The sequence below is a fragment of the Pseudomonas sp. D(2018) genome (assembly GCF_005502555.1).
Classification (GTDB): domain Bacteria; phylum Pseudomonadota; class Gammaproteobacteria; order Pseudomonadales; family Pseudomonadaceae; genus Metapseudomonas; species Metapseudomonas resinovorans.
This window is the reverse complement of the sequence record NZ_SCOK01000047.1, coordinates 1-42828: the sequence shown is the minus strand read 5'-3', so window position 1 is coordinate 42828 and position 42828 is coordinate 1. Positions and strand designations below refer to the sequence as shown.

Genomic DNA, 42828 nt, shown 5'->3' with positions numbered 1-42828 from the left:
GTTTCGGAAATTTCCGCTGGCTGCCGGGTTGATGGTTTTCGCTTCGCTCTACGCCATCCTACGGGTCTACTTGCCGCCTTTGCGGTTGCGCACGTAGAGCGATTCGCCGCCGCTGGCGCTGCTGCCGCGTACCTGGATTTCGAAACGCTTGTTCTGGCCCTTGATCAGGTCGCTGAGCTTGCGAAAGCCGTAGAGGCGGGCGTCGAACTCGGGGCGCAGTTTGGTGATGTTCTGGCCCAGGGCGCCGAGCTGGATCCAGCCGTCCTCGTCGGAGAGGTCGTCGATGAGCTTGGCGATGAAGTCCACCGGCACCTTCTGTGCCTTGGGCCGGGCGGCTCGGGTGGGTGTATCGGCAGGCTCGGGCTGGGCCTTGTCGCTGCCGCCATTGACGGGTTCGGCGGCGTCTTCCCGAAGGATCTCGGTGTAGATGAACTTGTCGCACGCCGCGACGAAGGGCTTGGGCGTTTTCTCTTCACCGAAGCCGTAGACGCTGAGTCCTTCTTCCCGCAACCGCGCGGCCAGGCGGGTGAAGTCGCTGTCGCTGGAAACCAGGCAGAAGCCGTCGAAGCGCCGGGTGTAGAGCAGGTCCATGGCGTCGATGATCAGCGCGCTGTCGGTGGCGTTCTTGCCCTTGGTGTAGGCGAACTGCTGGATTGGCTGGATGGAATGGTCGAGCAGCACCTTCTTCCAGCTGCCTAATTGCGGGCCTGTCCAGTCGCCGTAGATGCGTTTCACGCTGGCCACGCCGTACTTGGCGATTTCCTCGAACAGCCCGCCGATGATGGCGGCGGGTGCGTTGTCGGCGTCGATCAGGACCGCGAGGTGCTTCTGCTGGCGAGGGGCTTGGGGTTTGATGGCCATGGTTCGTCCCTGGTGCTGTGGATGACTGACCATACTGCGAAGCGGGCGGTCAGTGGCAATCTATCGACCGAAGAATTGCAGTTCTGTGTTTGGACCACCAAATCCGCGCCAAGGACTGGACGTGAATAGCCGACAACTCATGGAGCTGATCGAGGCCGATGGATGGTTTCTGGTCAGGATCAGGGGCAGTCACCACCACTTCAAGCACTTGACTAAGCCGGGGCTGGTGACGATTCCCCACCCGAAGTAGGACCTGCTGCCCCGAACGGCGGCGAGCATTCTCAAGCAGGCGGGCCTCAAGTGAGTCCGTTTCATCTTTTCCTGAGGAGCTACCTCATGCTTTACCCAATCGCGATTCTTCCCGGTGACGATGGGCACGCCTGGGGCGTGGAGGTGCCGGACCTGCCCGGCTGCTTCTCTGCGGGCGACGATCTGGATGACGCGATGGCCATGGCGCGCGAGGCCATCGAGGGGCATCTGGAAATTCTGGCGGAGGAGGGGGCACCGATTCCGGTGGCGCGGAAGGTGACCTTCCATGCAGCCAATCCCGAATACGCCGGCTGCACCTGGGCGTTGGTGGATATCGACGTGACGCGCTACATGGGCAAGGCGGAAAAACTGAACATTACGCTGCCGGGCTATCTGCTCAATCGCATCGATGACTACGTGAGGAATCACCCGGAGCAGAAAAGTCGTTCGGGCTTTCTGGCGGCTGCGGCGCTGCGGGTGTTGCAGGAGGGGTGAGGGGCGGCTGTAGCCCTCTCCCCCGGCCCCTCTCCCTGAAGGGAGAGGGGAGCAAGGCGCATCACACCTTGCGCACGAACTCCGATTTCAGCTTCATCGCGCCGATGCCATCGATCTTGCAGTCGATGTCGTGGTCGCCGTCCACCAGGCGGATGTTCTTCACCTTGGTGCCGACCTTGACCACCAGGGACGAGCCTTTGACCTTGAGGTCCTTGATCACGGTGATGGTGTCACCGTCCTGCAGGACGTTGCCAACGGAGTCCTTGATCACTTTGTCGTCGCTGGCCGTTTCGGTGCCGGCGTCGGCGGACCACTCGTGGGCGCACTCCGGGCAGATCAGCATTGCGCCGTCTTCGTAGGTGTATTCGGAGTTGCATTTGGGGCAGGGCGGCAGGGTGCTCACGGTTTACCTCGACGTCGGTGTCACGAAAAACCATGGATTGTATAAGGTTTTGCCATCGATTTGCCGCTTATGCGTTTGCGTTAGCACGATGCATCGAGCTCTTTACCTGTCTGAATCTTCTGTGGCGAATCGGCTGTTGGTGTTCCTGCAGCGATAGTTCGCCGGCCGCGGCTCATGGCGTATCCATGGGCTCGGGAATCCTCAGCACACCGGCATCGGTGAAGCGCCGGGTGCCCCAGAAGCCGCCGCCCAGTTTGCCGCGCAGGGCATAGGGGACGTTCTGGACCGGGCTGACGCCGGTGAGGCCCCAAGCCTGGCGCAGCACCGAGAAGGCCGAGATGGTTACTGGCACTTCGATGAGCGTTTCACCAAAGCCTGTCACCGTGCCGCCCTGGCTGCTGACGCCGCTGGCCAGGGGCAGGTCGTTCAGGTCCAGTTCCAGGGCCACGCCGCTGTAGTGGATGGCACTTTCATTGGGGTTCTGTACCCGCAGCTTGAGGTTGAAGCGCATTTCCAGGCCTTCGCCGGGGATGGGTTCCATGCCGGCGAGGTCGACCTGCAACGGGTCGCGTGTGCCGAAACCGGCGCAACCTGCCAGCAGCAGCGACAGTAACAAGGCGGCGAGGCGGGTGGGGCGCATGGAAGGCTTCCTGCTCGGGGTCCTGCCTTGAGTAAAGATCAGGCCGGTGCGGGCGTGCCCACATTTTCTGTGGAGCAGGCTGTGGATATCTTCTGGATGGATTGCGCCATGGCCTGCGCCAGAAGGCTTAGGGCGGGTTGTTCGTTTCATGCTCACGAAGGGTGCAACCGAGACTACCGGGCGCTCGTTGCGGATACCCACGGAATCTGTGGGGCAAGCTGTGGATAGCTTTGGGATGGGTGCCTGAAGCGCCCGAAAATAGTGGCATACAAGTGATTGGTCGGTTTTTGTACAGGCGTGTGGGCCGGGTTTTCATGGGGTTGCAACAGGCAGGCCTGTGATCTGTCCAGCAAACGAGTTCGTCGCCCCCCTGCGCGTGGCATGTCGGCACGGGATGCTCACAGAAACTGTGGGCGGTTCTGTGGATATCTTTGGGATAAATGCGTGGATTGCCCATGGGGCAGGGGCTGGAAGCACTTGCTTGGTTTTTCGTCGTCAGTCGTATTCGGCCGCTTCGTGGTCGCCCAGCAGGCGGCGCTGGCGTGGGGTGCAGGCGGCGAGCACGTCGGGGTTGAAGCGAAAGTCCAGGTAGGGCGAAAACTTCTGCGCCACCATGCGCCGTCCGTAGTGCACCTGCAGCAGGTAGCGACTGCGGTCCGTGGTGCGGTTGCGGCTGCCGGCGTGCCAGAGCTCACTGCGGAACACCAGCGCATCGCCTGCCCGGCACAGCACGGCATCAGCCGTTTTGCCGCGCCAGTTGGTTTCACCTGGCTGGGGCTTGCGCCCGGCGCGGTGGCTGCCGGGGATGACCAGGGTGGGGCAGAGGTCGGCGTCGATATCGTCCAGGTACAGGTGAGCGGTGAGCACCTGCATCGGCAACTGGAAAGCCGGGTCGGCCAGGAGGCTTTCCGGCAGCTCCATCACCAGGTGGTCCAGGTGCAGCTCGGCACCGACAAAGCCGGGGTGGCAGCGCCAGGCGGTCTGGCCGATCACGTGGCAATCCTCGCCCAGTGACGCTTCAGCCAGGTCGATCACGCGGGGCAGGTCGAGGTAGGGCAGCCATTCCGGCCCCCGGTTGAACACGCATTTGAAATGGTCGTCCACCAGGCCGATGTAGTCCCAGTGGATGGGCTGAAGCTGGTCCATTAGCTGGCGCAGGGTGGCGACGGCGGGGGCGTCGAGCACGCCTGGAAGCAGGGTGAAACCCTGTTCGTTCAGGTCACGGAGATGGGCGGCGGTGGACATCGGCATGTCCTCGTAACTGGAGCTACCTGTAGGGTGGACCACGCTTCACCGGTCCACCATTGGCGGTCCGCCATGGCTTCGAGGGTGGATGGAAGAGCGCCATCCACCCTACGTCAGGCTTTGAGCAAGCCTTCGAGGCGTTGACGCAGTGGCTCGATCTCGTCTTCTGCAAGGTTCAGCAGGAAGTCATTCCGGAGCACCTCGACCAGTTCGCTGGCGTCCTCGATCGTGCGACTTTCCACGCGCCCATCGCGGTGGCGCTTGTTGAAGGTGCCGTTGGCCAGAGTCAGGCGCCATTCGCCTTGGCTGCGTGCGGTCATCAGCATCTGGCGGAACACGCTGTTGGGGTGGGTGGAGGTGTACCAGTTGCGTGGGATGCAATCGACCCAGGCGTGCACTTCCGGGCCGAAGCGGTAGCAGGCCGCCCAGCCGGTTTCGGCGCGGAAGTTTTCCAGTTGCACCTCGCCGGTACCGTCATTCTGCGGACGCAGGCGATAGGGAAGGTCAGCGGGTATCGGGCCTTCGAGGGGAACGGCGCGCCAAGGGGTGGCGGAGCCGAAGCCGACGTCCGCCAGGTGCGGGCCTTCCGGGAGCTGCACGCGCAGCATCAGGTGGGAAAGCATGGTCTGCGGCGCGTCGAGCGGCAGGCCCCAACGCACCCGGCCACCCAGCATTTCGACGTGATAGCCGAGAGCGAGCAGCAGGCGGGCGAAGAGGTTGTTCAGCTCGTAGCAGTAGCCGCCGCGCTGGCGTTCCACCACTTTGGCGAACACGGCGTCGGCATCGATGTGGATGGGGCGGTCGAGCAGTACGTCGACGTTCTCGAAGGCCACCCGCTGCTGGTGGGCGGCGATCAGTCGGTCGAGGCTGGCGAGATCGGCGTGCTGCGGTGCGGGGGTGTCCAGATGGCGCAGGTAGGCCTCGGTCTGCTGCGGGTTCAGCGCATACATGCGGGTCGGCTCCATGACGATGACGCCTGGATGCTAGCAGATGCCGTTTAACTGGCGACGAACGGTAGCTTGGTGTCTTTCTTAATCAACGGGGCCTGTAAAAAATAAAAGACTGAGGGAATGCAAGGCGTCGTTAAAAAGACCTGAAAATCAGCGTATTGGGTCAGGTGTTGTCGCTATGGTCAGAAGCGCTCTGTCGATTTTTTTGCTCATGCGCGCTGTATTTGTTTGACATATTTTACGTCTTTGGCAGACTTCGCCTCCGTGGTAACCGCTCGGTTCGCTCCGTGCCGGGCCCCGCCGTCAATAACAAAAACTCCGTCAGCCGAGGCGCCTGCCCCTCAGATTCCCGGCCCCGACGGGCGTGCCTCTGGAACAAGAACAAATGCTGATCTGGTTTGTTGCGGTATACCTGCTGATCACAGTTGGTGTCGGTTTCTACGCCTCCACTCGTGTCAAAAACTCCAAGGACTTCGCGGCCGGCGGCCGGAGCATGTCCTTCCCTTTGGTCGCGGCGATGGTGTTCGCCACCTGGTTCGGCTCGGAAGCCGTGCTGGGCATTCCTGCGACCTTCATCGAGGAAGGCTTCGCCGGGATTGTCGAAGACCCCTTTGGTTCGTTTGGATGCCTGATGCTGGTGGGCCTGGTCTTCGCCCGTCCGCTCTACCGAATGAACCTGCTGACCATCGGCGACTTCTTCAGAAAGCGCTTCGGTCCGAACGTCGAGCTGATTACCAGCCTGGTCATCATCGGTTCCTACCTGGGCTGGGTGGCCGCTCAGTTGACCGCGCTCGGCGTGGTGTTCAACGTGCTGTCCGACGGTTCCATCACCACCACCCAGGGCATGCTGATCGGCACCGCCATCGTGTTGCTCTACACCCTGTTCGGCGGCATGTGGTCGGTGGCGCTGACCGACTTCATGCAGATGATCATCATCGTCGTCGGCCTGGTGTACCTGACCTGGCTGATCGGTGACATGGCCGGTGGTGCCGACGTGGTGATCAGCCATGCGGCGTCCGAAGGCAAGTTCACCTTCATGCACAGCTTCGAGCCGCGGGACATCGTCGCGTTCATCGCTGCCGCGGTAACCATGATGTTCGGCTCCATCCCGCAGCAGGACGTGTACGCCCGCGTGATGTCGGCCAAGACCGAGAACATCGCTGCCCGCGCGTCCATGACAGGTGCCGTGTTCTACCTCAGCTTCTGCATGCTGCCGATCTTCCTCACCTACGCCGCTTCGATGATCGACCCGGCCATGGTGCAGAAGTGGCTGGCCGAAGACTCGCAGATGATCCTGCCGCACCTGATCATGGAACGTACCCCGCTGTTCGCCCAGATCATGTTCTTCGGCGCACTGCTGTCGGCGATCATGTCCACCGCCTCGGGCACCCTGCTGGCGCCGTCGGTGACTTTCACCGAGAACGTCCTCAAGCGCTTCATCCCCGACATGACCGACCGCCAGTTCCTGCTGGCCATGCGTATCAGTGTGGTGGTGATGACCGCGGCTACCTCGGTCTTTGCCTTGTATTCCGACGCGAGCATCTACGAGATGGTCGGTAACGCCTACAAGGTGACCCTGGTCGCCGCCGTGGTTCCGCTGTTCACTGGCCTGTTCTGGAAGCGCGCCACCACCCAGGGTGCCCTGCTGGCCATCGCGTTCGGCCTGCTGTCCTGGATGTACCTGGAAGCCACCTATGCGGAGACCGACTTCTGGCCGCCGCAACTGGCCGGCCTGCTGTTCAGTGCCCTGGGCATGCTGCTGGGTTCGCTGCTGCCGCAGTTCGTGCGCAGCCGTCGTGAACCCCTGGAGCCTGTCGCGGCCTGAGGGTCCGAGGTCTGAAAGAGCCCCGCCACGTGCGGGGCTTTTTCATGGGCTCTGTCTGCATTGCCCGTAGGAGTTCTTGGCCCGATGGCAAATCTCTCGCAACAGCTGCGCCGCCCTTGGCGAATGAATTCGCCCCCACAGGATTCCGGAGACTCAGGCCGCCAGCTCGACGAAGCCGCGCAGTACGGTCAGGCCGACGAACAGGCTCATGGCGATCTGGCTGCCGCGGGGCACGCTGTCGCAGAGGGCGCGGAAGTTGAGCATGGGGGCGATGAATAGCTTCGGCCAGCAAGCGAAGGCCGCGCATAGGGCGATCAGGGACAGCGCGGCGAGGCTGGCGGAGAAGTTGAAGGTTGCGTTGGAGAGGATGCAACTGATGGGGATGGCAATGGCGATGGCGATCCAGCCGCCGGTGACCAGTTTTTCGCCCCGGCTGCGTGGCGAAACTGTAGCGCTGTCACTGGCCATAGGCGATTCCTTGTCTGACTGCAGGCTGAGACTGCCGCGCATTCTCCACCCGCCTTCGGGAAGGCGCAAGACAGAGGGGCCCGTCATTGCGACGGGCCCCGCGGTCATCAGAAATGCACCTTGGCCAGCAGGCTGAAGGTGTTCTGGTTGGTGCCGCCGAGGATCTCGTCGCCGAGGAAGCTGCTGTCGTCGATGGCGTACTTGTTCTTCCAGTAGTCGTACTCGATACCGACGTAGAAGTGCTTCACCGCGCTCCAGCCCATGGCCTTGCCCAGGTCGTACTTGATCTGCGGGTTGAAGTGCAGGTTGGCATGCAGGTCGTTCGGGCGGTCGGAGGTGGCGTCCTTGTTGTTCCACACCCAGTCCATGAAGCCGTCGATCACGACGTCCGAATTGCCCACTGGAATGGTGTAGGACCACACCGGGGTGACCTGCCACTGGCCGGACGGGTTGTTGGTGATGCCGTCGGGCTTGCGGTAGTAGAAGTTCAGTTGGAAGTAATCGAAGCCGGGGAGCTTGAGGTCGAAGCCCGGGCCGATCAGGTAGTTCTGGTTGCGGTTCTCGCCACGCTCGTAGGTGGTGGCCAGCAGCACGTCGCTGATGGGGCCGAATTCCAGTTTCTGGTCGAACACCTTGCCGAAGGACAGGCGCGGGGAGAATTCGCCGTAGTAGGTGTTCTTGCCGGCGTTGGCGTCTTCCTCGCCGTTGTAGTTGATCTGGTCGACGAAGACGAACAGGTCGCCCCAGGTCCAGCCGCTGGCGTGCTCGAAGGTGAAGGTCTGCTGGATTTCCGGGTTGATCTCGAAATTCTTGCCGTACAGGTAGGACAGGCTGTTGTCCTGCCACAGCAGGGGGTCGTCGGCCAGGGCGTTGCCGGCCGCCAGCAGGCCGCCGGCGAGCATCAGGGTGGAAAGGGTGCGGTTCATCGGGTGTTGGCTCCAGTGGTCTTAAGCTGTGTCTATCTGCGTAGAACTTGTCTGTTTGGTCAGGCCTGCCGGGGAGAGCAAGAAAGGCGCCAAGATGCCAAGGGCAAGCGGCGGGGCGCGCGATTATCGGGGGAAAGCGCCGTTTTTCAAGCGGTTACGCGAACTTAGCGGGCGTTTCCCGACTGCTGGAAGCTGACCAGATGCACAACTCTGGGGAGGAAAAGCTGACCGCGCGGGCAGTTTTGCCTTGATTTGGGGCGGCGTCGGAGCCAGCCCGTCGATGCCTGGTTGTATGCAGTCCGATGGACAGGGACGCACTGCGCCCCGATGCGGTATCCGTGGGGGCGTCTGGGAAGTTGCGGGGCCGCGGTACGGAAGGGGGGCTTCCAATGCTCGGGGGCGGGCAGCCGGTTGCGTGGGATTGAACCGGGCGTAGCGGTGCTCATCGTCCTGGGCCGGCGGGGGCGGCGGGTGCCAGATCCGCGGGACCTCGTCGAGGTATCACCCTTCCAGTCGATGAACTTCGCCGTCCGTCCGGCGCCTGTGTTCGGTGTTTTCGTGGAGGCTGGAGGGCGCAATTTTCATACCATCCTGCACCGCGCGCTCTGCGTCGCGGGTGCCATGGGAAGTGCCGCTTCAAAGACCGGGGAAGCGTCCGCCCGCGGTTGGGGACTGGGTCCCCAGAACTGGGGGGAAAGTGGGTGGGGAACTGGGGAAATTACCGTTCTACCTGTTGGTGACCGCTGAACGGCAGCGCTGCGGGCGATGGGGCCTGCGCTATAAATACCGGGGTCGGTGCTGGAGTTGCCGACCCGGCCGGAGGCTTTTTTTGACGCTCGCCTTGCGAGCGAACCGACGGTCACACAAGGGGAGGAGTCGATGAAGATGGCGCTGGCGAAAAAGCCCTTCAATCTGTTCCGCTGGTTTTCCCTGGTGAGCCTGGTGATCATCCTGGTGGTCGCCATCCTGCTCGGCCTGGCGGCGACCCGCTTCCTCATGCGCGAAAGCATCGACCGCGATGCCATGCTCAGCGCCCAGTTCATCAAGTCCATCGCCGACGTCGAAGTCATCCATGGCAACTTCTCCCCGGGCCTGACCCTGGGCGAGTTCCTCGACAAGCGTGTCGATGGTGCGCGCCTCGGTGTTTCCCACGAACAGTTGGCGAAGTCTCACGAGGAGTTCTTCGATCACATCGTGCGCCTGCCCGACGTGCTGCTGGCCAATGTCTACGCGCCCGATGGCGTGGTGATCTGGTCGACCAACCCGAAACTGGTGGGTGGGCGGTCGCTGGAGCAGTCCAAGCTGAACGAAGCGGTACGGAGTCGCGATACGGTGACCACCGAGCATCACGGCCCCGACGCCTGCCCGGCGGAAAGCTACTTCATGCGGGTGCCCCACAGCCTTTACCTGGAAAGCTTCATCCCGCTGCAGGACAGCCGCGGCGAAGTGCTCTCGGTCATCGAGATCTACAAGGAGCCGGTGGACTTGATCGCCCGCATGAATCGCGGCTTCGTCCTGCTCTGGATCGCCACGGCGCTGGGCGGTGCGATCATCTACCTGAGCCTGTTCTGGTTCGTGCGCCATGCCTCGCGCCTGGTGGACGACCAGCAGCGGCAACTGGTGGAAAACGAAACCCTGGCGCTGCTCGGCGAGATGTCCACCGCCGTCGCCCACAGTCTGCGCAACCCGTTGGCGTCTATCCGCTCCAGTGCCGAGCTGGCGCTGGAAGTGGACCCGGGGCCGCTGCACAAGAACCTGGGCGACATCATCACCCAGGTGGATCGTATGTCGAAGTGGGTCCGCGAGCTGTTGCTGTCCGCCCGCCCGCTCTCCGGTGACCAGGAGCCGGTGGACCTCACCATTGCCCTGGAAGAGACCCTGGCCGCCTACGAACCGCAGATTCGCCACGCCGGCATTGAGGTCGACTGGCAGACCCGGGAGGCACCCAAGGTGGTCAGTCATCCGGTGCTCCTGCAGCAACTGCTGGGCAGCGTGCTTTCCAATGCCATCGAAGCCATGCCGCGCGGCGGTCGCCTGGTGGTCAGCCTGGAGCCGGATGCGCGTCGCCATCTGCTTAACTTGACCATCAGCGACACCGGTGGCGGCATGTCGCCGGCCATGCTGGACATGGCCTTCAAACCCTTTCACACCACCAAGCGCGGTGGCCTGGGCGTCGGCCTGGTGCTGGTGCGCAAGATAGTCGAGCGCTTTGGTGGAGCAGTCAGCATCGAAAGCCGGGAGAACGCCGGTACCAATGTGCACCTGACCTTCAGGGCCACGGCAGGGGGATAAGAAAAATGGGCAACAGCATTCTGATTGTCGAAGACGACGAGATTCTGGCTGATAACTTCTGCACCTACCTGCAGCGTCGCCAGTTCGACGTCATCGTCTGCAGTTCGGCCGAGGAAGCCCTGGCGATCATCGAGGCGCAGCATCCTGACCTGGTGCTGACCGACTACTGCCTGCCGGGCATGAGCGGGTGCGACCTCATCAGCCGCGCCCGCGCACTGGACGAGCAACTGAAGGTCATCATGATCACCGGCCACGGCAATGTGCAGGGCGCGGTGGAAGCCATGAAGGCCGGCGCCAGCGACTACCTGACCAAACCGGTGGCCCTCGCCGAGCTCAAGCTGGTGGTGGACAAGGTGCTGGAAGCGAGGCGCCAGGAGCAGCGATTGTCCTTTTACCAGCAACGTGAAGCCCAGGACTCCGGGCTCACCGGCCTGATCGGCGACTCCGAACCCATGCGCGCCATGAAGGACATGGTCCGCCAGGTGCTGGGTGCCGAAGAGCGCATGGCCGGTGAAGACCTGCCGGTGGTGCTGATCGAGGGCGAGACCGGGACGGGCAAGGAACTGGTGGCCCGCGCCCTGCACTTCGACGGCGCGCGCAGCAAGGGGCCCTTTGTCGAATTCAACTGCGCGTCGATACCCTCGCACTTGCTGGAGGCCGAGCTGTTCGGCCACGAGAAGGGCGCCTTCACCGACGCCAAGGATCGCCGCGTGGGCCTGGTGGAGGCGGCCGATGGCGGCACCCTGTTCCTTGACGAGGTGGGCGAGATCGACCTGCTGCTCCAGGCCAAGCTGCTCAAACTACTGGAAGACCGCACCATCCGTCGCCTGGGCTCGGTGCGCGAACGCAAGGTCAACCTGCGCATCATCAGCGCCACCAACTGCAACCTCGAACAGATGGTCCAGGAGGGCAAGTTCCGCCGCGACCTGTTCTTCCGCCTGCGCATCATCACCATCAAGGTGCCGCCGCTGCGTGCCCGTGGCGACGATATCCTCACCCTGGCGGAACACTTCGTCGCCCAGCACGGCAAGCGCTACGGCAAGCCGGGGCTGCGCTTCAGCCCGGAAGCCAAGTCAGTGCTCAAGGGCTATAGCTGGCCCGGTAACGTGCGTGAGCTGCGCAACATGCTGGAACAGACCGTGCTGCTGGCGCCAAGCAATGTCATCAGCCCCGAGCAACTGACCATCTGCCGCGGCCTGCTGGCCGGTGCCGGTGTCACCGAGGCGGCCCTGCCGTCGATGATGGGAGATCCGCTGGGGCTGGAAGACGAAAACCTGAGCCTGTCCGACGCCGAGCGCGACCTTGTGGTCAAGGTGCTCGGCAAGACCGACTGGAACATTTCCAAATCCGCCCGGATGCTCGGCCTGACCCGCGACATGCTGCGCTACCGCATCGACAAGTTGGGCCTGGAGCGACCCGACCGCCAGCATCATTGAGCAGGCCCCGATTCCGGGGCATCCGCCGACCAAGGTCGGGGGAATGAGTTCTGGTGAAACTTCCTGGCCAATCTAGACTCTACGAATCATCGACCCGGTCGGGTCGATGCAGCCTTGGCTCGGAACGTGCAGGGATGCAATCAGCGGTCAGCCTGGCCGCCGTCCGATCTCCTGACAGGGGAGCAGCCGCAGTGTCGAAGAAAGTACTGATAGTCGACGACGAAGAAATCCTCGCCGGGAACTTCCAGACCTACCTGGAAATGCTTGGTTGTGAAGTGCGAACCGCCGCCAGTGGTGCCATCGCTCTGGAGGTCGTGGAGAACTTCAAGCCTGACCTGCTGGTGCTCGACTATCGTTTGCCGGACATGACCGGCTTCGACGTGTTCGATGCCATGCGCACGCTGCACAGCTGCGAAGCGGTGTTGATGACCGCGCACCCCAGCATCGAAGTGTGCAACCGCGCCATCGAGCGCAACATCGACATCATCCTCCTCAAACCCTTCCCCCTGCATGAGCTGGGCAACGTCGTGCTCCACGGCCTGCCTGGCGGCGCCCTGCGCGAGTCGTCGGCCGAGCAGCCAGCCCAGATGGATCGTCGCCGTGGCGGCGAGGTGAATTTCCCGCTGAAACTCTACGACGGCGCCTGGGTGCTCTCCGACCGCCGCCGTCCCGCGGCAAGCTCCGACGAACCACTGAAGCAGGTCAAGAAAGGCGCGTGACGTCGCCGGATCGAAACAAGCGCAGGCATCGACCTGCGCTTTTTCTTTACAGGGCGAAAAGTTGACAGATCGACCGACGAGGTCGGGCGGGATTAGTGTCCGGGCTGTGGATCACCAACCGGACACGAGGACTGCCCCATGCTCTCGCTCGAACTCTTGCTGGAACACCAGACCCTCAGCTTCGCCGTGGCCATGGCCATGAGTGGCCTTGCCTGGCTTGCCTATGGTCATGCCTGAACTGCGTCGCATAGCCGCGACGGGGGAGAGGGGATGCCCCTCACTGAATGCTCGACGCCAGCTCGAAGATCGGGATGTACATCAGGATCACGATCACCCCGATGATCAGGCCGATGAAGGTCATCAGCAGCGGCTCGAACAGGCGCACGAACCATTCGATCCAGCGGCTGGTTTCCTCGTCATGGAAGTCGGCCGTGCGCTCCATCATTTCGCCAAGGTTGCCGGACTGTTCACCGGCCCTGAGCATGCGCAGCGACACCGGCGTCGCCAGCCCATGTTCCTCCAGCGCGCGAGAGAGCGCCTGGCCTTCGCGGATTCGCGTGGCGGCCTGGTCCAGTCTCGGGCGTGAGGCGGCACCGAGCAGCCCACGGACCATGGCGATGGCGGTGAGGATGGGAATCCCGCCCTGCAGCAGGATGCCCAGGGACCGGTAGAAGCGCGCCAGCTCATAGATCCGGATGCGCTCGCGAATCGTCGGCAAGCGTTCGACCTGGCGTCCCAGCGCACGCCGCACGCTCTCCTGGCGTAGCAGCAGGACCAGCGCTACCAGCGTCAGCGCGGCACAGCCGAAGACTTCCGTCTGGTGCGAATGCAGGAACAGCCCGCTGTGCAGCAGCACCCGGGACAACCAGGGCAGGTTCGAACCCAACCCCTCGAACACCAGGCTGAAACGCGGCACCACGTAGCCCACCAGGAACAGCAACACCCCGCAGCCGACCATGAACAGCAGCACCGGGTAGACCGACGCGCTGATGATCTTCTGCCGCACCTCGTCCATCCGCGTGCGGTAGGCCACGTAGCGGCCCAGGGCATCGCCCACCGCGCCGGTCTTCTCGCTGGACTGCACCAGCGCCACGTAGAGCGCGGGGAATATCGCGGGGAATTGCGCCAGCGCCTGGGACAGCGACTTGCCCTCGTAGAGCAGGCGCACCAGGCCACCCAGCACCTTGCGCGCCTGCGGGTCGGCCTCTTTCTCGGCCAGGCTTTCCAGGGCATCGATCAGTGCCAGCCCGGCATTCAGCAGCGTGGTCAGCTCCTGACTGAACAGCAGCAGCGGGAAGCCTTCGCGCCGACGCCAGCCACGCAACGACCAGCCACGCTCGGGCTGCAGGGCGAGCACCCGCAGCCCTTGGGCTTCGGCCTGGCGGCGGGCGTCATCCTGGCTCGCCGCCTCCACCACCAGCGCAACCACCCCGGCCTGGGCGCGGACCGCCTTGATCTGAAAGCGCATGACGGTCACTGCCAACTGGTGACTTCGGCGTTCTCGCCGTCGCCGCCGGGTTGGCCATCCTTGCCCAGGGTGAGCAGCTCGAAATCGCCGTTCTCGCCGGGGGAGCGGTAGACATAGGCACGACCCCAGGGGTCCTCGGGGACTTCCTTCTGCAAATAGGGGCCGGCCCAGCGCGGTTCATCCGAGGGCGCGCTGACCAGCGCCGTCAGGCCCTGCTCGGTGCTGGGATAGCGCCCCACCTCAAGACGGTAGATATCCAGGGCCTTCACCAGCCCCTCGATCTGTGCACGGGCCACCTTGGTTTCGGAGCGGCCCAGCTGATTGAAATACTTGGGCGCCACAATGCCGGCCAACAAGCCGAGCACCACCAGCACCACCAGGAGTTCAAGGAGGGTGAAACCCTGTTCGGGTCGACGATGCATCTTCATGGGAGCCTCCGCTGCAGGTCACTGCAGACGGCTATGCAAGAGCTGTGCACGACGAGCGGGCGAGGGGGGCGACACATCGCCGGTCGGATTATCCGGCACGTGCTTTGCTGACGGTACAGCACCGTACAACCCGAAGGGGATTGGCCCTCACAGGGGAGAAAAACGATGAAAGTGCCCACCCTGGTGCTGTTCAGCATCTTTGCGACCACCGCTGTCGAGGCCCGTGCCGATATCTACCAGGTGGTCTCCGCCAATGGCGCCATAATGCTCACCAACATCCACCGAACCGACCGCAAACTGGTTCGCGTGGCCCGCGAGAGGCCTGTGCAGGCCAAGGCGCCGAGCGTGGTCAAACCGGTACGCAAGGGGCCGCTCAAGGCGCCGCGCTATTCACTGATCGTGGCCCAGGCGGCCTTCGAATACGACCTGCCGGCGGAGCTGCTGCACGCGGTGATCACGACCGAATCCAACTACGACCCCACGGCTGTTTCACCCAAGGGCGCCGCTGGCCTGATGCAGCTGATGCCCGGCACCGCGCGGGACCTGGGCGTGCACGACGTATTCGACCCGACGGCGAATGTCCGGGGTGGCGCGCGCTACCTCAAGCGCATGATGAAGCTGTTCGGCAACGACCTCTCCCTGGCCCTGGCGGCCTACAACGCGGGTCCCGGCGCGGTGCTCGCCTACAACCGCGCCATTCCTCCCTACCCGGAAACCCAGCGCTATGTCCCCAGCGTCCTGAGGCATTACAAGCGCCTCCAGGCCGACGCAAAACGCCCCCGCTAGTGGGGAATTTCCCCAGATGCGGGGGCGTTTTTTCCGAGTAAGAATGCCTCCGCGACCCAGCTCGTAGGGTGGGCTTCAGCCCACCAGCGGCAGCCCGTGCGTAACGGGATAACGGCCTTTCATCCACCATGGGTCCCAGGCTGGACGCTGCCCGGTGGACGGCCAATCGCCGACCACCCCATAGGTCCGTTACGCGGCCCTTCGCACATGAATGCTCCCCTACAGGGTTCGGCGTTTCCCGCTCGCTTACCGCCCCCAAAAAACCGGGGAATTGGGTGGGAATCGGGTGGGGGAAATGCTGGCCATTTCTTGGTTTAGCATCATAAGTAATTGAATTATATGCATTTACTGTGATGGCACAGGCATTGCTGGAACCGTCCTGCCCTCTATTTGGCATCCATGCACCTGATACCGAGGTCAGCCAAGATGAACCGGACTAACCCTTCGAGCAGTGCAACTCCCCTCCGCTTTGGTGCCCAGGGGGCATTTCTATATCTGGGCGGCGTTCTGCTGTTGCTGGGCGCCACCTTTGGCGGCGAAGACGCCGCGGCGGCGATCCGCTGCGAGCGCAATATCGTGGCCAACGTCGTGGCCCTCGATCAGCCGCTGATGTTCAATCGCCTCGGCGCGCAGAACGTCAACGGCATGATGTTCGCCCTGCGCCGCGATGTGGTGGACAAGAATGAAACGCCGCTCACCCAGGGGGGCTCGGCAGTGCCCGGTGAAGTGGCGCTGCGTCCGGACAAGCGCCCGCGTCCACTGGTATTGCGCGTCGCCGCCGGTGATTGCCTGACCATCAACCTGCAGAACCTGCTGGCCCACCAGGCCAACCCCAACAACCCGGACGACCCGTTGTTCAAGAAGGACGAACAGGTCGCCGACCGCCATGTCGGCTTCCAGGTCAACGGTATGCAGGCGGTCAACGACATCGGTGACATTGCCACCAACGCCGGCCGTAACCAGAACACCCTGATCCCGCCCGGCGGCAGCCGCAGCTACACCCTGTACGCCGAGCGTGAAGGCGCCTTCGCCGCCAGCAGCTACGGCGCTACCTTCGGCGGCGAAGGCACGGGCGGCAACACCGCCAACGGTCTGTTCGGCCAGGTGGTGGTACTGCCCAAGGGCGCGCGCACCTACCGCAACGTGGTCACGGAAGAAGAGATGCGCCTGGCCACTACCGGCCGTACTCCGGCCGGCCAGCCGATCATCGACTACGAAGCCCGCTACCCGCAGGACGATCCCTGGAGCGAGGAAGGCAAGGCCGGGCTACCGGTGATCGCCATGATGGACAATGGCGAGATCATCTCCAGCGACACCGATGCCGTGGTCATGGGGCCCAACCCCGACGGCACCTTCCCGCAGAACACCTACCCGCTGGAAAGCTACGGCAAACGCAACCCGGCGTTGCCCAACCGCCTGGAGCCCTTCCGCGACTTCTCCTCGGTATTCCATGACGAGAACGCCGTCGCCCAGGCCTTTCCCGGCTACTGGAACGACCCGGTATTCGGCCATGTGCTGGAGCCGACCCGCGACTCCTTCATGATCAACTACGGCGCCGGTGGTATCGGCGCCGAAGTGGTGGCCAACCGTCTCGGCGTTGGTCCCATGCACGACTGCCTGTCCTGCGCCTACGAAGAGTTTTTCCTCAGCGCCTCGACGGTGGGTGACATCGCCATGCAGGTGGACGTGCCGGCTAACGTCGGCCTGGAAAGCATCCTCCCCGGCCAGGTGCCGCCGGAAGGCACCACCGGGGTCAAGGCGACCATGGCCCTGTTCCCCTCCGAGCCGTCCAACGTGGCCCACAGCTACATCGGCGATGCCGTGCGCTTCCGCAATAGCCACAATGGCTACGAGCAGCACGTGTTCCACCTGCATGGCCACCAGTGGCTGTTCAACCCGAATGACGACAACTCCGACTACATCGACGCTCAGGGCATAGGCCCGGGCTCGGGCTACACCTACGAAATCGCCAACGGCGGGTCCGGCAACCGTAACCGCACCTCCGGCGACGCCATCTACCACTGCCACTTCTATCCGCACTTCGCCCAGGGCATGTGGGCCATGTGGCGCATTCACGATGTGTTCGAGGAAGGCACCCGTCTGGCGGTGTCCGAAGAGGGCGACGATGGCTTCCACAAGAAAGCCTTCGAACTCCGCAGTGGCCTGCCTGCCCAGGGCGCCCGCGCCCTGCCGGATGGCGAAATCGTTGCCGGCACGCCGATTCCCGCCGTCGTCCCGCTGCCGGGCAAGGCCCTGCCGCCCATGCCGGGCAAAGTGGCCGTGGTGCCCAAGTACGGCGACGAACTGATCGCCGATCACGACGATGACGACGAGCACGAAGAGGGTGATGACGACTCCGGTCACGAACCCGAACTCAAACCGGTGGGCTCCGTGGCCCTGGTGGACCGCAGCGAGGCCAACCGCAACGCCGACGGCACCCTGAAGAACCCCGGCTTCCCGTTCTGGATCGGCGGCATCGAGAATACCGTCGGCCAACGTCTGTCGACCCCGCCGCTGGATATGCTGGATGCCGCCAAGGCCCAGGCCCTGAAGGATTCCGGCAATCCGCTGTGGGCCAATATCGACCCGGCCCAGTCCGGCGGTTGGGACGGCGGTCTGCCGCGCCATACCCTCGATGGTGTCTCTGCTGGCGGCGAGGCCGAAGTGGTCACCAGCGCCCTGGATTTCTCCAAGGTGGTTCATCGCGCCAAGGCCGTATTCCTCCCGGAAGAGGGCACCGACGTCGAGCAATCGGTCATGGCCTTCCATGCCAAACCCAGCCACCCGAGCTTCGCCGTGTTGCCAGGTGGTGCCGTGCAACCGATGGACTTCCGCACCAACGGTGGCCTGCCGGTGGCCGGCGCCCCCTATAACGAGCCGTGCCTGGACGACACCGGGAAGCGCCTGACCCAGGCCTCCGCGGTTGGTCGCTACAACAGTGGCGACTCCCTCAACGGCCAGTCGTTCACCGGTAGCTCGGCGTTCACCGCCGACCGCCCACGCGTCTACAAGGGCGCCAACATCCAGTTCGATGCGGTGTTCAACAAGGTCGGCTACCACTTCCCGCAGACCCGCATCATCGCCCTCTGGGAGGACGCCTGGCCGGTGATCAACAAGCAGCAGCCGCCGGAGCCGCTGGTGATGCGCATGAACACCTTCGACTGCACCATGTACCAGCACACCAACCTGATACCGGCGGTGTACGAGCTGGACGACTACCAGGTGCGCACCCCCACCGACATCGTTGGCCAGCATATCCACCTGCCGAAGTGGGACCTGACCTCATCCGATGGCTCGGCCAACGGCTGGAACTACGAGGACGGCACCCTTTCGCCGGCCAGTGTGGTCGAGCGCATCCACGCCATCCGCGAGTACAACCACTGCACCGAAGGCGACGCCCGTGACGGCACCCTGGAATGCCCGGTGGCCAGGCAGCACCCGTACTTCGGGCAGTTCGGCCGTGCCGACTGGCTGGGTGCCCGCACGACCCTGCAGCGCTGGTTCGCCGATCCGCTGATCAACACCTACAACGTCGACCGTGGCCTGGGGAACATCTTCACCCACGACCACTTCGGCCCGTCCACCCACCAGCAACTCGGCCTCTACGCCACAGTGCTCACCGAACCGGCAGGCTCCAGCTGGTACCACGCCGAAACCGGCCAGCCGCTCTACAGTGGCGCCCGCCAGGACGGCGGCCCGACTTCCTGGCAAGCGGTGATCGCCACCGGTGACCTGGACGGCGACGGCAAGAACGACAGCTTCCGTGAGTTCTTCATGGAGTACAGCGACTTCCAGCATGCCTATGAGGCAGGGGTCTATGTCGGCGCCGGGCCTGACGGCATCCCGGATGCCGGGGCCTACCCGACCTCCATGGACAGCTTCCGCTACGCCATCAACCCACCCGTGCGCCAGTCCGGTCCGAACCTCTTCGAGTCGGTACGCGAGGCTGCCAGTGGCCAGATTCCCGGCTGCCCGAGCCGGCCCTGCCCCCAGGCCATCTCGGTGGATGACCCAGGCATGTTCGTCGTGAACTACCGCAACGAGCCGGTGGGCCTGCGGATATTCGACCCCAACAAGGTAGCGCCGGACGGCAAGCCGGGCATGCAGGCCGATGGCCTGGCGGGCGACCTCGCCTATGCCCTGCAGACCCGCACCGACCGGGCCATTCCGGCATTGAACCTGGCGCCCAGCGCCATCAGCTCGGCCACCGGACCCACTGGCGCCAGCACGGCCTTCCCGCCGCACATCAACGTGGCCGGCGACCTGCCGGGCGACCCCTTCACTCCGCTGCTGCGGGCGTACTCCGGCGATAACGTGCGGCTGCGCATGCATGCCGGCGGCCATGAGGAAGAGCACAACGTCACCTTGCACGGCGTGAAGTGGCTGCACTCGGGCACCGGCTTCGGCAGCAGCGGCAACTCCGGCTGGAAGGCTTCGCAGATGGTCGGGATCTCCGAGCAGTTCGGCTTCGTCGCCCCGGTGACCATGATGTCCGGCAACGTCACCTATGAAGCTGCCGACTACCTGTACAACATGGACGCCTCCATCGAGGGCTACTGGAACGGCATCTGGGGCGTGATGCGCAACTACACCCAGCCGCGCGCCGACCTGTTCGCCCTGCCCAACAACCCGCGCCCGGTGTCGTCGCGCAACACCACCCAGTTCGATGGCGTATGCCCGCGCACCAGCCCCAACCCGAGCGGCATCGGCACCCGCAGCACCGTGCAGCGCAACTACGAGATTGTCGCCGTGCTGGCCAACGACGTGCTCGACAACCCCCTGGGCCTGACCATCGGCGATCCGGCCGGGGCGGGCATGCACGCCGGTGGCCCGCTGAACCCGCAGGGCGGCACCCTGGTGTTCAACTCGCGGCCGGTGACCATTCCGCAGGCCACGGTGGTGGACGAGGAGGACGGCGAGGTGTTCACCATCGGCGGCCAGAGCGGCCCGCTGCATGACCCGACCGCCATCCTCTACGTGCGCAAGGCTGACCTGGACCCGCTCACCGGCAAGCTGAAACCCGGCGTTCCCGTCGAGCCCCTGGTGCTGCGTGCCGCCGCTGGCGACTGCGTGAATATCACTCTGGAAAACCGCCTGCCGCAGGTGATGCCCGACCTGCCGACCTATGCGGTGATGCAGGGCCTGGTGAAGCGCGACCGCAACAGCGCCCAGGGCTCCACCACCTTCAACAACAACATGATGCGGCCCTCCAGCCACGTCGGCCTGCACACCCAGTTGCTGGCCTACGACATCACCAAGGCTGACGGCTTCAACGTCGGCATCAACCCGGTGCAGACCGTCGCGCCGCGCAGCGCGGCAGGTGGGGCCTGGCCGTCGAAGAGCTACAAGTTCTACGTCGGTCACCTGGAGCGGGAAGGCAAGCCGGTGACCCAGCTCGGCCGCAGCGTCGACAACATCACCGCCACCCCGGTGGAATTCGGCGGCTTCAACCTGCTGCCGGCCGACCCGGTCAAACAGGGTCAGAAAGGCCTGGCCGGCGCCATGAGCATCGCACCCCAGGGCGCCACCTGGACCGAGGACGCCGGCATGCGTTCCGCCGCCACCGTGACCCCGCTGTCCGGCACGCCGTACCGCGACTTCTCGCTGGTGCTGCACAAGTCGCTGAACATGCGCTGGGCCGACGGCCGACCGGTGGAAAACATGGCCTCCGAGGGCTTCGGCATCCCGGCCGATCCCAAGGACAACTCCGGCATGGCCGTGAACTACAAGAGCGAGCCCTTGTGGTACCGCTTCGCCAAGGCCCCGGATGCACCCTTCGGCCACGCCCAGGGCCAGGGCTGGGGGGACGTGCCCAATGCCCACATGGCCTACAGCAATGAACTGGTGGGGGGCGACCCGCAGACGCCGATCATGAAGGTCAAGCCCGGCCAGCCGTTCCGCACCCACGTGACCATGCCGTCTGGGGGTAGTCGTGGCATGACCTTCCAGCTCGACGGCCATGTCTGGGCGTTCAATCCCTTCCTGTCCGAGAAGCTGGATGTCTGGGGCTATCCGCTGAAGAGCGCGGGAATCGGCTCGCTGCGCTTTGGCATCAACCCGGCGGCGCTCTACATCGGCGCCCAGGAAAGCGTGCTGCCCGCAGCGCACTTCAGCCTGTCGATCCCGAGTGCGGGAGGCGCCAACGCGGTGCCGGGTGACTACCTGTACCGGGACTACGCCGCCTTCGGCAACGTCGGCGGGGTCTGGGGACTGCTGCGGGTGACCGACGAGCCGTGAGGGCAAGGACGACCGCATAGGCGCAACCCATCCTGCGGTGAGCAGATCCGTAGGATGGTGTGGAGCGAAGCGATACCCATCGATCGGGGCCGACCGTAACACTGAACATCGCAGGCCAGATCTGGCCTGCGATTTTCTTTTTCCGGGCTCCACCGGATCACCCCCAAAAAAGGGGAAACGGGTGGGGAAAATTCGCCAGGCCGGCCCGTCGTCTGCCGCAACCTGTTGAATCCAATAACCTTTCACGACTGGCACAGGCATTGCTCCCACATCAGTGCGAGGTCCAGACGAAGGGGAAGGACGCCAGATGAAAGCCCTGCACAACGCTTCCAGCCTGTTGCTGTTCACCGGTCTGCTGGCCGTTCAGGCCCATGCTGCCGAGGTGCCCGTCGGCGTTTCCGAGCGCCTGGTGCGCGACGGCGTGGCCATCGAGTTCGAGGCCCGGCCGCTGGGCAGCGACGGTGTGTTGACCGAAGGGATGTTCGCCGATATTCGCCTGCGCCTCACCGACGCCACCACCGGCCAGCCGCTGGCCGGACAGGTGCCGGGGGCCTGGCTCGACCAGGCACTGCCGGAAGGTCAGGCCGACCAGTGCAAGGTGCGCATCGGCACCTACCTCAAGGGTGTGCTCAGCGCCCGTGCGATGGTCGACCTGAACAGCTACTACCTGGTGGTGATGAACAAGGATTCAGCCCTCACCGTGATCGACCCGGTGACCTCCGTAGGCGGCATCACCAGCACCCTCACCCGCGTTGCGCTGAAGCGACCGCCCATGGACTGGGCCGCCAGCACCGACGACCGCCTGCTCTACGTTTCCATGCCCAGTGCCGGTGAAGTGGCGGTGGTGGACACCGCCGAGTTCAAGGTACTGGCAAGCCTGCCCGCCGGTCCTGAGCCGGTGCGCGTGGCCCTGCAGCCCGATGGCCGCTACCTCTGGGTTGGCAACAATGCCCGGCGGGGAGAGAAGGGCGGCGTCACGGTGATCGACACCCAGACCCGCAAAAGCGTGGCGACGCTGGCGACCGGCGACGGCCATCATGAGATCGCCTTCAGCGCCGATTCGCGCCATGCCTTCGTCAGCAGCCGCGAATCCGGCCGGGTGACCGTGGTGGATGTCGCCAGCCTGAAGCGGGTAAAGGACATCGAGACCGGCCCAAGCCCCTTGTCCCTGGCGCTGTCGGCGCTTTCTGGCGCGCTCTACGTCAGCGATGGCCAGGCGGGCACCATCACTGTGATCGACGCCCGCAGCCTCAAGGTGCGCAAGGTGATCGACGCCGGCCATGGGCTGGGGCCGCTGCGCTTCACCCAGGACGGCCGCTTCGGCCTGGCCCTGAACAGCCTCGACGACCAGGTGCTGGTGCTGGATGCCGGCAGTGACGAAATCGTCCAGCGCGCCGAGGTTACCGCCGAGCCCTACCAACTGGTGTTCACCCGCAACTACGCCTACGTGCGCGGCCTGGCGTCGCCGAAGGTGACCATGATCAACCTGGAGTCCCTGGGCAAAGGCAAGCAGATGATCGTCCAGGGCTTCGATGCCGGCCCGGCCGCGCCCAAGCAGGCCGGCGACCTGCCGCTGGCCGACAGCCTCAGCCAGGCCCGCGACGAAGGCGCGGTGTTCGTGGTCAACCCGGTGGACAACACCACCTACTTCTACATGGAAGGCATGAACGCCCCCATGACCGGCTACCTCAACCGTGGCCACACCTCCCGTGCCGCGCGGGTGATCGATCGCAGCATGCGCGAGGTGGAGCCGGGTCTGTTCAGCACCCGTATCAAGCTGCCGGCGCCGGGCAAGTTCGACCTGGCAGTGGCCATCAACCAGCCGAATGTCGCCCACTGCTTCCGCACTGAAGTGCAGCCGAACAAGGCCTTGGCCGCCCAGCGCAGCAAGCCGCGCGTGGAGTTCCTCATCGACCAGCCGCGGGTGGCTGCAGGCGCTCCGGCCAAAGCGCGCTTCCGCATCCTCCAGGGCAGCGGCGACCAGCCGAGAACCGGTATCGCCGATGTGCGCGTGCGCTACTTCCTGGCCCCGGCCTCGCGCCCCCGCGAAGTGGCCGCCGTGGAAGTGGGCGAGGGTATCTACGAAGCGCCGATCGAGCTGAAGACCGCTGGCGCCTACTACCTGCATGTGGGGTCGTCGTCCCTGGGCATGCCCTTCGGCTCGCAACCCTACGCCAGCCTGCGCGCCGTTGCGGTCCAGGCGCGGACCAACCCGTAAAGGAGCACGTCATGAAAGCTCTGAAGTCAGGTATCGCGATTGCCCTGCTCGGGCTGGGTCTGGGCGCTCTTCCCGCGCACTCCCATAGCCCGGAAGAACACGCCGCGCACATGGCCAGCCAGGCCGCCGATCCCCATGCCGGGCATCAGGGGCACACCAGCGCGCAGCCGGGCGCCGAGGTGACCTTCGCCGATGTTCCGCTGCTGGACCAGGACGGGCGCGAGCTGCGCCTGAAGGACGACCTGGTGGGCGACCGCATCGTCGTCATGGGCTTCGTCTACACCAGCTGCACCACGGTCTGCCCGGTGATCTCGGCGATCATGCAGAAGCTGCAGAACCAGCTGGGTGAGCGCGCCGGCACCGAGGTGCAACTGATCTCCCTGAGCATCGACCCGTTGCGCGACACCCCGGAACGCCTGCACGAGTACGCCGGTCGTTTCGGCGCGGGTGAGGGCTGGCGCTGGCTCACCGGCAGCAACGAAGCCGTCAGCGAAACCCTCAAGGGGCTCGGCACCTGGACGGCCAACTACGAGGAGCACCCGCCGCTGATCATGGTCGGCGACGGCCGCAGCCAGCAGTGGACCCGCTTCTATGGCTTCACCGACCCCGCTGTGCTCATGGCCCGGGTCGAAGAACTCCGCGCCGCCCGCGCACACGGCGGCCATGACCACACCGCCCTACTCCAGGAGATCCGCCCATGAAGCGCCTGATCCCGCTCGTCCTGGCCCTGGGCCTTGCTACCGGCGCCGCCGCCCACGAAGGCCACGAGGGCCATGAAGGGCAGGGCGCCGCGCCCTCCAACGCCCCCGCCTCCCGGCCCCTGGCCGCGGGTGGCACCACGGACGCCCAGGCCTACTTCACCGACACCGTTCTGCGCGACCAGAACGGCCAGGCCGTGCGCTTCTACAGCGACGTGCTGAAGGGGCGGCTGGTGATGCTCAACGTGATCTTCACCCACTGCACGGACGCCTGCCCGCTGATCACCCGCAAGCTCAAGGAGGTGCGCGAATCCATGGGGGAGGAACTGGCCAAGCAGGTCTATTTCATCTCCCTCTCCAGTGATGCCGAGAACGACACCCCCGAGGTGCTCAAGGCCTTCGCCGCCAAGCACGGGGTCGACTCGCCCAACTGGATCTTCCTCACCGGCGACAAGGCCGACATGGACCTGGTGCTGTCGCGCCTCGGCCAGTTGGGGGAAAGCCCGGAAGCCCACTCCACCCTGCTGATCGCCGGCGACGTGCCGAACAAGCGCTGGAGCAAGATCCGCCCCGACGCGCCCGTGAATGCCATCGCCCAGCGCCTGCAACTGATGACCATGCCCATGGCCGGACGCTGAGGGCACGGTCATGTGGCGAGCCCTGCTGCTGGTCACGTTGTTCACACAGGCACCCGTGGCCGCCGGGCTGGAGCTGAGCCCCGGCGAAGCGGCCGGCCGACGCATCTACCTGGAAGGCGTGGGTTCGGCCAATGGCGAGATCAGTGCACGGGTCGGTGCCGCCGACACCCTGGTGCCGGCGACGGTGATGCCGTGCGCCAACTGCCACGGCGCCGACGGCCGCGGCCGTCCGGAGGGCGGCGTGCGCCCGCCGGATATCACCTGGCGGCGCCTCTCCCGGCCCTACGGCCAGGTGCAGGCCAACGGCCGCAGCCACGGACCCTACGATGAAGGCGCCCTGGCGCGCGCGGTGAGTGAAGGCCGCGACCCCGCCGGGAACCGCCTCGATCCGGCCATGCCGCGTTTCGTCATGTCCCTGCGTGACATGGCCAACCTCACTGCCTACCTCAAGCGCCTGGAGGACGATGACGACCCCGGCGTGCAGGACGCCGAACTGCGCCTTGGCACGCTGCTGCCCACCCAGGGGCCCCTGGCCGAACTGGGGCATACCGTGGAGGCGGTGTTGCGCGGCGCCCTGGCCCAGGTCAACGAGGCCGGTGGCATCCATGGCCGGCAGCTGTCGCTGGTGGTACGCGACCCCGGCGTGGACCGGCAGAGCACGAAACGGGCGCTTGAACAGTTGCTTGGCGACGACCAGGTTTTCGCCCTGATGGCGCCCCTGGTTCCGGCGCTGGACGGCGACCTCGCCGAACTGACCGGCAAGGCCGGCGTGCCGCTGGTGGGGCCGCTGGCGCTGTTCGACGAAACTACCTCCAACCCCCTGGTGTTCAACGCCCTGCCGGGGCTGCGCGAGCAGATGTTCGCCCTGGCGGGCTACGCCACCAGCGATCTTGGCCTGCATCAGCCGGAGGCGGTCGTGGCCTATCCCGATGACGCCCGCCAGCAGGCTTTGGCCGAGGCCCTGGCCCTGCGCCTGATGGACCAGGGCTGGGCGCGTGTGCGTCTGCTGGGCTATGACGCGGCGCATACGGATGCGCCGCTCGGCCATGCGGCCAAAGGCGCCCAGGGCGTGTTTTTCCTCGGCCAGTCGGAGGCATTCGCGCAACTGGCCGACCAGCTCCAGGCGGCGGACCTCTCGCCTTATCTGTTCGCGGCTTCGGCTCAGGTGGCCAGTAGCGCCCTGCGTATTCCACAGCGCTTTTCCGGGCGGCTGTTCCTTGCCTATCCCTTCATGCCCGCCGACTGGACCCCGGAGGGGGAGGCGGCGCTGCTGGCGATCCGTCGCAGCCAGGGTTTGGGGGGGCAGCACGCGGTACTGCAGGTTGGCGCCTACTGCGCGGTCGCCTTGCTCAGCGAGGGGCTCAAACGGGCAGGGCGAGAGGCGAGCCGCGAAAAGCTGGTCAGCGCCCTGGAAGGCCTGCATGGCTTCCACACCGGCCTGACCCCGGCGCTGGAGTTCGGCCCCGGACAGCGGGTGGGCCTGGCTGGCGCGCATATCGTCACAGTGGACCTGTACGGTCAGAGCTTTCGGCCGCTGGGTCGTTTCGTAAAAGTCGACACGAGGCTATAGGTCATGAAAGCAAACCCCTGGCTCGGCCTGGTCATTGGCCTGCTCACGCCCCTGGCGCTGGCCGGGGAAACCGGCATCGCCGCGAGGGTCAACGGCACCGATATCAGCAATTTCCGCCTGGAGCGGCATTTCGCCGACTACCTGAAGATCCAGGGCCGCCAGGTGGGCGCCATCCGCAGCCCGCAGGCTTACAAGCGCCTCAAGCGCGAGGCGTTGCAGCAACTGATCGACAAGGAACTGCTCTGGCAGGAGGCCGGCCGCCTGGGCGTGACGGTATCGGACGAGGAGATCGCGGGCAGCCTCGCGGAGATGAAGGCCGCTTTCCCCGACACCCAGGGCTTTTCCCGTGCCTTGGAAGAGGCAGGCTTCGACGAGGCCGGCTACCGCGACTACCTGCGCCACGAGCTGGTCGCCAGCCGCGTGCTCGATGCACTGGCCGAGACAACCCCACCCGCCGAGTCGGAGGTGCAGGCGGCCTTCGACAGCCTGAAGCCACAGCTCGACCCCGCAATGGATGAGGCCCGCGCCAAGGCCCTGGTGCGCCAGTACCTCACTGGCCAACGCATGGCCCAGGGGCGCGAGCTGGCGCTGGAGAAACTGCGCGAGAAGAGTCGGGTAGAAGTGCTGGTGGCGTTGTAGGCCGGCAATGCGGTTGGGCCAGCTTTTTCTGTGGGGGTGATATCAATGGCTATTTCTGCATGACGTGTTGCAAGCACCTGCATCGCCCGATGGTAAATCTCTCGCAACAGCTAATGCAGACATAGCCAATTCATTCGCCAAGGAGCCCGCAGGGCTCCCGTGAAAGTCCATCCCCCACTTCTGGGGATAGCCACTGGCCAACATCGGCCATTCCCCCGGTTTTGGGGGAACCCCCAGTGGCGGGTAAACCACCCCCATTGCAAATCAGCGACTTAGAAACACCTCCAGCACAGAAAATGGCTGGCACGATGCGTGCGTATGTCCAGGTGAAGGCGTATTCCGGCCATGCCGGATCGCCAGGCCCCCTGGAGGCACGACCATGGACAGCGAACCTCTCGCACCACCGGAACTGGAGCGCTTCGACACCGAACTGATGCGCGCTGCGCGCAAGCGTTCGGCCGAGTTGGGGCATCGCCTGGTGGATGCCCTGGACGAGCTGGCCGACCTGACCCCGGATGCCTTCGCCCGGCGCCTGGGCAACACGCTGCATTACCCGGTGCTGGCCTTCGAGGACCTCAGCCGGGGGACGCCCAGCTTCGAGCGGATTCCCCTGGCGCTCGCCCTCAAGCGCGAGTTCGTGCTGCTGGAACTGGAAGGCGAAACCCTTGCCGTGTTCGCCGACCCCTTCGACGAGTCTCGCCTGGCCTGGATCGAAGAGCAGCGCCAGGGCGCGCCGCTGTACCTGGTGCATCCCCGTGAACTGGCGGCCTTCTTCGAACGCCACGAGGAGAGCTTCCACGCCGTCGAATCCCTGCAGGCCGGTGCTGGCGCGGTGCAGGAAAGCGAAGCCCTGGAAACCCTGTCCCTGGCACGCATCAGCGAAGACTCCAGCGTGGTAGTCAAGCTGGTCAACTCCACCCTCTACGACGCCCTCAAGCTGCACGCCAGCGATATCCACCTGGGCATGACCGGCAATGGCCTGACCATCAAATACCGCATCGACGGCGTGCTCGGCGGTTCCAGCCGGGTGCCGGGCGTGGAGCTGGCGGAGCAGGTGATCTCGCGGGTGAAGGTGATGGCCGAGCTGGATATCGGCGAGAAGCGCGTGCCGCAGGACGGCCGTTTCAAGATCGGCATCAACGGCCGGCAGATCGATTTTCGCGTGTCCATCATGCCGAGCATCTTCGGTGAGGACGCCGTGCTGCGGGTGCTGGACAAGCAAGACCTGGCCGACCAGGTCAACGGCGTGCGCCTGGAAGCCCTGGGCTTCGAGGAAGGCACCCTGCGCAGCCTGCGCCGGCTGGCCGCCGAGCCCTACGGCATGGTGCTGGTCACCGGCCCCACCGGCAGCGGCAAGACCACCACGCTGTACGCGATGATCACCGAGATCAACCACGGCGTGGACAAGATCATCACCATCGAAGACCCGGTGGAGTACCAGCTCCCCGGCGTGCTGCAGATTCCGGTGAACGAGAAAAAGGGCCTGACCTTCGCCCGTGGCCTGCGCTCCATCCTGCGCCACGACCCGGACAAGATCATGGTCGGCGAAATCCGCGACCCCGACACTGCGCAGATCGCCGTGCAGTCGGCCCTCACCGGTCACCTGGTGTTCACCACCATCCACGCCAATAACGTGTTCGACGTGATCGGCCGCTTCGCCCAGATGGAAGTGGACCCCTACAGCTTCGTCTCGGCGCTCAACGCCGTGCTGGCCCAGCGCCTGATCCGCCTGGCCTGCCCGAGTTGCGCCGAGGCCGTGCAGCCGTCCGAGGAGGAGCTGCTGGCATCGGGCATCGACCCGGCCAGCGCCCACCAGTACCACTTCGTGACCAGTCCGGGTTGTGGCCGCTGCCGTGGCACCGGCTATCGCGGGCGGACCGCCATCGCCGAGTTGCTGCGCCTGGACGACGACCTGCGCCAACTGATCATCGAGCGCCAGCCCATCAGCCGCATCAAGGACCTGGCGGTCAAGCGCGGCCTGCGCCTGCTGCGCACCTCGGCCCTGGACCTGGTCCGCGAAGGCCGCACCACGCTGGAGGAGATCAACCGTGTCACCTTTGTCGCGTGAGACCTATGTCGCCGTGCTCGGCCCCCGCTGTGTGGGCCTGTACCGCAGCCGTGACCGCCAGTGGCTCGGCAGCGCCGACTTCGACAGCGTCGGCGGCCTGGCCTGGCCGGCTGCCCTGGTGGCGCTCGAGAGCCTGCTGGCCAAGCGCAAGCCGGGGCGGGCGTTACTGCGGGTGGTGCTGTCCAGCCACTACACACGTTTCTGCCTGGTGCCCTGGAGCGAGGCCATCAACAGCCTCGACGAACTGGCCGGCTACGCGCGCCTGTGCTTCGAAGACATCTACGGCGCCCTGGGAGAAGGCTGGAGCCTGCGCCTGTCGCCGGAAGCCGCCGGCCGGCCGCGCCTGGCAGCCGCCATGCAGGACGAGTTGCTGACCCAGCTGCGTACCCTGGCCAAGGCCAGCGGCCTGCAGCTCGCCTCGGTGCAGCCCTACCTGATGGCCGCGTTCAACCGTTTCCGCACCGCCCTGACGCGGGATGACTTCCTCTTCCTGGTCGCCGAGCCCGGCCGCGCCAGTCTGCTGCTGGCCCGTGGCGGCTGCTGGAATTCCGTGCGCTCGGTGGCGCTGGACGACAGCGATACCGCACTGAACGACCTGATTGCCCGCGAGGGCGAACTCCAGGGCCTTGAGCAGGACGCTCCGGCCACTGTCTTCCTGCACGCCCCGGGATGCGCCGGCCAGATCGCCGACGGCGTCGCCCGCCTGGATGCCGAACTGCCGCAAGGGCGGGTTGGCGATCCCCTGTACGCCATGGCGATGACGGTGAACTGACATGCGCCAGATCGATCTCGACTTCCAGCACAACCCCGTTTCCAGCGTACCCGGGTGGATTCTCCTGGGCGGCGGAATGCTGATGGCGGTGCTGATGCTCGGTGCTCACCTGCGCACCTGCGACGAAGCCGACGTTCGCAGCGCCGAGTTGCAGCGCGTCGAGCAGCAACTGCAGAAACGCGGGCTGCGCCAGGCGCCGTTGTCCGCTGCCGAGGAGAAGGCCCGCGTCGCCAGCGTGGCGGAGATGCGCCGCATCACCGCGCAGATGAACCTGCCCTGGGACGGCCTGTTCGCCATGCTCGAAGCCCAGCCGCGCCAGGATATCGCTTTGCTGTCGCTGGCCCCGGACGCCCGCAAGGGCCAGTTGCGGATCGCCGCCGAGGCGCGTGACCTGGCCGCGATGCTGGCCTTCCACCGGGAGCTGGAAGCCAGCGACGCCCTGAGCGATGTCTCGTTGCTCAACCACGAGATGGTCACCGAGCAGGCCGAGCGGCCGATTCGTTTCAACCTGCTGGCCAACTGGGGGGTGAAGGATGCACGTCCCTAGGCTGATCCTCATCGAGCAGACCCGCCGCCTCGGCTGGCCGGGCCTGGCCGGCGCCGCGCTGCTGGCACTGGCCCTGGGGTACGCCGTGCTGGGCCTGCTGCCGGCGCGCCAGGCCCTGGCGAACATGGACCGCCAGCTCGCTGCAGACCGCGCCCAGCTGGCCGCTGCCGCCACCGCCGTACGGCCCGGCACGCTGGCCAGTGGTGCGTCGGCGGCACAACTGGAAGAGCTGCGCCGCAACCTGCCGGCACAGCTGGACGCCACCGGCGCCATCGATCGCATCTACGCACTGGCCCAGGACGAGGGCATTGCCCTGGCCCGTGGCGAGTACGCCCTCGGACTCGACCCCAAGACCCGCCTGGCGCGCTACCAGGTGCTGCTGCCGGTGCGTGGCAGCTATCCGCAGTTGCGCCGTTTCCTCCATGGCCTGCAGGCACAACTGCCGGCCCTGGCGCTGGAAGAGGTGGACCTGCAACGCAAGCAGATTGCCGACTCGGAACTCGAGGGGCGTATCCGCATGACCCTGTATCTGGCGAGGTGACCATGGCACGCCGTCTGTTCTGGTTGGCATTCCTCGGCTCAGCTGCCGCGCTGGCGGTGGTCCCCGAATTCTTCAGTGAGCAGGCCGAACCACAGGCCATGCCGCGCAGCGCGAGTCCGGCACTGGCCCCGCGGGAGGCCGCGCCCGCCGCCGTGGCGCTGCCGGAGGTGGCGGCTCCGCTGGCGGTACCGGCGGCTGACCTGTTCGCCTCGCAGAGCTGGTATGTGGCACCGCCGCCGGCCCCCGTCATGGCCGCCGCGCCGCCGCCCCCGCCGGCAAAACCTACGGCACCGCCGCTGCCCTTCACGTTCATCGGCAAGATGGATGACCGCCAGCATCTGCAGGTCTTCCTGCTGCACGGCGAGCAGGTGCTGGTGGTGAGCGAGGGCGACCTGATCGACAAGACCTACAAGGTCCAGCGCATCGACGCCGAGCGCATGACCCTGGTCTATCTGCCCCTCGACGTCGCCCAGACCCTGGTGGTAGGGGGCGCGCTATGAACCGCCTGACGTGCTGTTTCGCCCTGGTGCTGCTGGCCGGCTGCGCCACCAACCTGGCCCAGCGCGAAGGCCTTGACCTGATCGACTCCGGCCAGTTCGAGGAAGGCCTGGCCAGGCTGGAGAAGGTCGCCCGCGAGTCGCCTCGCGATGTCGGCGCACAAATGGCGCTGACCACCCAGCGCGAGCGCGCCGTGAAGGCGCTGCTCAGCAATGGTGACCTGGCTCGCAGCCAACGTGATTACGCCACTGCGAGCCTGAACTACGAGCGGGTCCTGCGTATCGAGCAACACAACCAGCGGGCGCTGGACGGCCTGCACCTGATTCAGCAGCAGCGCAACATCCAGGACATGCTGCGCCAGGGCCAGACCGCCCTGCGCCGGGGCGACGTGGTCGGGGCCTCGCGCCAGGTGCGCGGCATCTTCGCCCTGGACCCGGAACATGAAGGCGCGCGCGAACTGCAACGCAGCATCGAAGTCGTCCAGGCCCGCTCCTCCGTGCCTTATCCGCAACTGCGTTCGCGCCTGGATCGGCCGGTGACCCTGGAGTTTCGCGACGCCAACCTGAAGGTGATCTTCGAAGTGTTGGCGCAGACCTCGGGGCTGAACTTCATCTTCGACAAGGATGTGCCCCCGCAGCTGAAGGCCACCATCTTCGTCCGTGAGGTGCCGATCGAGGATGCGGTGGAACTGCTGCTGCAACAGAACCAGCTGCACCAGCGGGTGGTGAACGACAACACCATCGTCATCTACCCCGACTCGCCGCAGAAACTGAAGGATTACCAGGACCTGGTGATGCGCACCTTCTACCTGACCAACACCGACGCGGCGACGGCGATGAACCTGGTCAAGACCCTGCTGAAAACCCGCGATGTGTTCATCGACGAACGCCTCAACACCCTGACCATGCGCGATACCCCCGACGCCGTGCGCATGGCCGAGAAGCTGTTCCTGGCCCAGGACCAGTCCAACCCCGAGGTGGTGCTGGAGGTGGAGGTGATGGAAGTGTCCCGCCAGCGCATCCTCGACCTCGGCCTGCAATGGCCCAACACCTTCGGTGTGATCAACGACGATGGCTCGCCGGTGACCATCCTCGACCAGCTCAAGGGCATCGACTCGGGGCGCATCAGCATCAATCCCTCGCCGCAGCTGAAGATCAACGCCCAGGACAACGACGTGAACACCCTGGCCAGCCCGGTGATCCGCGTCAGCAACCGCGAGCAGGCGCGCGTCCATATCGGCCAGCGGGTTCCCATCGTCAGCGCCACCTCGGTGCCGTCCACCCAGGGCCCGGTGATCACCGAAAGCATCACCTACCTCGACGTCGGCCTGAAGCTGGAGGTGCAGCCGACGGTGCACCTGAACAACGAGGTGGCCATCAAGATCGCCCTGGAGGTGAGCAACGCCACGCCGCTGGCGCCGACCCAGGCGGGCACCATTCCGGTCCAGGTGGACACCCGCAACGCGCAGACCACCCTGCGCCTGCGCGATGGTGAGACTCAAGTGCTGGCGGGCCTGGTGCGCAACGACCAGGCCAACAGCGGCAACAAGATTCCCGGCCTCGGCGACATCCCCGGCCTTGGCCGCCTGTTCGGCAGCAACAATGACAAGGTCGCCAAGTCGGAACTGGTGCTCTCCATCACCCCGCGCATCGTGCGCAACCTGCCGTACCAGAGCCCCTACGACATGGAGTTCCCGTCCGGCACCGAAAGCAGCATGCGCGTGCCGACGGTGCGCGGGCCGGTGGAGGCGCTGGGTGTGGACCTGCCCGATGCACCGGCGGTGGTGGTCAGCCCCGCCCCTGTGAGTGGGAGGCCCTGAGCTATGCAACGCCAAGCCGCCTTTTCACTGATCGAACTGGTGATCGCCATGGCCATTCTCGGCCTGCTCGCCAGCATGGCCGCCCCGCTGGCCGAGACCGTGATCCGTCGGGGCAAGGAACAGGACCTCAAGATCGCCCTCTACGAGATCCGCGACGCCATAGACGCCTACAAGCTGGCGGCCGATGCCGGGCATATCGAGAAGTCCGCCTCCAGCTCCGGCTATCCGCCGTCGCTGCAGGTGCTGGTGGACGGCGTGCGCGACCTGCGCAGCATCAAGGGCGAGCGCATCTACTTCCTGCGGCGGATTCCCCGCGATCCCTTCGCCGACGCCCGCCTGGAACCCGAGGAAAGCTGGGGCCTGCGCGCCTATTCGAGCCCGGCGGACGACCCGCGCCCCGGCACGGACGTGTTCGACGTCTACTCCCAGGCCGATGGCCGCGGCCTCAACGGCACGCCTTACCGGGAGTGGTGACGATGACACGGCAGAAGGGCTTCACCCTCATCGAACTGCTGGTGGTCATGGCCATCATCGCCACCCTGATGACCATCGCCGTGCCGCGCTACTTCTCCAGCCTGGAGAACTCCAAGGAAACCACCCTGCGCCAGAGCCTGGCGGTGATGCGCGAGTCCCTGGACCAGTTCTACGGCGACACCGGGCGCTATCCTGAATCGATAGAGGAACTGGTTGCCCAGCGCTACCTGCGCGCCCTGCCGCTGGACCCGATGACCGAGCGCAGCGATCTGTGGGTGGTACTGCCGCCCCCGGAGGGCGCGCCGGGCAGCGTCTACGACGTGAAGAGCGGCGCCCCTGGCCGGGCGCGGGACGGGAGCCTCTATGCGGACTGGTGAGCAGGGTTTCACCTACCTCGGCGTGCTCTTCCTCGTCATGCTGATGGGGATGGGCCTGGCCGGCGCGGGGCAGCTCTGGTCCACCGCCAGCCAGCGTGCCCGCGAGCGCGACCTGCTCTGGGTCGGCAGCCAGTACGCCCAGGCCCTGCGCAGCTATTACCGGGTTTCGCCGGGGGTGGCCCAGTACCCCGCCGCCCTGGACGACCTGCTGGAAGACAACCGCTTCCCGCAGACCGTGCGGCACCTGCGCCGGCTCTATGCCGACCCGCTCACCGGCAACACCGACTGGGGGCTGATCCGCTCCTTCGACGGGCGCATCGCCGGCGTCTACAGCCAGTCCCGGCAACGGCCGATGAAGCTGGCGCACTTCCCCGCGCAATGGGTGGAGTTCGAGGGCATGACCCGCTACGCCGACTGGCGCTTCGTCGCCGAGAAAGCCTTCATGGAAGGCTCCCCGGCGAGGGCGACGCCATGAAGCGCACGCCGCTGCTCGCCGTCCTCATCTTCTGCTGCGCGCTGGGCACGGCGCGTGCGGACGACGATGAGTTCATGGGCTTCATCGTCGACTACACGATTTCCCACATCGGGCACGACTTCTACCGCTCCTTCAGCGAGCGCCTGCGTGACACCAGCAAGCTGGACTTCAACCTGGTGGTGCGTGAACGCCCCGATGCCCGCTGGGGCAGCCTGATCTGGGTGGAGTACGAACAGCGCGTGCTCTACCGGCAGTTTCTCCCGCCGAACACCGCTGAACTGAAACCTGCTGCCTACGCAGCGGCGGACCTGGTGCTGGAGGCCATCGCCCAGCAGAAGCTGCAGCGCCTCCTGCAAGACACACACGACATGGAGAAGGACGAGCTATGAACAAGAACAGACTTTCCCTGTGGCTGCTCGGGTTCGGCCTGGTCGGTTCGGTCCAGGCCACCGAGTTGGTGTACACCCCGGTCAACCCCTCGTTCGGTGGTAACCCGCTGAACGGCACCTGGCTGCTGAACAACGCCCAGGCGCAGAACGATCACGACGACCCGGATGCCCGTTCCACGGCCAGCCGGCAGAGTGCCCTGGAGCGATTCACCAGCACCCTGGAATCGCGCCTGCTGTCGCAACTGCTGACCAACATCGAGGAAGGCAATACCGGCAGCCTCACCACCGAGTCCTTCATCATCAACATGATCGACGACGGTGGTCAGCTGACCATCGAAATCACTGATCGCGCCACCGGCGAGGTCTCGGAAGTCGTCGTCAACGGCCTGCTCCCGTAATCCAGGCATCGACAGGAAGCCACGACCATGAACAGAGTGATGCTGCTGGTACTGTTGCTCGCCACCCTGCAAGGCTGCGGGCTACGCCAGCCGATGTCGGCTGACACCGAAGGCCAGACCCCGACCCTGACCCCGCGCGCCTCGACCTATTACGACCTGCTCAACCTGCCCCGGCCGAAGGGGCGACTGGTGGCGGCGGTGTACGGTTTCCGCGATCAGACCGGCCAGTACAAACCGACCCCGGCCAGCTCCTTCTCCACCAGCGTCACCCAGGGCGCCGGCAGCATGCTGGTGGATGCGCTGCAGGCCAGCGGCTGGTTCATGGTGCTGGAGCGTGAAGGCCTGCAGAACGTGCTGACCGAACGCAAGATCATCCGTGCCTCGCAGAACAAGCCCAACACCCCGGCGAACATCCAGACCCAACTGCCGCCGCTACAGGCCGCAAACCTGCTGCTGGAAGGCGGCATCATCGCCTACGACACCAACGTGCGCAGCGGCGGCGAGGGGGCTCGCTACCTCGGCATCGGCGCCTCCCACGAGTACCGGGTCGACCAGGTCTCGGTGAACCTGCGCGCGGTCGACGTGCGCAGCGGCATGGTGCTGGCCAACGTGATGACCACCAAGACCATCTACTCGGTGGGGCAGAGCGCCAGCGTGTTCAAGTTCATCGAGTTCAAGGAACTGCTGGAAGCCGAGGCCGGCTACACCACCAACGAACCGGCGCAGCTCTGCGTGCTCTCGGCCATCGAATCGGCCGTGGCCCACCTCATCGCCCAGGGAGTGGAACGCCAACTCTGGCACGCCTCCGGCGACCAGCCGATGGAGCAGACCTCGCTGAAGAAATACTTGGGGGCGCAGGTTTCGATCCAGTAACGCGACAGCCCCGCCATACCGGGCCGCTAAAATACGCCTTCCGCGCCCGTAGGATGGCGTGGAGCGAAGCGATACCCATCATTCAGCCCACGCTATGACCTGAGTGGTGCGCAGCTCAACATGCAGGGGCGAGGCATGGGCATGTTGGGCTTCGCTCTGCACCAACCTACGGGGCCGCTGCGCGGCCCTTTATGTCTGGATTACGTGTTGCAAGCAGCTCCTACAAGGCTCTTGGCCCGTTGGTAAATCTCTCGCAATAGCTAACACAGACACAGCGAATGAATTCGCCCCCACAAGGAGAGCCTTCATGTGTGCGGGGGCCTACAACTGAATCCACTCCACCCGCTCTTCCTGTTCCACCCCGTCGACCCACCACTTGAGCCGAGCTTCTACCCGCGTCGTGACGGTCAGGTTGAGGCGGTTGTGCACGGGGCAGGCGCTGTCCGCCACGCCGCTCTGGCGTGACTGGCTGCGGCCGGCTGGGCCTTGGGCGATGACCAGGAGTTCGTAGCGCACATGGGGGCTGGGAGGTGCGAAGCACAGGCGCAGGTCGGCCTGGCCGGGGGCCTGGGGCTGGAGTTGGAGGCTGGCGCTGACCAGCAGGGCGGCGAGGAGCATGGGAAAAAGACCGCCGCCCACAACGGGGCGGCGGCTTCGGGGGATTACTGCTGGACGACGGTGGCGGAGTTGCCGGTGCCGGTCTGGTCGACGGTGGCAGTCATGTTGAAGTTGCTCTGGTTGACCGTGGCCTGGTTGCCCCAGCCTACCTGGCTAACGATGGAGAGGTTGTTCATGTCGGCCTGGGTGATGCTGGCGACGTTGTCGCCGCCGGCGCTCTGGTAGGTCTGGCTCAGGTTGTCGCTGCCGGACTGGTCGACTTCGACGCTGTTGCCGATACCTTCGCTGGAGCCCTCGGCGATGTTGCCGCCGTCACGCTGGCTGACCACCAGGGCGTTGCTGTCGCCGGTCTGGTCGAAATACAGCTCGTTGAAGTTGCCTTCCTGGGTGAAGTTGGCGGTGTTGCCGTTGCCGTTCTGGCTCAGGCCCACGGTCTGGTCGTTGCCGAACTGGCCGCCTTCCTGGGCGCCCTGCCAGTTGCTGGCGTAGACGTTGTTGTCGTTGCCCGTCTGGTCCACGGTCAGGCTGAGGTTCACGCCTTCCTGGTAGGTCAGGCTGAGGTTGCCGTTGCCGGTCTGGGTGATCGTGCTGGTGGCGCTTGTGGATTCGTACTGGTCAGCCCAGGCGGCGTTGGCGTCGCCGGTCTGGGTCATGGTGGCCAGGTTGCCGGTGCCGAAGCTCTGGTCGACGACCACTTCGTTGAGGGCGCCGCCGCCCTGGTCGATGGAGGCCTGGCTGCCTTCCTGTTCGGTCTGCCAGATTTCCGCGTAGCCGGTCTCGCCGCTCTGGAAGATCGCGGCCTGGTTGTCGAGGCCGGGGCCGGTCTGGTCAATGTAGGCCTGGTTATCGCTGCCGGACTGCTGGACGTCGACGCGGCTGCTGGTCTGGTCCACCTGCCAGGTGCCGGCCTGGTTGTGCGTGCCGCTCTGGGTGATGGTGGTGGTGTTGTCCGTGCCGAATATCTGTTCGGCATCGGCGATGTTTTCCTGGTCGACCTGGTTGATGTCGATGGTGCTGGCGACCTGGCTGTCCTGGAAGCTGAACGCGGCGTTGAAGCTGCCGTCCTGGGTCACCGTGGCCTGGCTGTTCTGGTTGGACCACTGTTCGCTGTGGGCACTGTTCCAGTCGCCGCTCTGGGTGTGGGTGATCTGGCTTTCGGTTTCCGAGCCTTGCACGCCGGTGGAGGCGTTGTAGGTGCCGTCCTGGGTCTGGGTCACCGTGCCGGTGCCGCCCGACTGGTCGGCGTAGGCGTTGTTGTCTTCACCGAGCTGGTCCTGGGTGGCGCTGCTGAAGGACGCGGCGGCCTGCTGCACTTCGGCTACGTTTTCCAGGCCGTTCTGGGTCTGGGTCGAGAGGCTGTCGTCGGCGAAGGCCTGGATGCTGACCAGGGTCAGGATCGCGGCGGCAAGCGGTTTGTACTGGAACATGGTATTGCCTCCTGGGGATGATTCCCTGCGAGTCGTTCGGATCGTGAGTTCGCCTTCAGTGCTGGATCACCTGCACGCTGAGGTCGTTTCCATACTGGGTAATGGTGCTGTTCAGTCCCTCCCCGGACTGCACGATGGACGCGCTGTTGTTGGCGCCTACCTGGTCGATCTCGGCCCGGTTGTAGGCGCCGCTTTGAGAGATGTAGGCCTGGTTGCCGGTGCCCTGCTGGGTGATCGAGGCCAGGTTCTGCACACCTTCCTGGAGGATGTAGGCCTCCTGGTCGCTGCCGTTCTGGATGATCTGTCCCAGCAACGAATGCCCGTCCTGCGTCAGCAACGCGACATTCGCTTCGCCCAGCTGGCGCACCAGGGCCTGTTGGTCCAGGGGAGCGCCTGGCGGGCTGCCAAGGTCGGCGTTGCCGCCGGCCAGGTCGAAGTTTTCCATCAGGTCCGCCGCCGGCAGCGCACCGCTGCCCAGCCCGAAGGCGAGCAGGGTGGCGATGCGCAGCGCGGTGGCGGTGTTCATGGGCGGCGCCTAGCGGGGCGCCAGGGTCACGGTGCGCACCGTGCCGTGGGACGAGGTGATGGTTGCCGTGGGGTTCGCGCTCGGCGTCACGTTGGTGGTGGTTACCGAAAGCCGCCAGCGCCCGCCCAGCGGTACCGCCACGGTGCCCAGGTCCAGCGGGCCGGTGGTGGTGGTCACCTGTACGCGGATGCTGTTGCCGGTGGTGATCGAGCTCTGGCCGGTCAGGCTCCAGGTGACGCGGTTGTTGGAGCGCAGGGTGAACTCGGCGGTGGCTACCGTCAGGGTCTCAGCCGTGGCCGGCGGTGGCGACACCTGGACCGTCACGGTGACCGGGGCGGAGAGGGCGCCGAAAGCGTCCTGCACCTGGTAGGTGAAGCTGGCGGTGAAGGCGCTGGTGACCGTGGCCGGCGGCGTGTAGGTGATGCTGGTGCCGTCGGTGCTGGCGGTGCCCTGTCCGGTGCCCGGCTGGGTCAGGTTGACCACCGAGAGCGGTGCGTTGCCTTCCGGATCACTGTCGTTGGTCAGCACGTTCAGCGTCAGCGGCACGCCCAGGGTGCTGCCGGTATCGGGCAGGGCCACCGGTGGCTGGTTGGGACTGACACTCACGGTGACCGTAGCCGGCGCCGACGCCTCGCCGCGTACGTCCATTGCACGGTAGGTGAAGGTCGCGATGAGTGGGCTGTTGACCACCGGTGGCGGTGTGTAGATCACGCCGGTGCTGCCGTTCAGGGTCACGCTGCCCTGGCCGTCGGCCGGCTGGGTTAGCTCGGTGATGGACAGCGGCAGGTCGCCGTCGGCGTCACTGTCGTTGGTCAGTACGGCGATGGTCACCGGTACGCCGAAGCTGGTGCTGGCGCTGTCCGCGTTGGCCACCGGTGCCTGGTTGGGCACTTCTTCCGGTGCGCTGCCGACTACCACTACAGGTTCGGTGTCGGCACCGCCTGCCGCGGATTTCACCGTGACGACCGCTGGCGGCTGGGCCAGGTCGGTGACCCGCAGGCTCTGCAGGGTGCCGGCCTTGGTCAGGCGACCGAAGCCCTGGGCGGCGAGGTCGGGGATCTGCACCTCATCGCTTGAGCTGGCTTCGATGGTCAGCGAGCGATCAGCCCAGTTGTAGCGGGCGGTGCTGACCTTCACGACGTCTGTGACTGCACGGGAGACCGACGTGGGTTTGGTGAGGCCGGACGGATCGGTACCGGTGACCACCACGAATGGCGGGAGGACCCCCGGTGCCGGGTTGTGGGCGAAGAAGAACCCACTGCCGTCGTTCACCATGTCTGCCAGGCAGGCCGGCTGGGTGCCGCCCTCCACCAGTTCCAGGGTTTCCCGGTAGCAGAACTCGGAATTGGCCGGGCCGTTGGCGAACACTTCCAGGCGGGTGCCCTGGCTGGTGCGCCGGTAGCTGGCGCGTTCGATTTCCACCGGGGTGGCGGCGCGCGAGTCGAAGATCTTGCCGGAGACCGAGAACAGCTCGGTGCGGATGGTGCCTGCCGGCCCGCTGATTTCGACGTAGTTGGTGCCGAAGGGGCTGCCGGTCACGGTTGACGGGACATTGGGATCGCCGATGAACAGCTCCTCTTCACCGGTCTCCGGGTTGGTGGCCGGGTAGGGCGCACCAGGCCCCTTCAGGAACGGACCGACGTCGCCGTTGAGGGCGCCGTTGAAGATCCCTGGCGCACCAATGCCGATGTCGCGGGTCATGTTGATGGCGCGGCGGCCGCCTCTGTCGGCAATGTCCGCCGCGGTCACGTTGAAGGTTTCCACGCCGTAGGGGTGGGTGACCGTGTAAGTGCCGGGCGTGGGGATGCTGGCGCGGATGCGGATACGCGCGAAGCTCACCTGGTCGCCGTTGAGCGGTACATCACCGCCAAACGCGGCTTCGATGGCGGCGGTGTAGACCTCCAGCTCATAACCGGCAGCATTGGCCGGAATGGCGGCTTCGGCCATGTACCAGAACAGCTCGCCGGGCCAGTTGTTCGGGAAGACCATCGGCTGGGTATCGTCGAACACACCCGGCTCCGGTATCAGGGTGCACATATAGGAACCGGGTACGAGAGGACTCTGGGCCTTGGACTGGCAGAGCTCCAGGCTGAGGTTGTCGTTGTCCTGGTACCACTGCGGGAAGTAACCGGTGGACGCGGTGTAAGGGCCCGGGTCGACCGCCTTGAGGGCGGCCTCGGCCATGTCGATACCCTCGACGGCGAGACCCAGGGTGGTGAGAAGCAGGCAGGGCCACTTGTTCATGTTGCCTCCTGGCGCTTGAGCGCTCGGCTCTGGGTTCGCTTAGGGAAGAATGACCACTTCTTCGGTATCACTGCCGCCGCTGCCCGAGGTGACGGTCACCGTCGCGGGAGGCGTGGGCGTGATGCCGGTGGTGAGCGTCTTGGTGGCGCCATCCCCGCTGAGCGCGCCGATGGCGGCGCCGCTGCTGGCGGTGGCGGTGAGCGCCGGCGGCGAGGTTTCGTCGCTGCTGCTGGCCACCACGGTCAATTGGCCGGAGGCCAGGCTGTATTCGGCACGCTGGATGTGGACCAGATCGACCAGCGGGGCGGCCTGGGTGGTGGGTGTGCTTTCCGGGATGGCGACGCTGTTGTCGGCGGTGATCGAGACGCTGGCCGGCAGCGTCGGGCTGCTGTTCGATTGGCCGTACCAGTTGCCGGTGGCGTTGGCCTCGGTCATGGGCACCGTCGTGGCGGCGCTGTCTTCGTAGCTGGCGGTGCCGGGGGGCGGCGGCGCCATGACGAAGACGTCCTGCTGGGCGCTGGCCCCGGCTTCGCCGGCGCTGCGCGAGTAGGTGGAGCGCTGCACGATCACCGGGGTGGGGCGGATCACCTCGGACAACTTGCCGGACACGGAGAAGAGGTTGGTGCGCAGGTCGATGCCGCCAGGGCCTTGGATGCGCACGTAGTTGGTGTCGAAGGGGCTGCCGGTGACCGGTTCGTTCAGGTTGGGGTCACCGATGAAGCGCTCCGAGAGGCCGGTTTCCGGGTTCACCTCGGTGTAGGGGCCGTTGACGCTGCGCAGGAAGGGGCCGACGTCGCCGCCCAGGGCGCCGGTGTAGGTCTTGGGTGCGCCGATGCCGATGTCGCGGGTCATGTTGATCGCCCGGCCGCCGTCATCGCCGAAGTCGTCTGCGGTGACTTCGAAGACCTCCACGCCGTAGGGGTGGGTGACGGTGTAGGTGCCGATGGTGGGGACATCCACCCGGATGCGGATACGGGCAAAGCTGATCTGGTCGCCCTCGGCCGGGTTTTCCACCACGAAGGCGGCTTCCAGCGCCGCGCCGAAGTCCAGGTCGATGCCGCTGGCGGCGTCGGCGATGGCGGCGTCGGCGGTGAACCAGAAGGCTTCCGGCGGGAAGTTGGTGGGGAAGGCCAGCGGCTGGGTGTCGTCGTAGACGCCCGGCTCCGGCAGCAACGAGCACATGTAGGCCGGGGCGCCAGGTGCGCCGCCTGCCCGGGAGCTGATGGTCTTGGACAGGCACAGGTCCAGCGTCCGGCCGTGGGTGTCCTGGTACCAGGCGGCGAAGGAGCCTATGTCGGGGTTGTAGGGGCCCTCGTCAACGGCGTACAGGGCGGCGGTTACGTGTTCTGCGGCGACCACGAGGAAGATCGAGGTGGTGGCCTTGGCGAGTTTGCGTTGCATGAGCTTTCCCTCTTGCAATGTGGGGGCCCTCCCTGCGGATCTGCTGCGCCACAGGCTGGCTGACCGGCCCTCCGCAACGAGCGTGCCAGTGTTCCCGAATCACCTCGCCAAGCCGCACCCGGCAAGGCTTCTGGCCGTGCTGGATGCACTCGCCAACGGCACCGGGCAGGTGGGTGAGTCTCCCCACTAC

Annotated in this window: 38 protein-coding genes and 1 pseudogene; 25 read left to right on the top strand and 14 right to left on the bottom strand. The window is 65.6% G+C overall.

Translation table 11 applies throughout. The annotated features are described in order from the left end of the window. Positions 1 to 66: 66 nt before the first annotated feature. Positions 67 to 861: an NYN domain-containing protein gene (locus tag FFS60_RS23045; RefSeq protein WP_137823261.1), complete on the bottom strand. Its 795-nt coding sequence runs from the start codon at positions 859 to 861 to the stop codon at positions 67 to 69. Positions 862 to 982: 121 nt separating this feature from the next. Here FFS60_RS23045 and FFS60_RS23040 point away from each other — a divergent pair. Both FFS60_RS23040 and FFS60_RS23035 read left to right on the top strand, forming a co-directional pair. Continuing rightward, positions 983 to 1108, top strand: a pseudogene (locus FFS60_RS23040) (type II toxin-antitoxin system HicA family toxin); the annotation flags it as partial. Positions 1109 to 1197: 89 nt separating this feature from the next. Then, positions 1198 to 1605: a type II toxin-antitoxin system HicB family antitoxin gene (locus tag FFS60_RS23035; RefSeq protein WP_028630821.1), complete on the top strand. Its 408-nt coding sequence runs from the start codon at positions 1198 to 1200 to the stop codon at positions 1603 to 1605. Positions 1606 to 1666: 61 nt separating this feature from the next. On the opposite strand, the gene FFS60_RS23030 is transcribed toward FFS60_RS23035, so the two are convergent. The 4 genes from FFS60_RS23030 to FFS60_RS23015 form a co-directional block, all read right to left on the bottom strand. Then, positions 1667 to 2008 carry a zinc ribbon domain-containing protein YjdM gene (locus FFS60_RS23030; protein WP_137823260.1) on the bottom strand — a complete coding sequence of 114 codons (342 nt, stop codon included), beginning with the start codon at positions 2006 to 2008 and terminating at the stop codon, positions 1667 to 1669. Positions 2009 to 2180: 172 nt separating this feature from the next. Then, positions 2181 to 2648: an LEA type 2 family protein gene (locus FFS60_RS23025; protein ID WP_137823259.1), complete on the bottom strand. Its 468-nt coding sequence runs from the start codon at positions 2646 to 2648 to the stop codon at positions 2181 to 2183. Between the two features lie 495 nt (positions 2649 to 3143). Further along, complete coding sequence (locus FFS60_RS23020) at positions 3144 to 3893, bottom strand: phytanoyl-CoA dioxygenase family protein (protein WP_171016562.1); 750 nt, start codon at positions 3891 to 3893, stop codon at positions 3144 to 3146. 113 nt (positions 3894 to 4006) lie between these two features. Further along, positions 4007 to 4843 carry an arylamine N-acetyltransferase gene (locus FFS60_RS23015; RefSeq protein WP_137823263.1) on the bottom strand — a complete coding sequence of 279 codons (837 nt, stop codon included), beginning with the start codon at positions 4841 to 4843 and terminating at the stop codon, positions 4007 to 4009. Positions 4844 to 5228: 385 nt separating this feature from the next. On the opposite strand from FFS60_RS23015, the gene FFS60_RS23010 reads away from it, so the two are divergent. Then, positions 5229 to 6668, top strand: a complete 1440-nt coding sequence (locus FFS60_RS23010) for a sodium:solute symporter family protein (protein ID WP_028630826.1) — start codon at positions 5229 to 5231, stop codon at positions 6666 to 6668. Between the two features lie 153 nt (positions 6669 to 6821). On the opposite strand, the gene FFS60_RS23005 is transcribed toward FFS60_RS23010, so the two are convergent. Then, positions 6822 to 7136, bottom strand: coding sequence for a hypothetical protein (locus tag FFS60_RS23005; RefSeq protein ID WP_028630827.1), 315 nt, complete (start codon positions 7134 to 7136; stop codon positions 6822 to 6824). Between the two features lie 107 nt (positions 7137 to 7243). After that, positions 7244 to 8062, bottom strand: coding sequence for an outer membrane protein OmpK (locus FFS60_RS23000; RefSeq protein WP_137823258.1), 819 nt, complete (start codon positions 8060 to 8062; stop codon positions 7244 to 7246). An 879-nt stretch (positions 8063 to 8941) separates the two neighbouring features. Here FFS60_RS23000 and FFS60_RS22995 point away from each other — a divergent pair. The 3 genes from FFS60_RS22995 to FFS60_RS22985 all read left to right on the top strand — a co-directional run bounded on the left by FFS60_RS22995 (position 8942) and on the right by FFS60_RS22985 (position 12509). After that, positions 8942 to 10354 (top strand): ATP-binding protein, encoded by a 1413-nt coding sequence (locus FFS60_RS22995; RefSeq protein WP_036997854.1) that lies wholly within the window; start codon positions 8942 to 8944, stop codon positions 10352 to 10354. Between the two features lie 5 nt (positions 10355 to 10359). After that, positions 10360 to 11790, top strand: a complete 1431-nt coding sequence (locus tag FFS60_RS22990) for a sigma-54 dependent transcriptional regulator (RefSeq protein ID WP_137823257.1) — start codon at positions 10360 to 10362, stop codon at positions 11788 to 11790. A gap of 191 nt (positions 11791 to 11981) precedes the next feature. After that, positions 11982 to 12509: a response regulator gene (locus FFS60_RS22985; RefSeq protein WP_137823256.1), complete on the top strand. Its 528-nt coding sequence runs from the start codon at positions 11982 to 11984 to the stop codon at positions 12507 to 12509. Positions 12510 to 12786: 277 nt separating this feature from the next. Here FFS60_RS22985 and FFS60_RS22980 read toward each other — a convergent pair whose 3' ends face one another. Next, complete coding sequence (locus FFS60_RS22980) at positions 12787 to 13977, bottom strand: type II secretion system F family protein (RefSeq protein WP_137823255.1); 1191 nt, start codon at positions 13975 to 13977, stop codon at positions 12787 to 12789. 5 nt (positions 13978 to 13982) lie between these two features. Beyond that, a complete protein-coding gene (gene gspG, locus FFS60_RS22975; RefSeq protein WP_137823254.1) occupies positions 13983 to 14405 on the bottom strand; it encodes a type II secretion system major pseudopilin GspG in 423 nt (140 codons plus the stop codon). A gap of 165 nt (positions 14406 to 14570) precedes the next feature. On the opposite strand from gspG, the gene FFS60_RS22970 reads away from it, so the two are divergent. The 19 genes from FFS60_RS22970 (at position 14571) to FFS60_RS22880 (ending at position 36422) form a co-directional block, all read left to right on the top strand. Next, positions 14571 to 15191, top strand: a complete 621-nt coding sequence (locus FFS60_RS22970; RefSeq protein ID WP_137823253.1) for a lytic transglycosylase domain-containing protein — start codon at positions 14571 to 14573, stop codon at positions 15189 to 15191. A 426-nt stretch (positions 15192 to 15617) separates the two neighbouring features. Further along, positions 15618 to 21428 (top strand): manganese-oxidizing multicopper oxidase MnxG, encoded by a 5811-nt coding sequence (gene mnxG / locus FFS60_RS22965; protein WP_256658132.1) that lies wholly within the window; start codon positions 15618 to 15620, stop codon positions 21426 to 21428. A 307-nt stretch (positions 21429 to 21735) separates the two neighbouring features. Beyond that, complete coding sequence (locus FFS60_RS22960) at positions 21736 to 23646, top strand: YncE family protein (protein ID WP_137823252.1); 1911 nt, start codon at positions 21736 to 21738, stop codon at positions 23644 to 23646. A gap of 11 nt (positions 23647 to 23657) precedes the next feature. Next, entirely contained in the window at positions 23658 to 24347 is a 690-nt protein-coding gene (locus FFS60_RS22955; RefSeq protein WP_028630836.1) for an SCO family protein, read from the top strand. Then, positions 24344 to 24982: an SCO family protein gene (locus tag FFS60_RS22950; RefSeq protein ID WP_137823251.1), complete on the top strand. Its 639-nt coding sequence runs from the start codon at positions 24344 to 24346 to the stop codon at positions 24980 to 24982. The genes FFS60_RS22955 and FFS60_RS22950 overlap by 4 nt, the downstream gene beginning before the upstream one ends. 10 nt (positions 24983 to 24992) lie before the next feature. Further along, entirely contained in the window at positions 24993 to 26552 is a 1560-nt protein-coding gene (locus FFS60_RS22945) for an ABC transporter substrate-binding protein (protein ID WP_137823250.1), read from the top strand. A 3-nt stretch (positions 26553 to 26555) separates the two neighbouring features. After that, positions 26556 to 27191, top strand: a complete 636-nt coding sequence (locus tag FFS60_RS22940; RefSeq protein ID WP_137823249.1) for a SurA N-terminal domain-containing protein — start codon at positions 26556 to 26558, stop codon at positions 27189 to 27191. A 379-nt stretch (positions 27192 to 27570) separates the two neighbouring features. Further along, positions 27571 to 29259, top strand: coding sequence for a GspE/PulE family protein (locus FFS60_RS22935; protein ID WP_137823248.1), 1689 nt, complete (start codon positions 27571 to 27573; stop codon positions 29257 to 29259). Beyond that, complete coding sequence (locus tag FFS60_RS22930) at positions 29240 to 30031, top strand: hypothetical protein (protein WP_137823247.1); 792 nt, start codon at positions 29240 to 29242, stop codon at positions 30029 to 30031. Before FFS60_RS22935 ends, FFS60_RS22930 begins: the two co-directional genes overlap by 20 nt. Before the next feature lies 1 nt (position 30032). Beyond that, complete coding sequence (locus tag FFS60_RS22925; RefSeq protein ID WP_137823246.1) at positions 30033 to 30578, top strand: PilN domain-containing protein; 546 nt, start codon at positions 30033 to 30035, stop codon at positions 30576 to 30578. Next, complete coding sequence (locus FFS60_RS22920) at positions 30565 to 31119, top strand: GspMb/PilO family protein (protein WP_028630843.1); 555 nt, start codon at positions 30565 to 30567, stop codon at positions 31117 to 31119. Before FFS60_RS22925 ends, FFS60_RS22920 begins: the two co-directional genes overlap by 14 nt. 2 nt (positions 31120 to 31121) lie before the next feature. Then, entirely contained in the window at positions 31122 to 31619 is a 498-nt protein-coding gene (locus FFS60_RS22915) for a secretion system X translation initiation factor (protein ID WP_137823245.1), read from the top strand. Beyond that, a complete protein-coding gene (locus tag FFS60_RS22910) occupies positions 31616 to 33436 on the top strand; it encodes a secretin N-terminal domain-containing protein (RefSeq protein WP_137823244.1) in 1821 nt (606 codons plus the stop codon). The genes FFS60_RS22915 and FFS60_RS22910 overlap by 4 nt, the downstream gene beginning before the upstream one ends. A 3-nt stretch (positions 33437 to 33439) precedes the next feature. Next, entirely contained in the window at positions 33440 to 33910 is a 471-nt protein-coding gene (locus tag FFS60_RS22905; protein ID WP_137823243.1) for a type II secretion system protein, read from the top strand. A 2-nt stretch (positions 33911 to 33912) separates the two neighbouring features. Next, on the top strand, positions 33913 to 34287 hold the full coding sequence (locus FFS60_RS22900) for a type II secretion system protein (RefSeq protein ID WP_028630847.1): 375 nt from the start codon (positions 33913 to 33915) through the stop codon (positions 34285 to 34287). Then, on the top strand, positions 34274 to 34762 hold the full coding sequence (locus FFS60_RS22895; protein ID WP_137823242.1) for a type II secretion system protein: 489 nt from the start codon (positions 34274 to 34276) through the stop codon (positions 34760 to 34762). Before FFS60_RS22900 ends, FFS60_RS22895 begins: the two co-directional genes overlap by 14 nt. Next, on the top strand, positions 34759 to 35151 hold the full coding sequence (csgE, locus tag FFS60_RS22890; protein ID WP_028630849.1) for a curli production assembly/transport protein CsgE: 393 nt from the start codon (positions 34759 to 34761) through the stop codon (positions 35149 to 35151). The genes FFS60_RS22895 and csgE overlap by 4 nt, the downstream gene beginning before the upstream one ends. Further along, entirely contained in the window at positions 35148 to 35549 is a 402-nt protein-coding gene (locus FFS60_RS22885) for a curli assembly protein CsgF (protein ID WP_028630850.1), read from the top strand. Before csgE ends, FFS60_RS22885 begins: the two co-directional genes overlap by 4 nt. Before the next feature lie 27 nt (positions 35550 to 35576). Continuing rightward, a complete protein-coding gene (locus FFS60_RS22880; RefSeq protein ID WP_137823241.1) occupies positions 35577 to 36422 on the top strand; it encodes a CsgG/HfaB family protein in 846 nt (281 codons plus the stop codon). Positions 36423 to 36743: 321 nt separating this feature from the next. On the opposite strand, the gene FFS60_RS22875 is transcribed toward FFS60_RS22880, so the two are convergent. From FFS60_RS22875 to FFS60_RS22855, 5 genes are read right to left on the bottom strand one after another with little or no spacing between them, the layout of a single operon-like run. Next, positions 36744 to 37040, bottom strand: a complete 297-nt coding sequence (locus FFS60_RS22875; RefSeq protein ID WP_028630852.1) for a hypothetical protein — start codon at positions 37038 to 37040, stop codon at positions 36744 to 36746. Positions 37041 to 37084: 44 nt separating this feature from the next. Continuing rightward, positions 37085 to 38467, bottom strand: a complete 1383-nt coding sequence (locus FFS60_RS22870; RefSeq protein ID WP_137823240.1) for a curlin — start codon at positions 38465 to 38467, stop codon at positions 37085 to 37087. A 55-nt stretch (positions 38468 to 38522) separates the two neighbouring features. Then, positions 38523 to 38993 (bottom strand): curlin, encoded by a 471-nt coding sequence (locus FFS60_RS22865; protein ID WP_137823239.1) that lies wholly within the window; start codon positions 38991 to 38993, stop codon positions 38523 to 38525. A gap of 9 nt (positions 38994 to 39002) precedes the next feature. Then, the gene (locus FFS60_RS22860) at positions 39003 to 41237 is read right to left on the bottom strand and encodes an Ig-like domain-containing protein (protein ID WP_137823238.1); all 2235 of its coding nucleotides are present in this window, start codon (positions 41235 to 41237) and stop codon (positions 39003 to 39005) included. Positions 41238 to 41276: 39 nt separating this feature from the next. Then, complete coding sequence (locus FFS60_RS22855) at positions 41277 to 42638, bottom strand: hypothetical protein (protein ID WP_137823237.1); 1362 nt, start codon at positions 42636 to 42638, stop codon at positions 41277 to 41279. Between the last annotated feature and the right edge of the window lie 190 nt (positions 42639 to 42828).

What these genes read in the sequence shown, in the direction of transcription:
- FFS60_RS22895 (WP_137823242.1), top strand. Translation starts at nt 34,274, where the DNA reads ATGCGGACTGGTGAGCAGGGTTTCACCTACCTCGGCGTGCTCTTCCTC.
- gspG (WP_137823254.1), bottom strand. Translation starts at nt 14,405, where the DNA reads ATGAAGATGCATCGTCGACCCGAACAGGGTTTCACCCTCCTTGAACTC.
- FFS60_RS23010 (WP_028630826.1), top strand. Translation starts at nt 5,229, where the DNA reads ATGCTGATCTGGTTTGTTGCGGTATACCTGCTGATCACAGTTGGTGTC.
- FFS60_RS22885 (WP_028630850.1), top strand. Translation starts at nt 35,148, where the DNA reads ATGAACAAGAACAGACTTTCCCTGTGGCTGCTCGGGTTCGGCCTGGTC.
- FFS60_RS22925 (WP_137823246.1), top strand. Translation starts at nt 30,033, where the DNA reads ATGCGCCAGATCGATCTCGACTTCCAGCACAACCCCGTTTCCAGCGTA.
- FFS60_RS22950 (WP_137823251.1), top strand. Translation starts at nt 24,344, where the DNA reads ATGAAGCGCCTGATCCCGCTCGTCCTGGCCCTGGGCCTTGCTACCGGC.
- FFS60_RS22940 (WP_137823249.1), top strand. Translation starts at nt 26,556, where the DNA reads ATGAAAGCAAACCCCTGGCTCGGCCTGGTCATTGGCCTGCTCACGCCC.
- FFS60_RS22875 (WP_028630852.1), bottom strand. Translation starts at nt 37,040, where the DNA reads ATGCTCCTCGCCGCCCTGCTGGTCAGCGCCAGCCTCCAACTCCAGCCC.
- FFS60_RS22970 (WP_137823253.1), top strand. Translation starts at nt 14,571, where the DNA reads ATGAAAGTGCCCACCCTGGTGCTGTTCAGCATCTTTGCGACCACCGCT.
- csgE (WP_028630849.1), top strand. Translation starts at nt 34,759, where the DNA reads ATGAAGCGCACGCCGCTGCTCGCCGTCCTCATCTTCTGCTGCGCGCTG.
- FFS60_RS23005 (WP_028630827.1), bottom strand. Translation starts at nt 7,136, where the DNA reads ATGGCCAGTGACAGCGCTACAGTTTCGCCACGCAGCCGGGGCGAAAAA.
- FFS60_RS22995 (WP_036997854.1), top strand. Translation starts at nt 8,942, where the DNA reads ATGAAGATGGCGCTGGCGAAAAAGCCCTTCAATCTGTTCCGCTGGTTT.
- FFS60_RS22870 (WP_137823240.1), bottom strand. Translation starts at nt 38,467, where the DNA reads ATGTTCCAGTACAAACCGCTTGCCGCCGCGATCCTGACCCTGGTCAGC.
- FFS60_RS22880 (WP_137823241.1), top strand. Translation starts at nt 35,577, where the DNA reads ATGAACAGAGTGATGCTGCTGGTACTGTTGCTCGCCACCCTGCAAGGC.
- FFS60_RS23000 (WP_137823258.1), bottom strand. Translation starts at nt 8,062, where the DNA reads ATGAACCGCACCCTTTCCACCCTGATGCTCGCCGGCGGCCTGCTGGCG.
- FFS60_RS22955 (WP_028630836.1), top strand. Translation starts at nt 23,658, where the DNA reads ATGAAAGCTCTGAAGTCAGGTATCGCGATTGCCCTGCTCGGGCTGGGT.
- FFS60_RS22960 (WP_137823252.1), top strand. Translation starts at nt 21,736, where the DNA reads ATGAAAGCCCTGCACAACGCTTCCAGCCTGTTGCTGTTCACCGGTCTG.
- mnxG (WP_256658132.1), top strand. Translation starts at nt 15,618, where the DNA reads ATGAACCGGACTAACCCTTCGAGCAGTGCAACTCCCCTCCGCTTTGGT.
- FFS60_RS23025 (WP_137823259.1), bottom strand. Translation starts at nt 2,648, where the DNA reads ATGCGCCCCACCCGCCTCGCCGCCTTGTTACTGTCGCTGCTGCTGGCA.
- FFS60_RS22945 (WP_137823250.1), top strand. Translation starts at nt 24,993, where the DNA reads ATGTGGCGAGCCCTGCTGCTGGTCACGTTGTTCACACAGGCACCCGTG.
- FFS60_RS23020 (WP_171016562.1), bottom strand. Translation starts at nt 3,893, where the DNA reads ATGTCCACCGCCGCCCATCTCCGTGACCTGAACGAACAGGGTTTCACC.
- FFS60_RS22980 (WP_137823255.1), bottom strand. Translation starts at nt 13,977, where the DNA reads ATGCGCTTTCAGATCAAGGCGGTCCGCGCCCAGGCCGGGGTGGTTGCG.
- FFS60_RS22990 (WP_137823257.1), top strand. Translation starts at nt 10,360, where the DNA reads ATGGGCAACAGCATTCTGATTGTCGAAGACGACGAGATTCTGGCTGAT.
- FFS60_RS22920 (WP_028630843.1), top strand. Translation starts at nt 30,565, where the DNA reads ATGCACGTCCCTAGGCTGATCCTCATCGAGCAGACCCGCCGCCTCGGC.
- FFS60_RS23045 (WP_137823261.1), bottom strand. Translation starts at nt 861, where the DNA reads ATGGCCATCAAACCCCAAGCCCCTCGCCAGCAGAAGCACCTCGCGGTC.
- FFS60_RS22855 (WP_137823237.1), bottom strand. Translation starts at nt 42,638, where the DNA reads ATGCAACGCAAACTCGCCAAGGCCACCACCTCGATCTTCCTCGTGGTC.
- FFS60_RS22935 (WP_137823248.1), top strand. Translation starts at nt 27,571, where the DNA reads ATGGACAGCGAACCTCTCGCACCACCGGAACTGGAGCGCTTCGACACC.
- FFS60_RS23035 (WP_028630821.1), top strand. Translation starts at nt 1,198, where the DNA reads ATGCTTTACCCAATCGCGATTCTTCCCGGTGACGATGGGCACGCCTGG.
- FFS60_RS22910 (WP_137823244.1), top strand. Translation starts at nt 31,616, where the DNA reads ATGAACCGCCTGACGTGCTGTTTCGCCCTGGTGCTGCTGGCCGGCTGC.
- FFS60_RS22905 (WP_137823243.1), top strand. Translation starts at nt 33,440, where the DNA reads ATGCAACGCCAAGCCGCCTTTTCACTGATCGAACTGGTGATCGCCATG.
- FFS60_RS22860 (WP_137823238.1), bottom strand. Translation starts at nt 41,237, where the DNA reads ATGAACAAGTGGCCCTGCCTGCTTCTCACCACCCTGGGTCTCGCCGTC.
- FFS60_RS23015 (WP_137823263.1), bottom strand. Translation starts at nt 4,843, where the DNA reads ATGTATGCGCTGAACCCGCAGCAGACCGAGGCCTACCTGCGCCATCTG.
- FFS60_RS22865 (WP_137823239.1), bottom strand. Translation starts at nt 38,993, where the DNA reads ATGAACACCGCCACCGCGCTGCGCATCGCCACCCTGCTCGCCTTCGGG.
- FFS60_RS22900 (WP_028630847.1), top strand. Translation starts at nt 33,913, where the DNA reads ATGACACGGCAGAAGGGCTTCACCCTCATCGAACTGCTGGTGGTCATG.
- FFS60_RS22915 (WP_137823245.1), top strand. Translation starts at nt 31,122, where the DNA reads ATGGCACGCCGTCTGTTCTGGTTGGCATTCCTCGGCTCAGCTGCCGCG.